General features: G+C 30.9%; 48 protein-coding genes (2 of these 48 cut by a window edge). 27 read left to right on the forward strand and 21 right to left on the reverse strand.

The genetic code is table 11. The features are described from left to right. The 3 genes from ETU08_RS05635 to ETU08_RS05645 all read left to right on the forward strand — a co-directional run. On the forward strand, window positions 1-206 hold the 3' end of the coding sequence (locus ETU08_RS05635; protein WP_146262048.1) for an AMP-binding protein. It extends 811 nt beyond the left edge of the window; only the last 206 of its 1,017 coding nucleotides appear in the window; the start codon falls outside the window, past its left edge; the stop codon is at window positions 204-206. Between the two features lie 80 nt (window positions 207-286). Next, window positions 287-2,353 (forward strand): protein-disulfide reductase DsbD family protein, encoded by a 2,067-nt coding sequence (locus ETU08_RS05640; protein WP_146262049.1) that lies wholly within the window; start codon window positions 287-289, stop codon window positions 2,351-2,353. Between the two features lie 3 nt (window positions 2,354-2,356). After that, window positions 2,357-3,037 carry an SIR2 family NAD-dependent protein deacylase gene (locus ETU08_RS05645; RefSeq protein ID WP_146262050.1) on the forward strand — a complete coding sequence of 227 codons (681 nt, stop codon included), beginning with the start codon at window positions 2,357-2,359 and terminating at the stop codon, window positions 3,035-3,037. Window positions 3,038-3,111: 74 nt separating this feature from the next. Here the strand turns inward: ETU08_RS05645 and ETU08_RS05650 are convergent, their stop codons facing one another. Further along, a complete protein-coding gene (locus ETU08_RS05650; protein ID WP_146262051.1) occupies window positions 3,112-3,489 on the reverse strand; it encodes a methylglyoxal synthase in 378 nt (125 codons plus the stop codon). Window positions 3,490-3,621: 132 nt separating this feature from the next. Between ETU08_RS05650 and ETU08_RS05655 the strand changes: the two genes are divergently transcribed. The 6 genes from ETU08_RS05655 to ETU08_RS05680 all read left to right on the forward strand — a co-directional run bounded on the left by ETU08_RS05655 (window position 3,622) and on the right by ETU08_RS05680 (window position 11,175). Beyond that, window positions 3,622-4,797: a GlmU family protein gene (locus tag ETU08_RS05655; RefSeq protein ID WP_146262052.1), complete on the forward strand. Its 1,176-nt coding sequence runs from the start codon at window positions 3,622-3,624 to the stop codon at window positions 4,795-4,797. 124 nt (window positions 4,798-4,921) lie between these two features. Next, entirely contained in the window at window positions 4,922-5,953 is a 1,032-nt protein-coding gene (locus ETU08_RS05660; protein ID WP_146262053.1) for a PLP-dependent cysteine synthase family protein, read from the forward strand. 13 nt (window positions 5,954-5,966) lie between these two features. Beyond that, the gene (locus ETU08_RS05665) at window positions 5,967-7,217 is read left to right on the forward strand and encodes a cysteate-C-fatty acyltransferase (protein ID WP_146262054.1); all 1,251 of its coding nucleotides are present in this window, start codon (window positions 5,967-5,969) and stop codon (window positions 7,215-7,217) included. A gap of 124 nt (window positions 7,218-7,341) precedes the next feature. Then, window positions 7,342-8,412: a TerC family protein gene (locus ETU08_RS05670; RefSeq protein WP_146262055.1), complete on the forward strand. Its 1,071-nt coding sequence runs from the start codon at window positions 7,342-7,344 to the stop codon at window positions 8,410-8,412. Between the two features lie 12 nt (window positions 8,413-8,424). Continuing rightward, window positions 8,425-9,396 carry a deoxyhypusine synthase family protein gene (locus tag ETU08_RS05675; protein ID WP_146262056.1) on the forward strand — a complete coding sequence of 324 codons (972 nt, stop codon included), beginning with the start codon at window positions 8,425-8,427 and terminating at the stop codon, window positions 9,394-9,396. A gap of 444 nt (window positions 9,397-9,840) precedes the next feature. After that, on the forward strand, window positions 9,841-11,175 hold the full coding sequence (locus ETU08_RS05680; RefSeq protein WP_146262057.1) for an NADP-specific glutamate dehydrogenase: 1,335 nt from the start codon (window positions 9,841-9,843) through the stop codon (window positions 11,173-11,175). A 65-nt stretch (window positions 11,176-11,240) separates the two neighbouring features. Here ETU08_RS05680 and ETU08_RS05685 read toward each other — a convergent pair whose 3' ends face one another. The 5 genes from ETU08_RS05685 to metH form a co-directional block, all read right to left on the reverse strand. Then, a complete protein-coding gene (locus ETU08_RS05685; protein ID WP_146262058.1) occupies window positions 11,241-14,201 on the reverse strand; it encodes a PEP/pyruvate-binding domain-containing protein in 2,961 nt (986 codons plus the stop codon). A 257-nt stretch (window positions 14,202-14,458) separates the two neighbouring features. Then, window positions 14,459-17,134, reverse strand: coding sequence for a magnesium-translocating P-type ATPase (gene mgtA, locus ETU08_RS05690; RefSeq protein WP_146262059.1), 2,676 nt, complete (start codon window positions 17,132-17,134; stop codon window positions 14,459-14,461). Window positions 17,135-17,162: 28 nt separating this feature from the next. Beyond that, window positions 17,163-17,879 carry an MgtC/SapB family protein gene (locus ETU08_RS05695; RefSeq protein WP_146262060.1) on the reverse strand — a complete coding sequence of 239 codons (717 nt, stop codon included), beginning with the start codon at window positions 17,877-17,879 and terminating at the stop codon, window positions 17,163-17,165. Window positions 17,880-18,226: 347 nt separating this feature from the next. Continuing rightward, window positions 18,227-18,622: a YbaN family protein gene (locus ETU08_RS12110; RefSeq protein WP_146262061.1), complete on the reverse strand. Its 396-nt coding sequence runs from the start codon at window positions 18,620-18,622 to the stop codon at window positions 18,227-18,229. 116 nt (window positions 18,623-18,738) lie between these two features. Then, entirely contained in the window at window positions 18,739-21,402 is a 2,664-nt protein-coding gene (gene metH / locus ETU08_RS05705) for a methionine synthase (RefSeq protein WP_146262062.1), read from the reverse strand. Window positions 21,403-21,505: 103 nt separating this feature from the next. Between metH and ETU08_RS05710 the strand changes: the two genes are divergently transcribed. Next, entirely contained in the window at window positions 21,506-22,813 is a 1,308-nt protein-coding gene (locus ETU08_RS05710) for a M48 family metallopeptidase (protein WP_146262063.1), read from the forward strand. 26 nt (window positions 22,814-22,839) lie between these two features. Here the strand turns inward: ETU08_RS05710 and ETU08_RS05715 are convergent, their stop codons facing one another. The 4 genes from ETU08_RS05715 to mutS all read right to left on the reverse strand — a co-directional run bounded on the left by ETU08_RS05715 (window position 22,840) and on the right by mutS (window position 30,421). Then, window positions 22,840-24,453, reverse strand: a complete 1,614-nt coding sequence (locus ETU08_RS05715; protein ID WP_146262064.1) for a hypothetical protein — start codon at window positions 24,451-24,453, stop codon at window positions 22,840-22,842. A 12-nt stretch (window positions 24,454-24,465) separates the two neighbouring features. After that, window positions 24,466-25,923 carry a hypothetical protein gene (locus ETU08_RS05720; protein ID WP_146262065.1) on the reverse strand — a complete coding sequence of 486 codons (1,458 nt, stop codon included), beginning with the start codon at window positions 25,921-25,923 and terminating at the stop codon, window positions 24,466-24,468. A 71-nt stretch (window positions 25,924-25,994) separates the two neighbouring features. Next, window positions 25,995-27,530, reverse strand: a complete 1,536-nt coding sequence (locus ETU08_RS05725) for a DUF6770 family protein (protein WP_146262066.1) — start codon at window positions 27,528-27,530, stop codon at window positions 25,995-25,997. A 305-nt stretch (window positions 27,531-27,835) separates the two neighbouring features. Continuing rightward, window positions 27,836-30,421 (reverse strand): DNA mismatch repair protein MutS, encoded by a 2,586-nt coding sequence (mutS, locus tag ETU08_RS05730; protein WP_146262067.1) that lies wholly within the window; start codon window positions 30,419-30,421, stop codon window positions 27,836-27,838. An 84-nt stretch (window positions 30,422-30,505) separates the two neighbouring features. On the opposite strand from mutS, the gene ETU08_RS05735 reads away from it, so the two are divergent. Continuing rightward, window positions 30,506-31,081, forward strand: a complete 576-nt coding sequence (locus tag ETU08_RS05735; RefSeq protein ID WP_146262068.1) for a Crp/Fnr family transcriptional regulator — start codon at window positions 30,506-30,508, stop codon at window positions 31,079-31,081. Between the two features lie 21 nt (window positions 31,082-31,102). Here the strand turns inward: ETU08_RS05735 and ETU08_RS05740 are convergent, their stop codons facing one another. Beyond that, window positions 31,103-31,924 carry a DUF6427 family protein gene (locus ETU08_RS05740; RefSeq protein ID WP_146262069.1) on the reverse strand — a complete coding sequence of 274 codons (822 nt, stop codon included), beginning with the start codon at window positions 31,922-31,924 and terminating at the stop codon, window positions 31,103-31,105. A gap of 47 nt (window positions 31,925-31,971) precedes the next feature. Here ETU08_RS05740 and ETU08_RS05745 point away from each other — a divergent pair, with 47 nt between their 5' ends. From ETU08_RS05745 to ETU08_RS05755, 3 genes are all read left to right on the forward strand, one after another. Next, window positions 31,972-32,154, forward strand: coding sequence for a DUF6341 family protein (locus ETU08_RS05745; protein WP_146262070.1), 183 nt, complete (start codon window positions 31,972-31,974; stop codon window positions 32,152-32,154). Window positions 32,155-32,297: 143 nt separating this feature from the next. Beyond that, window positions 32,298-34,172: an acyl-CoA thioesterase gene (locus tag ETU08_RS05750; protein WP_146262071.1), complete on the forward strand. Its 1,875-nt coding sequence runs from the start codon at window positions 32,298-32,300 to the stop codon at window positions 34,170-34,172. Between the two features lie 137 nt (window positions 34,173-34,309). Further along, window positions 34,310-34,687 carry a hypothetical protein gene (locus ETU08_RS05755; protein ID WP_146262072.1) on the forward strand — a complete coding sequence of 126 codons (378 nt, stop codon included), beginning with the start codon at window positions 34,310-34,312 and terminating at the stop codon, window positions 34,685-34,687. Window positions 34,688-34,846: 159 nt separating this feature from the next. Here the strand turns inward: ETU08_RS05755 and ETU08_RS05760 are convergent, their stop codons facing one another. Both ETU08_RS05760 and ETU08_RS05765 read right to left on the reverse strand, forming a co-directional pair. Continuing rightward, window positions 34,847-36,250: a hypothetical protein gene (locus ETU08_RS05760; protein ID WP_146262073.1), complete on the reverse strand. Its 1,404-nt coding sequence runs from the start codon at window positions 36,248-36,250 to the stop codon at window positions 34,847-34,849. Window positions 36,251-36,282: 32 nt separating this feature from the next. Beyond that, window positions 36,283-36,882, reverse strand: coding sequence for a porin family protein (locus tag ETU08_RS05765; protein ID WP_146262074.1), 600 nt, complete (start codon window positions 36,880-36,882; stop codon window positions 36,283-36,285). 93 nt (window positions 36,883-36,975) lie between these two features. Between ETU08_RS05765 and ETU08_RS05770 the strand changes: the two genes are divergently transcribed. Both ETU08_RS05770 and ETU08_RS05775 read left to right on the forward strand, forming a co-directional pair. Next, window positions 36,976-37,683: a metal-dependent hydrolase gene (locus tag ETU08_RS05770; RefSeq protein ID WP_146262075.1), complete on the forward strand. Its 708-nt coding sequence runs from the start codon at window positions 36,976-36,978 to the stop codon at window positions 37,681-37,683. A 38-nt stretch (window positions 37,684-37,721) separates the two neighbouring features. Beyond that, window positions 37,722-39,752, forward strand: a complete 2,031-nt coding sequence (locus ETU08_RS05775) for a M3 family metallopeptidase (protein WP_146262076.1) — start codon at window positions 37,722-37,724, stop codon at window positions 39,750-39,752. Between the two features lie 65 nt (window positions 39,753-39,817). Here ETU08_RS05775 and radC read toward each other — a convergent pair whose 3' ends face one another. The 5 genes from radC to ETU08_RS05800 all read right to left on the reverse strand — a co-directional run bounded on the left by radC (window position 39,818) and on the right by ETU08_RS05800 (window position 44,837). Continuing rightward, complete coding sequence (radC, locus tag ETU08_RS05780; RefSeq protein WP_146262077.1) at window positions 39,818-40,495, reverse strand: RadC family protein; 678 nt, start codon at window positions 40,493-40,495, stop codon at window positions 39,818-39,820. Window positions 40,496-40,505: 10 nt separating this feature from the next. Next, complete coding sequence (locus ETU08_RS05785; RefSeq protein WP_146262078.1) at window positions 40,506-41,021, reverse strand: DUF7935 family protein; 516 nt, start codon at window positions 41,019-41,021, stop codon at window positions 40,506-40,508. Window positions 41,022-41,158: 137 nt separating this feature from the next. Continuing rightward, window positions 41,159-42,562 carry a dihydrolipoyl dehydrogenase gene (gene lpdA / locus ETU08_RS05790; RefSeq protein ID WP_146262079.1) on the reverse strand — a complete coding sequence of 468 codons (1,404 nt, stop codon included), beginning with the start codon at window positions 42,560-42,562 and terminating at the stop codon, window positions 41,159-41,161. Window positions 42,563-42,648: 86 nt separating this feature from the next. Continuing rightward, a complete protein-coding gene (locus ETU08_RS05795) occupies window positions 42,649-43,206 on the reverse strand; it encodes a hypothetical protein (protein ID WP_146262080.1) in 558 nt (185 codons plus the stop codon). A gap of 92 nt (window positions 43,207-43,298) precedes the next feature. Beyond that, complete coding sequence (locus ETU08_RS05800) at window positions 43,299-44,837, reverse strand: glycine--tRNA ligase (RefSeq protein ID WP_146262081.1); 1,539 nt, start codon at window positions 44,835-44,837, stop codon at window positions 43,299-43,301. Window positions 44,838-45,275: 438 nt separating this feature from the next. On the opposite strand from ETU08_RS05800, the gene hisG reads away from it, so the two are divergent. The 11 genes from hisG (at window position 45,276) to hisIE (ending at window position 54,163) form a co-directional block, all read left to right on the forward strand. Next, a complete protein-coding gene (hisG, locus tag ETU08_RS05805; RefSeq protein WP_146262082.1) occupies window positions 45,276-46,133 on the forward strand; it encodes an ATP phosphoribosyltransferase in 858 nt (285 codons plus the stop codon). A 31-nt stretch (window positions 46,134-46,164) separates the two neighbouring features. Beyond that, complete coding sequence (gene hisD / locus ETU08_RS05810; protein ID WP_146262083.1) at window positions 46,165-47,439, forward strand: histidinol dehydrogenase; 1,275 nt, start codon at window positions 46,165-46,167, stop codon at window positions 47,437-47,439. 28 nt (window positions 47,440-47,467) lie between these two features. After that, window positions 47,468-48,499, forward strand: a complete 1,032-nt coding sequence (hisC, locus tag ETU08_RS05815; RefSeq protein WP_146262084.1) for a histidinol-phosphate transaminase — start codon at window positions 47,468-47,470, stop codon at window positions 48,497-48,499. Continuing rightward, entirely contained in the window at window positions 48,499-49,593 is a 1,095-nt protein-coding gene (hisB, locus tag ETU08_RS05820) for a bifunctional histidinol-phosphatase/imidazoleglycerol-phosphate dehydratase HisB (RefSeq protein WP_146262085.1), read from the forward strand. Before hisC ends, hisB begins: the two co-directional genes overlap by 1 nt. A 12-nt stretch (window positions 49,594-49,605) precedes the next feature. Beyond that, on the forward strand, window positions 49,606-50,310 hold the full coding sequence (locus tag ETU08_RS05825; protein WP_221410415.1) for a hypothetical protein: 705 nt from the start codon (window positions 49,606-49,608) through the stop codon (window positions 50,308-50,310). 30 nt (window positions 50,311-50,340) lie between these two features. Then, complete coding sequence (hisH, locus tag ETU08_RS05830; protein ID WP_185145287.1) at window positions 50,341-50,919, forward strand: imidazole glycerol phosphate synthase subunit HisH; 579 nt, start codon at window positions 50,341-50,343, stop codon at window positions 50,917-50,919. Between the two features lie 19 nt (window positions 50,920-50,938). Continuing rightward, window positions 50,939-51,583, forward strand: coding sequence for a PD-(D/E)XK nuclease family protein (locus tag ETU08_RS05835; protein WP_146262087.1), 645 nt, complete (start codon window positions 50,939-50,941; stop codon window positions 51,581-51,583). Window positions 51,584-51,619: 36 nt separating this feature from the next. Beyond that, complete coding sequence (hisA, locus tag ETU08_RS05840) at window positions 51,620-52,330, forward strand: 1-(5-phosphoribosyl)-5-[(5-phosphoribosylamino)methylideneamino]imidazole-4-carboxamide isomerase (protein ID WP_146262088.1); 711 nt, start codon at window positions 51,620-51,622, stop codon at window positions 52,328-52,330. Window positions 52,331-52,341: 11 nt separating this feature from the next. Next, on the forward strand, window positions 52,342-53,094 hold the full coding sequence (hisF, locus tag ETU08_RS05845) for an imidazole glycerol phosphate synthase subunit HisF (RefSeq protein ID WP_146262089.1): 753 nt from the start codon (window positions 52,342-52,344) through the stop codon (window positions 53,092-53,094). Window positions 53,095-53,180: 86 nt separating this feature from the next. Continuing rightward, complete coding sequence (locus ETU08_RS05850; protein ID WP_146262090.1) at window positions 53,181-53,552, forward strand: MmcQ/YjbR family DNA-binding protein; 372 nt, start codon at window positions 53,181-53,183, stop codon at window positions 53,550-53,552. A gap of 20 nt (window positions 53,553-53,572) precedes the next feature. Then, window positions 53,573-54,163, forward strand: a complete 591-nt coding sequence (gene hisIE / locus ETU08_RS05855) for a bifunctional phosphoribosyl-AMP cyclohydrolase/phosphoribosyl-ATP diphosphatase HisIE (RefSeq protein ID WP_146262091.1) — start codon at window positions 53,573-53,575, stop codon at window positions 54,161-54,163. 57 nt (window positions 54,164-54,220) lie between these two features. On the opposite strand, the gene citG is transcribed toward hisIE, so the two are convergent. The 3 genes in view from citG to citE are tightly spaced (at most 16 nt apart) and all read right to left on the reverse strand, a layout consistent with a single transcriptional unit that may run on beyond the window. After that, window positions 54,221-55,624 carry a triphosphoribosyl-dephospho-CoA synthase CitG gene (citG, locus tag ETU08_RS05860; protein WP_146262092.1) on the reverse strand — a complete coding sequence of 468 codons (1,404 nt, stop codon included), beginning with the start codon at window positions 55,622-55,624 and terminating at the stop codon, window positions 54,221-54,223. Between the two features lie 12 nt (window positions 55,625-55,636). After that, entirely contained in the window at window positions 55,637-57,148 is a 1,512-nt protein-coding gene (citF, locus tag ETU08_RS05865; protein WP_146262093.1) for a citrate lyase subunit alpha, read from the reverse strand. A 16-nt stretch (window positions 57,149-57,164) separates the two neighbouring features. Beyond that, on the reverse strand, window positions 57,165-57,671 hold the 3' portion of the coding sequence (gene citE, locus ETU08_RS05870; protein ID WP_146262094.1) for a citrate (pro-3S)-lyase subunit beta. The gene runs 384 nt beyond the window's last position; 507 of the gene's 891 nt are visible here — the last part of the coding sequence; the start codon falls outside the window, past its right edge; the stop codon is at window positions 57,165-57,167.

Consider the following 57,671-nt stretch of genomic DNA (forward strand, 5'->3'; position numbering starts at 1 on the left):
TTTCATCCCAACCAGATCCCATTTTAGGAAATAAGGTTATACTCGTTATTGAGGGATGTATATTGACTCATATAGAAGAATTAATTCAAAATTTTAATTTTAATCATAAATATGAAAAGCCTAGAGAAATTTACTTTATAGAAAAGTTTCAAAGAACTCCTACAGGAAAAATAGTTAGAAGAAACATATCTTTATCCTTTAAATAATTAAAAAAAATTTGTAAATAAAATAGTATTTTACATTTGTAGTAATTCACTACTTTAAGAATCAATAATAATAAATATATATGAAAAAAATTCTTTGGATTTTTATACTAATAACAGGCTTCATTCAAGCACAAATAGAGAATCCTATACATTGGAAATCAGAAATTAAACATTTAAAAGATAAAGAATACGTAGCTATTTTTACGGCAAATATTGAAAACCATTGGCATTTGTATTCCGCAGATGCTGAAGAAGGAATTGTTATTCCTACCACTTTTAAATTCATTCCAAATCCTAACATTAAATTAATAGGAAAAACACAAGAAGTCGGGCAAAAGATTAAAGAATATTCCCAAGCGTTTAAAGCTAATATTGTCTATTATAAAAATAAAGTAGAATATCACCAGAAATTTGAGATATTAAAAGATATTCCTTTAAACCTAGAAGCTGATGTCGATTACCAATTGTGTAATGATAAAATTTGCCTTTCTCCAGACGGTGAAAGCTTCATTTTAAAAATTGAACCTGAAAAAAATTTTGCTATATCAAAACAATCCAATAAAGAGGTAAATGAAATAGTAACGCCAAGTAAGAGTATAGTTAAAGATACTTTAAGCTCTAAAAATAATCCAGAAATTGAAGAAGTTAAAAACATTAGTAATACTCCAGATTCAGAAAATAAAAATATAATAATCGCTAATTTGGATGTTGACAACCCCATAAATAAAGAATGTGGGGATAAAATCATCCAAAACGAAGGATATCTCTGGATATTTATATTTGGTTTTCTAGGCGGATTGATTGCTTTATTAACTCCCTGTGTTTATCCAATGATTCCTTTAACCATTTCATATTTTACTAAAAATTCCAATAAAAATGGTAAAAGAGATGCACTAATATATGCCTTTTTCATTCTATTCATATTTATAATTTTTACACTGCCCTTTCATTTAATTAATGGAATTAACTCCGATATTTTCAATCAGATATCTACCAACGTCTGGCTAAACCTAGCCTTTTTTGTAGTTTTTATAGTATTCGCATTCAGTTTCTTTGGATTTTATGATATAACTCTTCCTAGCTGGATGGCAAATAAATCAGACCGAGCTTCAGAATCCGGTGGGATTTTGGGCTTATTTTTTATGGCATTAACCTTAGTTATTGTATCTTTTTCCTGTACAGGTCCTGTATTGGGTAGCATTTTAGCCCAATCCATTCAAAACCCTACACAGCTTACTATGGCTTTTTCTGGATGCGGACTTGCTTGGGCTCTAGTATTCGGAGGGTTTGCTCTATTTCCTAATTTGCTTAAGAGTATGCCTAAATCTGGAGGTTGGATGAATACTATCAAAGTTGTATTAGGTTTTGTTGAACTGGCTTTGGCTTTTAAATTCCTTTCTAAAGCTGATTTGGTTGCTAAAACCTTCTTATTAAAAAGGGAGATATTCATTGCCATCTGGATCATCATTGCATTTGCAACCGCTTTATATTTATTAGGATTAATTAAATTCCCTCACGATAGCAAAAAATCTAAGATAGGAACTAGTAGAAAGGTTTGGAGCTGTTTATTCATTTTAATAGGAATCTATTTAATACCCGGATTATTTCCATCTCAAAAACCAAATTTAAAATTACTAAGTGGACTAACTCCCCCATTAAATGTAAGTATATATAAGAAAGATAAAGAGCAAGGCATCTTAGGTTTATCTATACAGCACGATTATTTTGAAGCATTAAAAATAGCCAAAGAACAAAATAAACCTATTTTAGTAGACTTCACAGGATTTGGATGTGAAAATTGTCGCAAGATGGAAGAATTTGTTTGGAGTGAAGCAGACATTTGGCAAATACTAAACAACGATGTTATTATTGCTTCTTTATACGTAGACGATTCAGAATCTTTGCCTGAAGAAGAGCAAATAGTCGTTCAACTTAAAGATGGTAGAAATAGAAAAATTAAAACCATTGGAAATAAATGGTCGGTTTTTCAAAAAGAAAATTTTAATTCAAATTCACAACCTTTTTATGTTTTGGTAACCCCGGACAACCAAATATTAAACTATCCTGTTGCTGGATATATGAAAAAAGAGGATTTTAAGAATTTTCTTCATTGTGGAATACAAACTTTCAAAAATTTAAAAAAATAGGTAATGAAATCTAAATTAGTTGTTCTTACTGGAGCTGGAATGAGTGCAGAAAGCGGTTTAAGCACATTTAGAGATTCCAACGGTTTATGGAACAATTATAAGGTGGAAGATGTAGCCTCCATCGAAGGCTGGTATAGAAATCCTGACTTAGTTCAGGATTTTTATAATAAGCGAAGAGCTGAATTAAAAAATCATAAACCCAATCAAGGACATTTTTTATTACAAGAATTAGAAAAAAATTTTGAAGTCACAATTATCACTCAAAATGTAGATAATTTTCATGAACGGGCAGGTTCCTCAAATATCATTCACCTACATGGTGAATTAACTAAAATAAGAAGCGTACAAGATGAAAATTTAATTTATGAGACTTCCGAAGATATTTTAATGGGTGATCTTGCAGAAGATGGAGCACAACTTCGACCACACATTGTTTGGTTCGGCGAAAGCGTCCCTTTAATGGAAACCGCTATAAAAATTACACAGGAAGCCCATATATTTTTGATTATAGGAACCTCACTTCAAGTTTATCCTGCTGCCTCATTAATTGAATATGCACCCAAAAATTGTAAAATTATTGTAATCGACCCTAAACCCATCGATCAATTATGGAACAAAGAAATAATCTATATAAATAAAGGTGCTTCAGAAGGATTAGAATATTTTAAACAAAACTATCTATAACCTAACTTTTAAAGTTATTTTATAAACTCCCAAACTTAATGAGCATAAATTGAGAGTTTTTTGATTATGAAATTTTATTTTTTTACAATCCCTAAGGAATTTATCAAAATTTCTGCAGTGGCTCTATTGGTTGCTAATGGTACATTATGAACATCACACAACCTTAAAAGCATATTAACATCAGGCTCATGCGGATGCTTACCCAACGGATCTCTAAAAAAAATCACCATTTGAGTAAAACCATCTACCACCCGGGCAGCAATTTGAGCATCGCCCCCTAGAGGCCCGGACTTAAATTTTTGAACTTTTAACCCTGCACTTTCAACAAAAGTACCTGTGGTTCCCGTTGCTATTAAATGTACATTGTGTTGTTGTAAAACTTCTAAATGAGACATTAAAAAGGCAACCATATCTGCTTTTCTACCATCATGAGCTATAATTGCTATTTCCATATTTTAGTTTTTATTCAAAGGTAAATAATTCCTAATATAAATGCAGAATTTACAATCCCTTAGTTTTTATATTTTTCTTAATAAATATCATTCGTTGCAAATGATTATATTTGAAAGAATAAATAATCCACTATGAACGTTATTTTATTTGATGAAGAAGAGCGCAACAATTTATTACCTCTAACTTTCACAAAACCAGTAGCAGAACTTAGAATGGGAGGTTTGTCCTTTACTGAAAGATGGAAGAGAATATTAGAAACCACTAACGTATCTTTTCTCAGTGAAGAATATTTGTCCAAAAAATATCCTGCAAAAATAAAGGATCTTAACCTCTTTATTAACCCAGCCTATTTTCCTAACCAAGAACTAATTTTTAAAATTAAAAACTTGCAACAAGGAGAAGCCTTATACCAAAATGAAAAATTAATAGCTGCAAATTGTAATTACGAAGATTTCAAATTCTCTAACTGTAAAAAAAATTACATAGATGATATTAGTTTCCATATCCAATATCCTTGGGATTTATTTACTTATAATTCATTAGCTATAACATACGATTTTCAATTAATAACTCAAAACAGAAAATCCTATCCTTTATCAGAAACTGTCAGAGTCATTGGGGATACTTCAAAAATTTTTCTTGAAGAAGGAGCTGTGGCTGAACATGTAATCATAAATACGAAAGAAGGTGAAATTTATTTAGATAAAAATTCTGAAGTTATGGAAGGCTCCATGATTAGAGGAGGATTAATGCTTGGTGAAGGTTCTAAAATCAATATGGGAGCTAAGATTTATGGAGGAACAACTATTGGCCCCTACTCTAAAGTTGGCGGAGAAGTAAGTAATAGTATTTTTTCAGGATATTCTAACAAAGGACACGAAGGATTCCTTGGAAATTCTATATTAGGAGAATGGTGTAATTTAGGCGCAGACACAAATTCATCGAATATGAAAAACAACTATTCGGAAGTCAAATTTTGGAACTATCATTCCTCAAAGTTTATAGATTCTAAATTACAATTTGCGGGGTTAATTATGGGCGATCATTCAAAATCTGCAATAAATACGCAATTCAATACCGGAACTGTGGTGGGTGTATCCTCCAATATCTTTTTGCCAGGTTTCCCACCTAAGCTTATAGATTCATTTTCTTGGGGTGGTAAAAAGGATTCACCACTATTTCAATTAGAAAAAGTTTATGACGTAATGGAAAAGGTGATGTTAAGAAGAAATAAACAACCTACACAAGAAGATAAAGACATTATTAAATATCTTTATTCTAACTGTTTACAAAAGAATGCACTATAATAATTGTTCATACAACTTTACTTGAATTTTAAATTTCATAAGCTTTAATTTTTTGTAATAAAAAAAAATTATAAATTTGCCCCTTGAAATTAATTATATTCAAAAATTAATAAAATAAATTAGGATGGCTGGAACTTACAATAATGTTCTTGAGTTAATTAACAACACACCGTTAGTACGCTTGAACAAAGTAACAGAAGGGATGAAGGGAAAGTTTTTCGCTAAACTAGAATGCTATAACCCCGGACATTCAACAAAAGACAGGATTGCACTACATATCATTGAAAATGCCGAAAGAAAGGGCTTATTAAAGCCAGGCGCAACCATTGTTGAAACCACTTCTGGAAACACAGGTTTTTCTATTGCTATGGTAAGCATTGTTAAAGGATACAAGTGCATTTTAGCCGTTAGTGATAAGACTAAGCCAGAAAAGATTTCTTTTTTGAGAGCTATGGGTGCTAAGGTATATTTATGTCCTGCCAATGTACCGGCAGACGATCCTAGATCCTACTACGAAGTAGCTAAAAAAATTGCTGCTGAGACTCCTAATTCGATTTACATTAATCAATACTTTAATAAAGAAAATACAAAATCTCACTATTTAACTACTGGTCCTGAAATTTGGGAACAAACCCAAGGTAAAATCACTCATCTTATTGGGTGTACAGGAACTGGAGGAACTTTAACAGGAGCTGCTGAGTATTTAAAAGAAAAGAATCCTAATATAAAAATAATTGGGGTTGATGCAGTAGGCTCAGTTTTAAAAAAGTATTTTGAAACTGGAGAAATCGATCCTAATGAAATTAAACCTTACCAAATTGAAGGATTAGGTAAAAATTTAATTCCTGAAGCTTTAGATTTTTCTGTTATAGATAAATACGTAAAAGTATCAGATGAACCAAGTGCTTATGCTACAAGAGAAATCGCTTTAAAAGAAGCTATGATGGTAGGCTATACCAGTGGAGCAAGTCTAACTGCTACTCGAAAGATCGCTGAAGATTTTACCGATGAATCTGTAGTTGTTTTAATCTTTCCAGATCATGGATCTCGCTACATGACAAAAGTATTTAGTGATGAATGGATGCAATCTCAAGGATTTGTTAAAAGTCGATTAAACGGGTTAGAATCCCATGCCACAATAGAAACAGTACAATAATTCACATTACCAAATGGATATTTTCGATAGAATAAAAAATCACCCCGGTCCTTTAGAAAAGTATGCGGAGTATGCGGAAGGAGAATACATTTTTCCAGTATTAGAAGGAGAAATTAGCCCTCGTATGAAATTTAAAGGCAAGGAAATGATTGTCTGGAGTATCAATGACTATCTAGGCTTAGCCAATCATCCAGAAGTAAGAAAAGCAGACGCTGATGCAGGTGTAAAATATGGAATGGCTTATCCTATGGGAGCAAGGGCTATGTCTGGACAAACACCTCAACATGCTGAGTTAGAAAGACAATTGGCTGAATTTGTAAATAAAGAATCTGCCTACTTATTGAATTTCGGATATCAAGGTATGTTATCAATTATTGATACACTCGTATCAAAAAACGATGTTATTGTTTATGATGTTGATAGCCACGCTTGCATTGTTGATGGGGTTCGATTACATTTTGGAAAAAGATTTACTTATCAACATAACGATATTGAAAGTTTAGAAAAAAACTTACAAAGAGCGACTAAAAACGCAGCAGAATCACACGGAGGAATTCTTGTAATTACAGAAGGTGTTTTTGGCATGAGAGGAGAACAAGGAAAATTAAAAGAAATTATAGAACTTAAGAAAAAGTATAATTTCAGATTACTTGTTGATGATGCTCATGGCTTTGGAACGTTGGGAAAAACGGGTGCTGGTGCAGGAGAAGAACAAGGTTGCCAAGACGGAATTGATGTTTATTTTTCTACTTTTGCAAAATCTATGGCAGGAATAGGTGCATTCGTAGCGGGTGATAAAGAGATTATTAAATATTTAAAATACAATTTAAGGTCACAAATATTTGCAAAATCTCTTCCAATGCCTATGGTTATGGGGGCTCTAAAACGATTAGAACTTTTAAAAACTAAGCCTGAGCTTAAAGCAAAATTGTGGTACAATGTAAATAAACTACAAGGAGGATTAAAAGATAGAGGATTTAACATTGGAAGCACAAACACTTGTGTTACTCCTGTTTATTTACAAGGAGACCCTTTAGAAGCTACATTATTAATTAAAGATTTAAGAGAATTTTATGGTATCTTTACAAGTGTTGTTGTTTATCCTGTAATTCCTAAAGGAATGATCTTGTTACGTTTAATTCCTACAGCCTCTCATTCAGATGAAGAAATTGATGCTACTTTAGCTGCTTTTGAAGCTGTTAGAGGGAAGTTAATGGATGGTACCTATAAAAAAGGTTCTGAAAATTTAGATTTAGGAATTTAATTTAAAATAATAATATAGGTTTAAGATAAATAAAAGAAAGAGCTTGGCTTAGCCAAGCTTTTTCTTTTATTTAATAGTTAAAAATAAGTAAATTTGGAATAATTAATAAAACGATACCAATACTATGGAGGATAATATGTTTAATCATCCGCTTTTAATTACCATTTTCTCAATTTCAATTCTAGTAATGCTCATTTTAGATTTGGGAATTTTAAATAAAAAAACACATTCAATTTCCAATAAAGAAGCGGCTACTTGGTCACTGGTTTGGATCTCATTGGCTATGATATTCAGTGGGGTTATATTCCTTGTATTTAAAGAAGCCGATGGTTATAAATTTGCTCTTGAAAAATTTTCCCAATTTCAATCTGCTTACTGGATTGAAAAAGCGTTATCCGTGGATAATTTATTTGTTTTTATAATGGTTTTTAGCTTTTTTAAAATCCCTAAAGAATATCAACACAAAATACTTTTTTGGGGCATAATTGGAGCGCTAATCTTCCGGGGTATATTTATATTTCTAGGAGTTGAAATGATAAACAGAACCTATTTGCCTCCATTTTCAATAGGAAACTTTCATTTTGTCTTAGATCATCATACTGAATATTCAAATACTACAAGCAATGAATTCTACAGACCTAATATTATCTTAACTATATTCGGAGTGTTTTTAATCTATGCAGGTATACATTCATGGTTTTCCAAGGAGGAGGATAATGATTCCAAAAAAGATTTAAATGAAAGTTTGGGAGCAAGAATTGTAAAAAAATTTTTTAAAGTAACTAAAGATTTTGATAAGGATAAATTTTTCACTGTTAGCAATGGGATTAAAATGGCAACCCCTTTGTTCACAGCTTTAATAATTATTGAGATTACTGATTTAATTTTTGCGGTGGATTCAATTCCTGCTATTTTTGCTATAGCACCAAACGATCCATTTATTTTATATACCTCAAATATATTTGCCATATTGGGACTACGCTCCCTTTACTTTCTTTTAGCTAATTTTATGCATATGTTTAGTAAGTTAAAGTATGGATTAGCTATCATACTGAGTTTTATTGGAATTAAAATGTTAATGGCTCCATTCATACATATTTCATCACTATCCTCTTTAGGGGTTGTAGCTGGTGTTCTGATACTTTCTGTACTTTTGTCTTTGATATTCCCTAATAAAAAAGAACAAATTCAATAAATAAAATATATCATGAGTAAACCTATTTCAGAATTTATAGAAAAATATTTTTTGCACTTTAATGCTGCCTCTTTAGTAGATGCGGCTAAAGGTTATACCGCTCATCTTAAAGACGGTGGAAAAATGATGATAACCATGGGTGGTGCTATGAGTACTGCTGAATTGGGAAAGATTTTAGCTGAAATGATACGACAAGACAAAGTTGCTATTATTTCTTGTACTGGTGCGAATCTAGAAGAAGACATAATGAACTTAGTGGCTCATTCTCACTACAAAAGAATTCCCAATTACAGAGACTTAACTCCAGAACAAGAACGGGAACTACTTGATAATCATTTAAACCGTGTAACTGACACATGTATCCCTGAAGAAGAAGCTTTTAGACGCTTGCAGCAACATATAGAAAAAATTTGGAAAGATGCTGACGCCAAGGGAGAACGTTATTTTCCCCATGAATATATGTATCAGCTACTACTTTCTGGCGTGCTTGAGCAATACTATGAAATTGATCCTAGAAATAGCTGGATGCTTGCTGCGGCAGAGAAGAATTTACCGATTGTAGTTCCAGGATGGGAAGATAGCACCATGGGGAATATTTTTACTTCTTATGTTATTAAAGAGGAAGTGAAAGCATCTACGATGAAATCTGGGATTGAATATATGGCATATTTAACTGAATGGTACAGAAATAACTCTCAAGGAAAAGGAGTTGGTTTCTTCCAAATCGGTGGAGGTATATCTGGAGATTTTCCTATTTGTGTTGTACCTATGATGTATCAAGATTTAGAATGGGAGGATGTTCCTTTCTGGAGCTACTTCTGCCAAATCTCAGACTCTACTACAAGTTATGGTTCCTATTCAGGAGCTGTACCTAATGAAAAAATTACTTGGGGCAAATTGGATGTTAATACTCCCAAATTTATTATTGAAAGTGATGCAACTATAGTTGCTCCATTAGTATTTGCATATGTATTAGATATGTAAAACAAATATTCTACTGAAATAAGGATTTTATACAAAATCCTTATTTCTTTTATAAAAATCATAAGTCATATTTATTGAAAGATCACTTGAATTTAATAAAAACTCTATAATTCATAAATAAATTTACTTAGAATAAATTACTCTACTATACTCTTCCACTTTTCCATTATATTATTTGTTTTATAACCATTTTTTAAGATTTAAAAAATTTTATTTCTTTAATCTTAGATTTATAAGTTTATATCCGAAAATATTTAATCATTAATACATCTTGAATGGATAAAAACTCTAGAATTCAGCTAAATATTTCTTTATATTAATTTATCATAATTAGAATTTTAAAGCAGTTTCTTTCTTATTATAATAAATTTATATCTGAAAATTTGATTAGTTACCATTATTTTTATACATTTATACTACAAACAATAAAAATCTATTAAGTTTATGAAAACACAACAGGTATTAGACAGCCTAAAAAGAAGATTTCCAAATGAGCCGGAATATCATCAAGCAGTGCATGAAGTTTTAGAATCTATTGAAGAGGTATACAATCAACATCCGGAATTTGAGAAATCAAATTTAATTGAAAGGCTATGCATTCCTGAACGAATTTTTACATTTAGAGTTACTTGGGTAGATGATAAGGGACAAGTACAAACAAACATGGGATATAGAGTTCAGCACAACAATGCTATTGGTCCTTACAAAGGGGGCTTACGTTTTCACTCATCTGTAAATGTATCAATACTTAAATTCTTAGCTTTTGAACAAACCTTTAAAAATGCTTTAACTACTTTACCTATGGGAGGTGGTAAAGGTGGTTCTGATTTTAATCCAAAAGGCAAGTCTAACAATGAAATTATGAGATTTTGTCAGGCCTTTGTTACGGAATTATGGAGACATATAGGTCCAGATACCGACGTACCTGCTGGTGATATAGGAGTTGGCGGTAGAGAAGTGGGTTATCTGTTTGGAATGTATAAAAAATTAGCTCGTGAATTTACAGGAACTTTTACTGGCAAAGGATTAACCTTTGGGGGCTCTTTAATACGTCCAGAAGCTACCGGTTATGGTAATGTTTACTTTTTATTAGAAATGTTAAAAACTAAAGGAATTGACATTAAAGGTAAAAAATGCTTAGTATCCGGATCTGGTAATGTTGCTCAATATACTTGTGAAAAATTAATAGAATTAGGTGCAATACCTGTAACTCTTTCAGATTCTGCAGGATATATTTATGATCCTGAGGGTATTACTACTGAGAAGTTGGAATACGTAAAAGAACTTAAAGAATTATACAGAGGTAGAATTAAAGAGTATGCTGAAAAGTATGGATGCAAATATGTAGATGGAGGAAGACCTTGGAGTGAAAAAGCAGACATAGCTTTACCTTCAGCAACTCAAAATGAGTTGAATGGAGAAGATGCAGAAATCTTAATAAAAAATGGAATCATCGCAGTATCAGAAGGCGCAAATATGCCATCTACTCCAGATGCCGTTAAAGCATTTATTGAAGCAAAAATACTATATGCCCCAGGAAAAGCAGCAAATGCAGGAGGTGTTGCTGTATCAGGTTTAGAAATGAGTCAAAACTCAGAACGTTTAAGCTGGTCTTTGGAAACGGTAGACCAAAAACTTAAAGAAATCATGCAAGACATTCATAATAATTGCGTGAAATACGGCAAAGATGCTGACGGTTTTGTTAACTATGTAAATGGAGCTAATATAGCAGGATTCATGAAAGTGGCTAGAGCTATGATGGCACAAGGTATATTATAATTCATCCATTAAATAATAACCATATTTTTTAAATAAAAAGTATGGTTATTTTATTACTTTAAAATTTAATTGCTACTTTTAAAGACAGCTCCTTGTTTTTTTCTTCCATTGGTTTTTATAACAATTGGCTTTTCAAACTTAACTACACGGAGGTAATCCGTTTCTTCAATCGAAGGTAAATGGTTTAAATATTCCTCATCAAAAGTACCTTCTCCTTCTTGAAAAGAATTTATAGTATAATAAGCTACCCCAAATGATGTGAGATTTTGAAAAAAATGTGTTCCTTGACTGGGTTCAATTCTATAGTCTTTTAAACCAGATTCTACCAATAAACGAGCATTGGTTATATAAGACCATTTAACAGGAATTCCTAACCAAGAATCACTACTCCCCCATCTTCCTGGTCCTACCAAAACATAACCTCCATCACCTTCTTTAAATTTTTTATTAATTTTTTCTATTTCATAAGCAATCATTTGATTATTAGCAGGATTAAAATCTTTAGATTTTACATAAATGATATGGTACACATCATCAATAATTCCGTTGCCTAAAGCATTGTTAGAAGTTAATAAAGTTTCTTCAACAGGAATAAGAGATAAATCTTCATTCATATCTTCTTTATTAAGAACAATAGGCCGAATTTGAAGTAAATAAAAAGTAGCTTTTTCTTTATTTTCTATATCTATTGCAAATTCAATTTCAATATCTCTACCCATTTCCTCTTTTGTTATTTTCAAAACTTTTTGTAACGTATCAATCAATGGAAATAATTCATGTTGTAGAATATTTGTAAAGGAAATAATCTTTCTACCTCCTTCATAAAACCCATCGTATATTATTTGTTCTCTTGGTTCATAAGTAGATACTATATATTTTAATGAACTATCTTTTAAAACCTCATTGACATTTAATTTAAGTAAATTGAAACTATCATTAATTGAAAAACTCTCATCAATTCCTTTCATATTTAAAGCATAAAACTGTCGCTGCGTTTCTCGTAGGGCAAAATCCAGGGTACTCATTTGCAAAATATTATGAGGATGGTAAGGGGAAAATCTAAGGGTTATTCCTCCATCTACAATATACTTACCCAAACCCATTGCAAGGTTTACAATGCCTTCTTCTGGTTTCTCATAGTCAATGGGATAAAAATTTAATGAACGGGTTACCCCAGATATGGCTGGGTAAAATCTCTCCTCATAGCTTCTTCCTACCACTTCCTGTATAACAATGCCCATTTTTTCTTCATCAATAACATTATGCGTAGCTTCCATGTATGCTTTACTGTCTCTAAAAAATACTGATGCATATACTGATTTAATTGCATCTTTCAACCAGCTCAGCATTTGTAGTTTATTTTCAATACATGGAATCATATAGGTAGAATAAATTCCTGCAAAAGGTTGGTAATAGGAATCTTCTAATAAACTGGAAGAACGAATGGCTAAGGGTGATTTAATTGTATGGAATAATGAAATAAAGTCTTCATCTAATCTTTCAGGAAAGTTTCCTTTTAAAAAAGCATTTAAAATTTCATGATCTTCTGCATCGGATAAAGCTATTGAGTACAAATGGTTCTCTTCCATAAACTCATCGAAAATATCTGTACACAACACGATAGTTTTTGGTATAGTTACTGGAAAGTTATTGTGTTGATTTAGTTCTGGATGTGTTTTGATTATATTTCCTAAAAAAGCTAAACCTCTACCCTTTCCTCCCAATGATCCTTCTCCTATTCTTGCATATTCAGAATATTCATCAAAACGATCTTTTTCAAACACAGCTATAACCCCTGTATTTTTCATCTTTCTATATTCGATAATTGAATCGTAAATCAACTGACGAACTTCTTGTAGGGAAATATCCTTTGCATCTATATTTTTAAGCATTTCAGCAATTGGAAATATTGCAATCGAATATAAGAATCTTGAAAAATGATTTTGAGAAACATGGTAAGCCAAAGAATCATCCGGAATAATTTTTATAACTTTTTGTAGTCCCTTCAAATTTCTAATCCTGTAAAGCTCTTTTTTTGTTTCAGGATCAATGATAATAAAATCTCCAAATCCGAATTGTTGTATTATTCTTTGTCTTAATTCATAAGAATAACTTTTAGAATTTTTATCTATAAAATCACAATTTAATTCTGTTGCATATTTTTTATTGTTAGGGTCTGATGAATTAAATATAATGGGTAGAAATTTATTTGATTCTTTAATCCATTTTGCTAAGTTGTATCCGGCTAATTTTTCCTTAACCCCGTTATGCAGATAACTCATATCTGTAATAATACCTAACAAGTTTTTTGTATATAATTTATAAATCTCACTAGCTTCTTCAAAACTTCTTGCTAATAGTATTTTGGGTCTTCCTCTCATCCTAAGCATTTGCTGGTGCTCATTCAGCGCTTCTTTTGCAAAATTTTTGGACTCATTCATAACTATTTTAAATAGTGATGGAAGAGCTGAGGAATAAAAGCGTACGGAATCTTCCACCAATAAAATTACCTGAACTCCTGCTGTTTGAACATCGTGCTCTACATTCATAGAATCTTCAATCAACTTAATAATTGCCAATAGTAGTTTGGAATTCCCTAACCAACTAAATACATAATCTACAAAGCTTAAATCCACCGCTGACAATCGTTTTGAAACTTCTTTTGAAAATGCTGTTAAAACCACTAATGGAATCTCAGAGTAGAGTTTTTTAATTTTTTCCGCCGTAGAAAACATATGAACTTCATCCATATTGGGCATGAATATCACTAACTCGTAATGATTTTCTTGCAGAAGCTCTAATGCTTCTTCTTCCGTTGAAACTTGGGTGAAACGGGGTGGATATCTAAGATTTAAAGCTGTATATTCATCAAATATTTGTTCATCTATTCTACCATCTTCTTCCAATATAAATAAATCGTATTTCGTAGCTATTAATAACACATTATAAATACGTTTATTCATTAAATTGGAGAAAGAAATATCTTTAAATTGAAAGTTCCTTAAACTTTGAGCTGCGTTTTGCATACTTTTCTTTTCTTTTTAGTGAAAATACAAAATTTAAAGACGATTTAATTAAAATTAATCGTCTTTTTGAATTGATAAATATGTGTATATTTATTTTTTAAATTAAAATCCCTGCTTACTATCCTTCAAATGAAAGGGAAAAATTATCTTTCTATGGTTTTTATGTGGACTACATTTAGATACTAAAAAATCTACGGTAAAGACTAAAAGCAGGAAAAATATTATAATACAAATCCACTTTTTAAAATAATTATTTTTCAAAGCCATTGATGAAACTTTTTAATAAATCTATTTTTTATAAACTGAGTAAGTAAACAGTAACTAAAGAGTATAGCTATTAACCAAGGAAAATAACTTAAAGGTAAGGGTTGTAGATGTATGGATTCCGCTAACGAAGTAAATGGTAATAAGATACCAATCAACATAATTAAACTTGTTAACGCAACTACTGGTGCTGTAGCCCAACTTTGTATAAAAGGTACTTTTCGCGTGCGTATCATATGTACAACTAATGTTTGTGATAAAAGCCCTTCAACAAACCAACCGGTTTGAAATAAATTTTGGTGCTCCGGCGTATTAGCTTTGAAAACAAAAAACATTACTGCAAAAGTTATATAATCAAAGAATGAACTGATAGGTCCTATATAAATCATAAAACGACTAATCCCATTTGCGTCCCATTTTTGGGGGCTTTCCATAAACTCCTGATCCATTTTATCCCAAGGGATAGAGGTTTGAGATATATCATAAAGTAAATTTTGTATTAGTAAGTGTATGGGAAGCATAGGTAAAAATGGAAGAAAGATACTAGCACCAATCATGCTAAACATATTCCCAAAATTACTACTGGTGGTCATTTTAATATATTTAATTATATTTCCAAAAGTCCTTCGACCATATACCACTCCTTTTTGAAGAACTCTAAGGTCTTTTTCTAAGAGTATAATATCTGCACTTTCTTTAGCAATATCTACAGCCGTATCCACAGAAATCCCAACATCAGCTTTACGCAATGCCGGCGCATCATTGATTCCATCTCCCATAAAGCCTACCGTAAAATTTTGTTTTTGAAGAAGAGTAACGATTCTTGATTTTTGTACAGGGTTAAGCTTAGCAAATATGCTTATATCTTTGATTTTCATTGAAAGTTCATCATCGTTTAAGAACTCAATATCTGCACCTAAAACTATGTTTTGAAAAGGTATTCCAACATCTTTACATATTTTTCTAGTTACAATTTCATTATCACCGGTTAACACTTTTACTTGGATCCCTAATTTTTGAAGTTTTTCTAAAGCTGGCTTTGCTGAAGGTTTTGCTGGATCCAAAAAACCTATAAAACCCGTGAGTATTAGGTTAGATTCATCTTCAACATTATAATCTATTTTAGGGTTGTTATATTCTTTAATAGCCACTAACAATACTCTTAAACCATCTTCGTTTAGTTTTCTTGAGGTGTTTAAAACCGTTTTTTTCATCTGAGCATCTAAGGCTACTATTGAATCTTTTTCTGCATGCATCTTAGAATTTTCACCAGGATAAAAAGCATGAGTACATAGATCTAACATTTCTTCTACGGCTCCTTTGCAAATAAGAAGTTGCTTTTTGTTTTTCTGTTCTAAAATAACACTCATTCTTCTTCTTTGAAAATCAAAAGGTATTTCATCAACTTTTATATAATCTTCTTCAACCTTTAAATAATCATGAACCTCCACATGCTCAAGAATGGCAATATCTAACAAATTTTTTAAGCCCGTTTGGTGAAAACTATTCAAATAAGCCCACTTTAAAACTTCATCATCCTCATGTCCCAAAACATTTAAATGTCGTTCTAAAAAGATTTTATCTAAGGTGAGCGTGCCTGTTTTATCTGTACACAGAATATCCATGGCACCAATGTTTTGTATTGCATTTAATTTTTTCACAATCACTTTTTGCTTACTCATACTTTTAGCTCCTTTGGCTAAGTTAGCCGTAACAATCATAGGTAGCATTTCTGGAGTTAAACCTACTGCAATAGCTACAGCAAAAAGCAAAGCTTGCAACCAATCTCCTTTGGTTAAACCATTAATTAAAAAGACTAAGGGGACCATTACAAGCATGTATCGAATTAAAAGCCAACTTACTTTATTTACTCCTCTATCAAAACTGGTTTCTCCTTTTTTGCCACTAATTGCTTTACCTATTGAACCTAAGTAGGTTTGGTTACCTGTAGTTACAACAATAGCTATGGCTGTTCCACTTACTACATTGGTACCCATAAAGCATAAATTCTCTAATTCTAGTGGAGATTTATTCTCTGCATTTACAATAACCTCATCTCTCTTTTCTAAAGGATGGGATTCACCCGTGAGTATTGCCTGACTAACAAATAAGTCTTTGGATTTAATAATCCTTAAATCTGCAGGTATCATATCTCCTGCACTTAGATGAACAATATCTCCTGGAACAATTTCTCTTATATTAACTTCTACTTTACCTTGGTTTCTTCTAAATACAGTCGCTGTAGTTTTAACCATATTTTTTAGATTTTCCGCTGCTCGATTACTATTGTATTCTTGCCAAAACCTTAATATGGAACTTATAATAATCATAGAGCCAACCACAATAATTGTTTTGAAATCTCTCTCTTCAGGAGAAACTATCCATACATCCATTATTGCTGAAATAATCACAAGTATAACTAAAACAGCTATGAAAGGATTGATGAAAGCCATGACAAACTGTTTGTACCATGAGGGTACTTTGTCCTGCTCTATTTCATTGTATCCAAATTTTTTAATCTTTTCTTCAACCGTGGGAAGGCTTAATCCTTTTTCACTACTTTCTAACATAGCATAAAATAAATTGCTAGTATTCCTGGAAACCATTTGAAGTTTCGTAGTTGAATTTATTTCAATGTTAGAATGTTTTTTAGATCTATTCGTATTCATAATGATCTATTTTATTTATACTTATAACTTATACATCAGACTGTTGTCCTACGAATTCCCAGCTAACCTTTATAACTTCTTGTTCTATAGTTAATCGGCTAACCATTTGTTCCATTAAATAATCTTGAATTCCATTGGCAGTTATATCTGCGGTAATAAGTGTGCTTTCACCATCTGAATCGTCTTTACTTGAAAGTGATCGAAGTAATAATTTTTCGTTGTTGCCTAATTGTTGAATTAATAAAACTCTTATGTGGTTTTCAATATTATTTTTACAGTGAATGAGAATCTGATACTCCGTAGTTGCTGTATGATCCTTTTGTTTAAAAGATATTTTGTTCATTTTGCTTCCTAATGGCCGTAATGTAATATGAATTATAATTACAGTTAAAGCTGTTAAGGCTGCTTGAGCATATAAGCCAATACCTGCCAATGAACCAACTGCAGCCGAACACCAAATGGTTGCAGCTGTGTTTAACCCCCTTACGGTTAAACCATCCTTCATAATAACTCCAGCACCTAAAAAACCAATTCCGCTTACAATTTGTGCAGCCACACGACTAGGATCTCCATGGCTACCACTTACAGACATAGAAATTAATATAAATGCTGCTGAGCCTACAGCTACTAACGTATTGGTTCGTAAACCGGCACTTTTCTGTTGCCATTGTCTTTCTATCCCTATAGCCATTCCTAAAACAAAAGCCAAAATTAATCGTAAAGCAAATTCAGTGATTGGTAACATTGTAATTGATTTTATTGATGAATATAAATAATTTACCGTTTTTTTCGGTACCATTTACATATAATTGGTTTTTAACTCCAACTTTTCTAGAATTTGTATAATTAAGGCAACTATCTTTAAGTAGTTTATAAATTAATAATTGCATGACTCGTTTAATTTTGTTCACCTAGGAACAAACCAAACGATATGTCCTTTAAAGTGAAATATTAATAATTTTTAAATATTTTAATTTTGGGAGATAATCATCCATTTTTCTACATGTTGATAGTGCAAAAGTATGGCATATTGCATTTTAGTACTATTAGAAAACCATTAGAAAATAATTAGAAAAGCGTAATTTCCAATTATTATTTTCTTAACAATTCCAAAAAAATAAAAGATTTATTTTTTTTTGTTTTTACATAAAAGCCAAAAAATATTACATGGCCTAGAATTACTAAGCTTAATATTGATTTTATCAATATATTTTGATATATTATCATAAATATAATCGACAAAAAACTCACAAACACTAGTAAAATCAACTTTTGCTTTAGTGTCATGGCTCTTTCTTGAACACAATCTTTTATATATTTTTTATATATTTTTGAAGATACTAACCTAGAATGAAATTTCTCTGATCCTTTTCCGTAGCAGTAGGCGGTTAATAGTAAAAATGGTGTGGTTGGAAGTATGGGTAAAAAAGCTCCTATAATTCCTAGTAATAAAGAAATAGTTCCAAATATTATCCATACAATTTTCATAACCTTTCAAATATACATAAGGAAATTTAGTTATTTTAATCTTAATGATTATAAATTCTAATATGGAAATAGTTAGTGCATATTTTTTCAAGAATTCTGGTATGTTCTTAAAATTTTTAAGCTAAGTTGGATTGTAACCAATACTTTGCATCTTCTAATTTAATTTCTTTACGATTGGCATAATCTTCCACTTGGTCCTTAGTGATCTTACCCAATCCAAAATATTTGGCTTGAGGATTGGCAAAGTAATAGCCTGAAACGGAAGAGGCGGGATACATAGCTAAACTTTCTGTAAGTATGCATCCAATTGATTCTTTTACATCCAATAATTCCCAAATCGTTATTTTTTCTAAATGATCCGGGCATGCCGGATATCCTGGAGCTGGACGAATCCCTAAATATTTTTCTTTAATAATTTCATCTTTATTTAAATTTTCATCCGATGCATAACCCCAAATTTCCGTCCTTACTTTGGCATGTAAGTATTCTGCGAGAGCTTCTGCAAATCGATCGGAAATTGCTTTTACCATAATTGCTGAGTAATCATCATTTTCTAATTCATATTTTTTTGCCAATTCTTCTGCTCCGAAGATTGTAACTGCAAAACAACCGATATAGTCTTGGATATTCTCTTTATTTTTAGGTAGAATAAAGTCTGACAAAGCAAAATTTGCTACGCCTTCTGATTTTTTTGTTTGTTGTCGTAAAGTTCGGAATGTGTTTATATGCTGTCCCTTACTATCATAGATTTCAATATCATCCTGCTCTGTTGCATTGGCAGCAAATAAACCTATGACCGCTTTAGGTTGTAATAAATTTTCGCTTATAATTTTGTCTAATAAAGCTTGCGCATCTTTATAAAGATTGGTTGCTTCTTCTCCAACAATTTTATCTGTAAGTAAATTAGGGAATTTACCTGTAATTTGCCAAGCTCTAAAAAATGGTTGCCAATCTATATACTCTTTTAATTCTGATAATGGTATTGCATCGAATACTTGTGTTCCTATTTGTTTAGGTTTATAGGGGGTAAAAGATTTCTTGTCTATTTTAAATTTGTTCTTTCGAGCTTCTGCTATGGTAAGATAATCTTTTTCTGAACTTCTGCTTAAATAGCTTTCTCTTAAATATTTGTACTCTTCTTTTATCTTAGCCTTAAAAGTTTCGTGTTGATTAGACAATAAGGAGGAAGCTACCGCCACGGATTTGGATGCATCCAATACATGGATTACCGTATGGCTGTATTTGGGCTCAATTTTAAGTGCTGTATGAATTTTGGAAGTTGTTGCTCCACCAATCATCACAGGAATAGATAGTTTTCTTTTTTCTAGCTCATCTACCACACTAATCATTTCATCCAATGAAGGTGTAATTAATCCACTAAGCCCAATTATGTCAACGTTTTCTTTAAGAGCTGTTTCAATAATTTTTTCTTTAGGAACCATTACTCCTAAATCTATAATCTCATAATTGTTACAAGCCAAAACAACTCCTACTATATTTTTACCTATATCGTGAACATCTCCTTTTACTGTTGCCATAAGTATTTTTCCATTGGTTCTACTTTCCTCTGTTTTTTCGGCTTCAATAAAAGGTTGTAAATAAGCAACTGCTTTTTTCATTACACGTGCAGTTTTCACTACTTGAGGCAAAAACATTTTTCCTGCTCCAAAAAGTTCACCTACGGTATTCATACCCTCCATCAAGGGACCTTCTATTACATCTAAAGGTCTTCGGGCTTGTAGGCGAGCTTCTTCTACATCTTGTTCAATATAATCAGCATTCCCTTTGATCAGGGCATATTCCAATCGTTTTTCAATGGAATAATTTCTCCATTCTTCTACTTTTTGTTCCTTAGCTCCTTTTTCTTGTGTAATGGTTTCTGCATATTCAATCAGATTTTCGGTTGCATCTTCACTTCTGTCAAAGAGAACATCTTCAATTTTACGTAGAAGTTCTGGTTCAATTTCTTCATAGATTTCTACTTGTGTAGGATTTACTATTCCCATATCCATACCGTATTGAATGGCATGATATAAAAAGGCAGCATTAATAGACTCTCTAACTTTATTATTCCCTCGGAATGAAAAAGACACATTACTAACTCCACCGGAAACATAGCAACCGGGTAAATTTTCTTTTACCCACTTTGTTGCCTCAAAAAAATCTAAGGCATTTCTTCTATGCTCTTGCATTCCCGTTCCTACGGGAAATATATTTAAATCAAAAATTATATCTGAAGGGTTTATATTTAATTGATGTACTAAAATATCGTATGATCTTTGTGCTATGGTCTTCCTTTTTTCCAAGTTATCGGCTTGTCCTTCTTCATCAAAAGCCATAACAATGATTGCTGCTCCATAGCGTTTAATAATTTTAGCTTTTTTTATAAATTCTTCTTCTCCTTCTTTTAAACTTATAGAATTTACGATTCCTTTTCCTTGTATGTTTTTTAACCCTGCTTCTATTACCTCCCAGTTAGAAGAATCGATGACTATAGGTACCCTAGCGATATCTGGTTCTGAAGCTATGAGTCTTAAAAAAGTGGTCATGGTTTTCACTCCATCTATCAACCCTTCATCCATACAAATATCTATTATTTGAGCCCCTCCCTCAACTTGATCTCTTGCTACCGACAAGGCTTCTTCATACCTTTCATTTTTAATAAGATTTAGAAATTTCTTAGAACCTGTTACATTGGTTCTTTCTCCTATATTTATAAAATTACTATTGGGAAGTAAAGTAAATTCTTCTAATCCGGAAAGTTTTAAGGTATTCTGCATGATATTTTCAAAGATTAACAAAGTTACAATATTTGTTTCTAACTACTTTATAGGTTTGTAGTTTAGTGCTTTTAACGTATTTTTGGGGGTTAAAACTAATGAAATGAAATTACTAAATTTACTATTTATTTTATTTACAGGCAGTTTATGGGCTCAAAATTATATTCCTATTGATACTGCAGACAGGGCTAAAAGAGATTTAGCTGCCGCTTCTTTTAAAAATTCGGGCGATGAATTCATCAAATTCGTAAAAACGAGCTATCCTAAAAAGGTTGGGAAAATAATGGCTCTAAGCTATGAAGAATTTTATAAGGATTTTGAAAAACAGATCAAAGACGGTAGTTTTGTTTACGATGTTCGTTTTTCAAGCTATATCGACAAAATTCTAAATCAATTAAAACAAGGCAACCCTAATATTCCTAAAGACTTACGTGTATTAATTTCCAAAGATCCTAGTTTAAATGCTTATTGTTTACCCAATGGAACCTTTGTTTTAAATATGGGACTTTTCTATTGGCTGGATAATGATGATGAAGTTGCCTCTGTTCTAGCACATGAATTAAGCCATAATATTCTTAAACATTCTTTGAAAAGAGGGGAAGCTATGGCTAATGATGAACTTTCTTCTAATAATAAAAATCAAATTAAAAGTATTCAAAAGCAAAAATATAATAAGAGCAGAGCTGCGCTAGAACTTTATAGAAATAAATTGTATACCAGTGGAGATCTTAGGAAAAAAAATGAATTTCAAGCAGATTCTTTGGGGCTTATCATCATGAAAAATTCTCCTTTTAATGAAGGGGCTTTTGTGGATGCTTTGGAGTTGATGGAGGAATATGATTCTATTAAACCTTCTGGATTGAAAGAAGATATATATCGAAAGATTTTTTCGCTTCCTAACCAACCGTTTAAAGATGATTGGTTGAAAAGAGAAGATTTTTCTAATTACGATTATTCATTATATAAAGAAAAAATTGATAAGGATTCTATTGCTACCCACCCGGAAATTGAGGATCGAATCAATAAATTGCGTACCTATTTTCCAGGTATGAAGGAAAATGATATAGAACTTAAACCTAGTAAAGAATTAGAAGAATTACAAAAAATTGCGAAATATGAGCAAGTTCCTTCTTTATATTTCTTTGAACAATATGGGGCAGGTATTTATATTTGCTTATACTATTTACAGAAAGATCCAGAAAATCAGTTTTATAAAGAATGGCTAGGTAAATGTTTTGAGAAAATCTACGAGGGAAGAAAAACTTATCGTTTAAATCGCTATTTAGATCGCATTGAACCCAAAGACCAATCCGAAAGTTATCAACAGTTTTTAAGTTTTATGTGGAACCTTTCCTTAGATGAAATTAAAAATATTTCTGAGTTTTATAATTCAAAAAAAGCACCTGAATAAGGTGCTTTTCTTTTTAAAGAATTATTTTAATAGTTTATTTTTTCTAACCGAAGTTCCGGCATTTTGTTTTCATCCTCAAATTCTTCATACAATAATAAATAACCATTTTTAGCAGGTAAGAAAGATATTTTGCTTCCTTCCTCTGTCTTTATAGGGAAATCTGGCAATTGTTTTATTTTTCCATCTTTATAAGAAAGGGAAGAAAGAGTATTTATTTTTCCTTCTTCATTTTTTTGTTTATAAAAGATAACTATAGTTCCATCCTCTATTTGTTTGGTAAATTCTATATCTTCTAATGGTAGTTTTTTTAGCCAACTTTCACTAACTGATATAGAAATCCCTAAATCACTAAGTTTCTTTCTAGTATTCTCTATAATTTCTTGCTGATCTTCTTTTTTAGTAAAAATTCTACTTTTAATATTCGTTTTAGTGAACTTAATTACTTTTAAATCTTTATTAAGCTCAACAAAATACAAATTGCCAAATTCAGATTTTTCAGAATTTTGATTTGTTTCTTCAAAAATAAGAATTGAATTATTATTTATTAATTTAAGATGTTCAATTAGCTTTAATTCCCATTTTTTTCCATTATTCATGACCTTATAGTCTGGAGTATAATTCATGAAGGAAGATAAATCTTTTAAATTAAAGATATCGGTCTTCACCTTTTTTCCAGTATCCAGTGAATAATATTCTTTGACAATAATTTTAAACGGATCAGGATTTATAACCCTATCGGAAAAATTTGTTTTGGAAACTTTTAATAAATTATCCTCAATATTACCATAGGTATTAAAATGGAATTGTAAATTTTTATTTAATCCATTAATAATTGAATCTTTTTTCTCCGGATCTGGTATAGATAAGGTGGTAATAGTAGATCCGTCTTTCATATTAATTAGCTTATACCGTAAGTCCAATATTTTTTTAGAAGAAGTTTCCTTTATATTTTTCTCTTCAAGTAAACCAATTTCTTCATTAACCGGAGATAACCAAAAATCAGTATATTTTTTTAGGGTCTGTTTATTTTGTTTACTATTTTTTAAGCACCAAGTTGGCTCTCCTGGTTTTAATTCCTTATAAAAACATAATGGGTAAGGCCATTTAAAATTGTTATAAAAAAAACCAGTTTGAGAGTAGGGAAATAGGCTATAATAAAAAGCATTAGAATTTTTTCCTATATCTATGGGGAAATTGGATTGGCTGTCATTGACATAAAAGGGATCTGATACTTTGTTGGTTTTTAGATCAATCAATCGCTGCCATCTGTTTCTATTTTTCATTTTATCACCATCTTCGTATACATTGAGTAATACTTGTTTATTAATATACCATCCCTCAAAATATTTTCTTGTATTAATTCCCTTATTATATTGCTCTGAAAATTCTCCGGAAAATACTTTGTTTAAATTCTTGTCTAATAAAACGTATTCATAATTATACTCTGTACGTTGGGTTCTGTCCTTATTAAAGATAAAAAAATATCCATATAGACCAAGTTCTTTTTCTGAATACGCATCTAATAAAGGGGTGTAGTAAACCAGCTTACCCTCCGATAGTTTTGCTAATTTAGCAGTCTGTGCCCAGGTAGTTGAATATATAAACAGGCAAAGTAAATAGAAATATAGTTTTCTTTTCATAATTATGTAAGATTAATTTAATTTTTCTAAACGAAGTTGGTTGTATTTTTCGTCATTTTCATTGTATTCTCTTAATAAAATATAACCTTCTTTAGCTGGAATTGGCAAAATAGTGAATTTTTCATCTTTTGAACTCATCGGTATTTTATCTTCTTTTATTATACCTTCCTTATTGAGAGTTACTACTCCTAAAACCCATTCTTTATTAGAGGTTATATAATTTTTGTAGAAAAAGGTATATTCATTTTTTTCTTTTGAAAATTGTGAAAATAAGTAATTGTACTGAGTTCCTTTGAATGGTTCTTTAGCTATGGTTTCAATCTTTTTCAGTTTAAAATCCGGATCCATAAAAAATAAAACAAAATCTGAGGAGCTGGAATTGGGTTGATACTTATCGGTTAAAAAGCAGACGGAACCATCTTCGAATATATAAAATCCATTGGGACGTAAAAAGTATTTTTTATCTACCTTTCCATTTTTGTTAATATTTATTTGCTCATTTAAATCTTCCCAAGGAATATATTTCTCATTTATTTTATTCCCATTTTTATCTATAATTATTCGATAAAACCCTAAGGACATATTTAAATTATAAGAATCAGTATAACCCTCGTATTTGTAATAATTGCCTGTAATTATAAATTGGTTATTGATTACTTTAGAATTAAAATCATGATAAATCTTAGTGAGGTTATTATCGAATGTATAACGAAATTCTATTTTACCATTCTGTGAGTTAATAGCTACGATTTTATCTTTTTTAAGGGAATTAGATTCAAGAAGATAAATAGTTTCAGATTTATTATTATTAATATAAATCGTGTTTTGTTCTTTATTTTTTGTACTTGTGTTATATTCATAGCTCCATTGCAACTGATTTTTCAAATCATAAAATTTCAAAAACTTATTGGTCCCAACCTTAGTATAGGGTTGCTCTTTTATATAAAAACCATTGTGATTTTTATCCGGAATTGCAATTCCTGTATTTTTAAAATAAAAGGCTTTTTTTTCATATTCTGGATAGCTTTTGGGTATTTCTTCAATAGCATCATTGTAATACCAAAACTCCGGGGAGATGGTTTTTTCTTTTATCGATAGAATTGAAAATGACTCAATAGGCAGTGCATTCATAGGCTGATGACTTAGACGTAATAGTAATTGGTTATTATTAATAAGAGAACAATCTCTAAAATATCTTGTAACTAACATTTTGTTGTATTGATGCATCTTAAAAGAGTGATTAGCCACTCTATTTAAATTTTTATCTAATAAAACATACTCCATTTGTATATGATCTTCATCTATATTTTCTTGATTAAAAAAATAAATATAGCCATATACCTGATCTTCTGTATCCAATAATATTTGGCTATAAACCAATTTTCCACTTGCTAATGTGGCTAAGTCTTGCATTTGTGCCGAGATAAATCCACTGATGGATAATAATAGAAATAAAAGTAATTTTTTCATTATCAATGATGGAATAATTTAATTTATAAAAAGCCTGTTTAAAACAGGCTTTTATTGAAGTATAATATTTATTAATTTAATTTTTCTAAACGGAGTTGGTTGTATTTATCATCCTTTTCATTGTATTCTCTTAGCAAGATATAACCCTCTTTAGCTGGAATGGGTGATAAGGTATATTTTTCTTCTTTGGATGTCATCGGTATTCTATCTTCTTTCAGTTCTCCTTTGCTGTTAATAGTATTTACCCCCAACACCCATTCTTTATCGGATATTAAATAGTTTTGATAAAAGAAAGCAACTTCATTTCTATTCTTTGAATATTGAGAAAATAAATAATTATAGGAATAGCCTTTAGTTAAATCTTTCTCAATGGTTTTTACATTTTTTACATTAAAATTGGTATCCATTAAAAATAAGACGAAATCATCAATTTTTTGTTCTCTTTTAGTAGCTTCATCTACAATAACGTTGATAATAGGAATGGGAATAAAATTACCTATACCATTTTTAGCCTGTTTAAACTTTTCTGTTAAAATAGCGATACTTCCATTATTAAATATATAAAATTCGGTTGGTCGTAAACGGTAGTTCTTTTCTACCCGACCTTTCTCATCTATATCTATTAGTCCTTTAAAATCCTCCCATTGGGTATATTTTTCTTTTATTTTATTTCCTTTTTCATCTAATATAATAGTGTAAAAACCTAAATTCTTATCTAAATCAAATGTTTTTTCTTTGTTGTATTTAGAGTAATTTCCGACAATAACTAACTGATTATTAATTTCTTTAGTAATTAATGAATGGCTATAGTTACTGTTGTTGTTTTCAAAAACATATTCATATTTTTTTTCTCCATTTTTAGAATTTAATGCAACAATTTTATATTCTGTTGCATACCTTCCATTATTTTGTGATTGTAATAAATAAATGGTGTTTTCAGAACTATGTTGAATGGAAATAGTGTTAAAGTTATTAGATTTTGCATTTGGATTGTATTCATATTCCCATTGTAGCTCTTTGTTAGTATTATAGAATTTAATGAATTTATTAGTTCCAAATTTTTTATTATATAATTCTTTAACGAAGAAACCGTTGTTTTTTTTATTAGTACTAAAAAATCCAGTATTATTGACTTCTTTTATTATTTTTTTATATTCTTTATAATCTGTAGGGACTTCTTCTATATTTCCGTTTCTATACCAGTATTCTGGAGAAACTGTTTTCTCATTAATCTTAATTGTTCTAAAACTATAAATACTAGGTTTGTTTTTCGTTGTATAGCGCATTCCTAAAGCAATCTCATTATTATTTAAATAATTGCAAAAAGAGAAATAGGAATTAATTTTAATATTATAGTTTTTAAAAGTAAAAGTATTATTCGCTACTTTATTTAAATTTTTATCTAATAATACATATTCCATCTGAGTGTTTTCTTTATCCACATCTCCTTGGTTGAAAAAATAAATATAACCGTATACCTGATTGTCCGTGTCATATAATATTGTATTGTAAACCAATTTACCGCTTGCCAAAGTAGCTAAGTCTTGGATTTGTGCCGAGATAAATCCGACAAGGGATAAAAATAAAGCTAAAAAAAGTCTTTTCATAGTAGTAATATTTATAAATTAATTTTTAAATTTCTTTAAAGGATAGGGAGTCTCTATTAAACTCTAAAGCCCATGAATTATTCCATGAAGATTTATAAATCTTCATTTTGGTTTTACTAAATAATGTTATAGTAGGAATGTTCTAAGAATAGTAATCATAGTAATTTTTTCATATTAATATAGTTTCAAGTACAAATATATAGATTTTCATAAATGTTATGAAAAATTTTATGTTGTGTATGATGTTATTTATTTAGTTTTTATAAACTAAATAAATTCTTTCATAGATCAATAAATAATATGAATTACCCTCCTATCATCTTTTTAATATGGTTTAATTTCATAAGGGCTTCTATTGGAGTTAAGGTATTTAAATCTGTTTTAAGAATTTCTTCTCTAATATTTTCTAGTACCGGATCATCCAATTGAAAAAAACTCAACTGCATATTTTCCTCTGTCAGCATTTTTGTTCGATTTTTAAGATCTTTTCTAACATCCTTATTTTCTAAGGTTTTTAATATTTGCTCTGCTCTTTGGGTCAAACTTACGGGCATGCCTGCAAGTTTTGCTACGTGTATACCAAAACTGTGCTCACTACCGCCAGCCACAAGTTTCCTTAGAAAAACTATAGAATCTTTCAGTTCTTTTATGCTTACATTAAAATTTTTAATCCTTTTAAATGAACCGGTCATTTCATTTAATTCATGGTAATGAGTGGCAAATAAAGTTTTCGGGCACGTGGGGTGTTCATGCAAATATTCTGCGATTGCCCAAGCTATAGAAACGCCGTCGTAAGTACTTGTCCCCCTCCCTATTTCATCCAATAATATTAAACTTCTTTCAGAAATATTATTTAATATACTGGCTGTTTCGTTCATTTCAACCATAAAGGTGGATTCTCCTTTTGATAGATTATCGGATGCTCCTACTCGGGTAAAAATTTTATCTACAATTCCAATTTTGGCATTTTTAGCAGGAACAAAACTTCCTATTTGAGCCATTAATACAATTAAAGCTGTTTGGCGGAGCAAAGCAGATTTACCCGCCATATTGGGCCCGGTAATCATTAATATTTGTTGGGTTTTATCATCTAAATAAACCGAATTCGATACGTAGACTTCTCCTAATGGCAATTGTTTTTCAATAACCGGATGTCTCCCCTCTGTGATTTCAATGGTTTTAGATTCATCTAAGTGAGGTTGAGTATAATAATTTTCTTGAGCTACTTCTGCAAATGAAATTAAACTATCTATTGTTGCTATTATACGTGTATTATGCTGAATTTCTAATAAAGATTTTTTTACCTCTGCATTAAGTTTTTTGTATAATTCGGATTCTAATACTGATATTTTTTCCTCAGCTCCTAGGATTTGACTTTCGTATTCTTTTAGTTCCTCGGTAATGTATCGTTCTGCATTTACTAAGGTTTGTTTTCTTACCCATTCTTGGGGAACTTTATCTTTATGTGTATTTCTAACCTCTAAATAATAACCAAAAACATTATTAAAATCTATTTTTAAACTTGGAATCCCTGACTTTTCTGATTCTTTTAAACATAAATTCTCTAAATATTCTTTGCCGTTTTCTTTTAACGAACGTAGACGATCAAGTTCTTCTGATACTCCTTCTTTTATTACATTCCCTTTAGCTAAAGCTACCGGTAAATCCTCATTTAATTGATTGATTAATAAATTAACGGTTTCCCGAGTGTCTTTAAATTCCCCTAAGGATTTTAAGTCTATATTTTTTTCAGATAGAAGTATTTGCTCAATTTTTAAATATTTAACTAATGAGTCTCTTAAATAACCAAACTCTTTCGGAGAGATCCTTTCACCGGCAAGTTTACCTAAAAGTCTTTCAACATCTGAAATTCCCTTTAATTCTTCTTTAAGAGGTGTAGTAACTTTAGGATTATTTAAAAAATAACGTACTAAACTAAGTCTTCTATTTATAACTTTTATATCTTTAAGTGGCATTAGTAACCAACGGCGAATCATTCGCCCTCCCATATGTGTGAGTGATTGATCTAGAATATTGAGTAAAGATACGGAGGAATTGTTAGCCCCTGCTATAATTTCTAAATTCTTAATGGTAAACTGATCCATTTCTACAAAAGTATCTTGGGGCAATCTCTGTATACCGGATATATGGTCTAATAATTTATGATGCGTGTCATCCACTAGATACGAAAAAACTGCACCGGCGGCTACAATTCCTAATCTTAAATCATCTACTCCAAAACCTTTTAAAGAGTTAGTTTTAAAATGTTGGGTAAGTTTTTCGTAAGCATAATCAAATTGATATGCCCAATCTTCTAATTGAAAAGAGTAAGAAGAAATTTCAAAGGGTAAGTTTTTTTTCCTTTGATAAATAATTTCAGTAGGTTTAAAATTATCAACCAGCTGTTTTAATTTGTGTGAATTTCCTTCGGTCATAAAAAATTCGCCCGTTGATACATCTAAAAGAACAATCCCATAGTTTTCTTTTTCCTGATGTACGGAGAGTAAAAAATTATTATTCTTACCTTCTAAAACCTTATCGTTAAAAGTAACTCCAGGAGTTACTAATTCTGTTACTCCTCTTTTTACAATCCCCTTAGCCGTTGCCGGATCCTCCAATTGATCGCATATTGCAACTCGTAAACCCGAACGTACCAATTTTGGTAAATACACATCTAAAGAATGGTGTGGAAACCCAGCCAATTCTATATGACTCGCTTGTCCGTTGGCTCTTTTAGTTAGTACTATTCCAAGTATTTTAGATGCCTTTATAGCATCTTCCCCAAAAGTTTCATAAAAATCTCCTACTCTAAACAATAGCAAAGCATCCGGATATCTTGCTTTGATGCTATTGTATTGCTTCATTAAAGGGGTTTCTTTAGTTTTACTCATGAATTCATTACTCTTAAATAGTTTCCAACGTATTTTTTGCTAATTTAGAACTTCTAATTTATAGCTAAAAATTAATATAATTGAATGTGTAATCTTCTACTACAACACTTCCGTTCACGAATCCCAATTTCCGATCATGAATTTAATCTTTTATTAAGTTACATGGATCATTTTCAAGTTAAAAAGAAACATAAAATTTTGTGTTCCAGAGAGGTTTGCAATTCAACTTTCTATGTGAATCAAGGTTTACTTTATTCTTATTCAACAGATTCTAATGGTTTAGAAAACGTAGTAAATTTTGCGATGGAAGATTATTGGATCGGTGATATGTATAGTTTTATAAACAAAACTCCGTCTAACCAAACCATTGTTGCAATTGAGAACTCAGATATTTATCAATTAAGTAATGATGCATTGGAAATTTTATTTGATAAAATTCCAGCCCTAGAAAAATTCTATCGGATTTTATACCAAAATGCCTACACCCATACCTTACAACGTTTAGATTGTTCCCTAAACGTCTCCGCACAGGAAAGGTATTTAAAAATTGTAAATGAAAACCCTAAACTTTTACAAAGAGTTCCATTACACCTAATAGCTTCTTATTTAGGAATAACTCCTGAAAGTTTAAGCCGGATAAGAAAAAAAATATATTTATAATAGTTTAATAACCCTATTTTACTATATGCTTTTAGGTAAGATCAGACTCACAGGTAAGCTTACAAAAATTAATAAGTGGTAATTATCACCCATAAATAAAGCATAGATTAATATCCATGCGAATAAGTAAAAGACTAGGATCGTATATTTAGAAGATTGTTCAATACTGTTATTAATGGTTTGATTTGTATATTGATAAATCCAACCATAGATGGTTATGATAAATATAATGATTATGATCGGTATTTGATATTCAATATGAAATTTGGGTACATGCAAGTTTTGAATCCAATGTTCAATGTAAGAAAAATTCCCTGTTAAAAATGTAACTTCCAAGATTAAAATTGATGCAACAAAAACTCCGGCTATGTATTGAGATATATTTATTTTTTTCTTATAGTAAAGTAAGGTTATAAAAAAAAATAAAGGAACCATAACTATTATAGGAAAATACAATAAACTTGAGATGGTTATTAAAGCTCCAATATTAAAATATTTAAATGAAGAAGATATGGATAATACATCCAAAACTAATAATAATACTAATGTACATAGCAAATATACAACCCCCATATTTATAGAATAAAATTCTTTAAAAAATGCTCCAAATAATACTATGTAAATAGCCAGAGGTATAATTTTTCTTTTTTTCTGAGAATTTATATTAAATATTATAAATACATTCAATGTAAAGGATAAAGCGCTTATAAAAATTACTTGCAATAGGTAAGCTTGTTCAATTCTTTCTTGTATTCTAAAATAGCCAATAAACCATAAAAATACAACTGCAATTAAGGATATTACTATTAAAAAATAATTTTTAAAGGGGGAATTTGAATACATTTTTCTATATTTGTATTTGCAAAAGTAAAAATAAAAAATTTTTAATCATGACAGATTTAATCATTGGTATTGGGAAATTATTTACATGGTCTTTTAAAATATTACCAATTATTGGACATTTTGCTGATTGGATCTTTGTTGTTATTCTTTGCCTAGTACTTCTTTACTGGATGAAGAGAATTGTTGATTTTGGACAAAAAGATAAAGAATACGATGGAGATCGTATTTAATTAACTTTTATAACATCAAACAATATATTTACTCTTATGCCTTTACAAAAAGTATAAGGGTTTTTTATTTTAAATAAACTAAGATTTAGTTTTTATTCCGTAATTTAGACATTCAAATTCTTTAAAGATCAAGTTTTTTCTCTATGGGTTATAAATTTTTAAAATCATGGTTATGGGGCAATTCTGTTGCTCTGTCATGGTTATGGGGCTTGGGATTATTTTTTTCCGTACAAATGACCTTTTTATTTGGTTTAACAGGCTTATTCAGTTTTGCATTTCTCAATGCTCTAGGATTGTTTTTATTTGGTTATGGAACTCAAAAAATCGCCTCTCGCGATAAAGGTTCTGAGTCATTAGAACGTTTTTTTAAGCGTTGGTCCAAACCCTTTCGTTTAAGTTTATACCTTTATCAGTTAATTGCTCTTACCCTAACCATATTTGCTATAATTAAATATCTTGTTATGCCTTTATTAGTTTCCTTTTGGCCTGATTGGGAAACCCAGGGTACTATTTTGCAAGTTTTTTTATTATTATTAGTTGCTGCTCTTATTATATCAGCTGCTTGCTTGATTGGTGAAGAGTTTACTATTAAAACCATAAAGTATTGGCATCTTTTCGCAGGTATTCTTATACTACTAAGCGTTATTTCTATATTATGTTTTTTCAGTCCTTCCGAGTTAGTTCAATATTCGGCTTGGATAAAAATTGAAACTTGTAAACCTATTTTTTGGGGTTACCTAATTCCTATTTTGATAGGTTTTTTTGTTGGTCCTTGGCTAGATTTACAGCAATGGCAACGAGCTATTGAAATGAGAAAAGAAAATGTTAATATATCCGTAAGCTATATGTGGGGAGGATTAATTTTCTTTTTCTTTTTAATCTTTCATGGATTTTTAGCAAGTTTGGTATTTAACAATCCTTGGTTTTCACCAAATATGACATTTGTGGGCTTAGGTGGATTAGAATACGGACATGACTTGATTGTAAAATATATGTTGCATTTCCAATCTATATTCCCCTGGTGGATTCCTACTAGTTACTTTATATTTATAACATTAGCTATAATAACTACCTTGGATAGTGGATATATTGCAACAAAATGGTTTTTAAAAGAAAATTCTAAATCTAGTAACAGCCCTATTCTTTCTATGATCCCCGAGGGAATTATTAATTCTCCAATACCTACATTCATTTTAGCGGGCTTTATAGCTGTATTTGGAGTTTTAATAAATTGTGAGATTGAATATTTCATGGTTTTCTTTGCAACTTTCTTCGTGGCTTATGCCGCTCTTGGAATTGCCAGATGTTTTGTCCCTAACTCCCAACATTCTTTACCTCAGGTTAAATTATTTTCCATAGGTGCGTTTTCTTTAGTAATATTTGCCTGTGGATATTTTTTACAAGTCGCATGGTTAATGATATTAGGATCTATTTTACCAATTCTATATGTTTGCTGGTTAGTGTTAAACACCGATTTATTGAGGGTTGTGAAAGAGAAAGTTGAAGAAGTTATGGATGTTGCTTCAGAAATACCTGTGCTTAAATCAATATCTAAAGCCACCCAAACGGCATTGAATGGTAAAATAAAAGAAGTTAGTACCGGTAGCCATTTTGAAGATAAATGGTTTGTACATTCATTTATGGCTACTTATGCTGATACAAATTCTGTAGGGAACGTTTATTTCGGGGTTTATGCTCTATGGGTGGGTAAAACCCGAGAATTATTTTTTAATTATGTTTTACCCGATTTTGATTTAAAGGATACAAAGTATTTAATACTAACCCGTTCATTTGAACATAAATATATCAATGAAACCAGAGAATTCGAAAAAATAAGTGTTAAAATTAGAGTTTCTGAATATAACAGAAAATTTGCTACATTATCTCATCAAGTTTATGATTCAGCAGGTAATCTGTTAGGGAAAGGTAAGCAGCAACTTATTTTTGTTTCTCCAGAAAATTATAAAATATTAGACATTCCAGCAGAAGTATTAAAAGCTTTCATGCCCTTTATGTAAAAAATTGTATTTTTCATTAAAGTATAACCCAAACTTACGGATATCCTTAAATTTGAGTATAGGCAATCTTTTATATTTGTAGCCATAGATGATTCATCTTTAATCAGATAACGACTAAAAATTATAAAATTATGGCTATGACAATTGATATTTTGTTTTTAAGATATCCTTCAGAAGTAAGTTTGATTGTTAGTAAAAATAGTAGATCTCTATTTCACAACAATGTATGGTTTATTTATACTGAGCAAGGAGCTTGTACTTTTAAAGATGAAAACGGTAATTTTTATGCTTATGCTCCTGGCAAAGTTACACTTGGTGAATATAACAATCATCAAGACATACCTTACAATGAGGCATGTACTTTACAATCAGGGAATTTGCTAACTAAGATGATTGATAAAAATCAAATTATTCAAATTGCTCGTCAATATTTTAAACCTTTATCTGTACAAAAAGATAATGTTGAGGCTTTAGTTTCATTAAGAGATGATGATATGGGTTTTTATTTAAGTTAAAATTTATTTCATACTTTATAATATTAAAGGCTATTTTAAATAAGTTATTTAAAATAGCCTTTTAATATTTATCATTAGGTATATCCACTAAGATACTCTTTCCTTCTAATTTTATTTAATAATTTTAACATCATTAAATATCTAAAGATTAGAATTTTATTACTGGTAAGCTCCTAAGGATGGATTTAGAGCTCTATCAACACCTAATATATCTAAAGGTACAGTAACTGAAAAGTTAGGGTTTCCATTATTTTTTGCTGGAGAATTCGGTTTTAAGCTAAGAACAGTATTTGAATAACTAGTTTTATTGAATAATGGATCTTTATCAAGAATTGTATTATTAAAATTGGAATCTGTATTAATATTTAAGTTACTATTTCTGATAAGGTTTGTATTGAATTTATAATTAAATAACTTTAAGTTTTTATTGTCTAGATATAGATTGTTTGCAGATCTCCCCCAAAATATGTTATTATTGAATGTTACTGACAAATCTTTATAAATATTTTCCGCTGAATTTTGTTGTTTATTTGAAAGATAAACGGAATAAGTGGTACCTGTGGTTAAATTCCAATAATTAGCAAATGTACAATGTGTAAAATTATAATTCCCTCCATTTTCCACAAACAAGGCTGCCAAGCCAAAATTGTTCATGGCCAAATTTTGTCCAACCACGTTTCCTCCTTCTGAATATATACCAGAGTAAAGAAAATTATAAATCTCGGTATTGGTAATATTTAATTTTGAACCTTCTTCCAAATAGAATGCATTTTCACCTCCTTTTAGAAGAGAATAATTAATAGTAGCTTCAGCCTGAGGCATTAATTTAATTTGTTTCCAATTACCCGCTAAGGAATCGTATCTCGCATTACGTCTATCACTCCTAAAAGTAACTTTACTATTTAAAGTTCCGTTTACAAATAACTTACTTTTATTATTAATTATTAAACTTGCATCTTTATGAAAATAAATCTGAGAGCCTTCTTCAATTGTTAATTTAGAACCATTGTCAATTTCTAAATTTCCGTAAATTACCTTCGGTTTACTTTTATCCCACACCAAATCAGAATTAATTTTTATATTTCCTCCTGCAGAGTAATAAAAATCTGCATCTTCAATCAATGTTAGTAATTTAACTTTTTGAGAATTTCCTAAAGTATTAAAAATTAAATCTTCATCTGCAACCAAAGACGTAGAGTCTATAGACTTTGGCGCAACTTCAATGAAAATGGAAATCTTATCCTTAGCTTTAATAGGAACATTTACAAATCTATTATTATTTTCATGGGTTCCCGGAGTACCGTCTACATTAATTTTAAACTGAGAATTTATACCTTTATCTAAGTATATAAGAGGAATCGTTACATCCTCATTTTGTTGATTATAAACCTTAAGAACATAAGTTTGAGAACGAATAGTTGAAAAAACGGTATCTAAAAGTATGGTATCTTTAGAAAACCTAAGAGGATGAGAAGCTGTTTGATAATCTAAATCTTCTCTACATGAAAAAATGGATAAAAATAATATAAAGATGACTATAAATCCATAAGAAAATCTCCGCATTTCAATTTAAATTAATGATTACAACATCCTTTTTAAAATTTATATCCCACACTTAACAATAAAGAATTTTGTTTCTTTTCAATTGTAAATTCTTGATGTGTGACTTTATTAACGAAATTAGTATTGGATTTATTGAATCCAAATTCATATCGGGCATCCAAAGTTAATTTTGAGATATCTACGCCAACACCTATTTGCCCTCCTAAAGAAAAATCATCGGATTTAGTTTTACTTATTCTTTTTAAAGAAATCCCTTCATTAACTGAGGTAGAAAACAATGGACCTGCATAAATTCTCCCAATACTCAAAATCTTTTTCCCAACCAGCACAGGAATATCTAATCGGTTAGAGTGAGTAGTAAAACTACCTTCCGTTGATGATTCGAAATTATTTTTCATTGATGAAAAGTAAAGTTCTGGTTGTAAATACCAACTTAGCAAATGAATTCTACTATAAAAGCCAATATGCCAGCCAATATTATTCTTTGCTTTACTTTCTTTGATATTCGTAATGGTTTGCTTTAATGTACCGTCATAACCAAAAGCCATCCCTCCTTTTATTCCCAGATCAACCTGTGCAAATGTTAATGTCCAAAATAAAAATAAAATTAATGTTACTAGAGATTTTCTCATTACTAATTATTTAAGCCTCTCAAAGATAATATTATTTCTTAAATTTGATTGAAAACAAATTTAAGAATCCTATAAACTTAATTAAAAAACATTATGGAGATAACTTATTATGGACATGCCTGTTTTGCTTTTAAAACCTCTGCAGAAAGTTTTATTATTGATCCTTTTATTACTGAGAATGAATTAGCTAAGCATATAGATATAAATTCTATAAAAGCTGACTATATTTTTTTAAGTCATGCTCACTACGATCATATTTTAGATGCAGAAACTATTGCTAAGAATAATAATGCAACCATTCTAGCCAATGCAGAAATTGCCACCCATTACAGTAAAAAGGGAATTAAAGTATTACCTATGAATATAGGAGGAGTAAAAAAATTCGGCTTTGGCAAGGTAAAAATGGTAAATGCTATTCATAGTTCATCTTTCCCTGACGGTACTTACGGAGGATTAGCTGCTGGTTTCCTTATGAAAGTTGACGAAAAAGTTGTGTATTTTTCGGGGGATACCGCTCTTTGTACAGACATGAAATTGTTACCTTTTGTCTATGGCCACATTCATATAGCCATATTACCTATTGGAAACACTTATACTATGGGTGTATACGATGCTGTTGTTGCTTCTAAATTTGTACAAGCCCAAAATGTTATTGCTTGCCATTACGATACTTTTCCTGCCATAAAAATAAACAACAAGGAAAAAGCAAAGCAATTATTTTCTGCCGAAGAAAAAAAATTAACTTTTATGGAAATTGGTAGCACTAAGGATGCTAATGATTTTAAATTAAATTTATATTAATAATTACCAATTCAAAATTAAAATTGAATTTTAAACTTATGAACGATAATACCCTACTAAATTCATATAATACCCCGTTTGAGAGTATTCCTTTTGAAAAAATTAAGCAAGAGGAATTTAAATCTGCTATTGAGGAAGGTATTCTTATAGCTAAACAAGAATTAAATAAAATTATTGAGAATTCAGAAAAGCCCACCTTTGAAAATACGATGGTTGCTTTAGAGTCTGTAGGAAAAAAATTAAATATTATATCCTCAACCTTTTTCAATTTAAATTCTGCAGAAACCAATGATTTTCTACAAAATCTTGCTACTGAAGTTTCTCCTCTTCTTACTGAATATGCTAATGATATTATCTTTAACGATAGACTTTTTAATAAAATTAAAGAAGTCTACACAAACAGAGATCCTAGTAATTTAACCCCCGAAGAATTTAGGTTGTTAGAAAAGACTTATCAAGATTTTTCACGAAATGGAGCTCTTTTAAATCAGCAGGATAAACAAAAGCTAAGAGAAATATCAAATGAGTTGGCTATTTTATCTGTAAAATTTGGACAAAATGTTTTAAAAGAAACCAATGATTACTTTTTGCATCTTACTGAGGAAAATCAAATAGAAGGTATTCCTGCTTCAATAAAGGAAATGGCAGAACTTGAGGCAAAAAAAAGAAATTTAGAAGGATGGGTTTTTACTCTTCAATACCCCAGTTATATTCCATTCTTAACATATGCTAAAAATAGAGATTTAAGAAAAGAAATCTATACGGCATCCATGCAAAGAGCTTTTAAAAACAATGAATTTAACAACGAAGAGATTATTCATAAAATTGTAACTTTAAGAGATAAGAAAGCTCAATTATTAGGATTTAACACCTATGCTGATTTTATTTTAGTTGAAAGAATGGCTAATACTCCTACCCTAGTTTATGAGTTCCTAGACGATCTTTTAAGTAAAGCTAGACCTTTCGCTGAAAATGAAATTAATGAATTAATGCATTTAGCAGAAAAAGATGGAATAATAGAATTAATGCCATACGATCATGCCTATTATTCTGAAAAACTGAGAGAAGAAAAATTTTCCTTTTCGGAAGAAGAGCTAAAGCCTTATTTCCCTTTAAATCAAGTTCTGGAAGCTGCATTTAAGGCTGCTAAAAAACTTTACGGAGTTTCTTTTCTTGAAAGAAAGGATATTCAAAAATATCATTCGGAAGTTATTACCTATGAGGTTTTAAATGAGAATAACGAACACCTTGCTTTATTTTACGCAGATTTTCACCCTCGGGAAGGAAAAAGAGCCGGTGCATGGATGACCTCATACCGAGGACAATACAAGCAAGGCAAAGAAAATATAAGACCTCACATTTCCATAGTTTGTAATTTTTCAAGACCTAATGGAAATACTCCTTCTTTGCTTACTTTTAATGAAGTTACTACACTTTTTCATGAATTCGGTCATGCTTTACATGGTATATTGGCTGATACTGTTTTTGAATCTCTTTCGGGGACAAATGTGTATTGGGATTTTGTAGAACTACCTTCACAATTTATGGAAAACTTTGTTTACGAAAAAGATTTTCTAAAAACTTTTGCCATTCATTACCAGACGGGTGAAGTTTTAAGTGATGAAAAAATTGACAAAATAGTGGAATCAGCAAATTTTATGCAAGGTTATCAAACCCTACGTCAAATTGGTTTAGGTTTACTTGATATGGGTTACCATACGAATAAATTAAAACCCGAAGATTCTATTGAAAACTTTGAGCAAGAGCAAACAAAGAAAGCTCAATTATATCCACATATTGAAAAAACTTGCATAAGCACATCCTTCTCCCATATATTCCAGGGTGGATATGCGGCAGGATATTATTCCTACAAATGGGCAGAAATTTTAGATGCAGATGCATTTGAACTATTTAAAGAAAAGGGAATCTTTGATAAAGAAACGGCTAAAAAATTTAAAACTTTACTTAGCAAAGGTGGGACGCAAAATCCTATGGATCTATATATAGATTTTAGAGGAAGAAAACCTATGCCTGAAGCTTTACTTAAGAGAGCTGGATTATTAAAATAATATTTTAATTCTAGTATATTTTTAATAAAATTAAAAATATACTAGGATTTTTTACTTGTTACCAATTAAATAAAGCCTTCATCTGCAAAGCTAAAATACGAAGTTTGATTTACTACTAAATGATCTAAAAGCATAATTTTCAATAAATTACCAGCCTCTTTAATTTCTTTGGTAATCCTAACATCCTCCTCACTAGGTTTTAAACTGCCTGATGGATGATTGTGAAATACAATTATTGAAACAGCATTTAGTTCTAATGCTCTTTTAAATATTAAACGAACATCTACAACAGTCCCTGTTATTCCACCTTGAGAAATTTTTTCCTTCCCTAACATTCCGTTAGATTTATTAAGAAAAATAACCCAAAATTCTTCAATAATTAAATCTGATAAAAGAGGATGTATAAGTTGAAAAGCATCTTCTGAGGAAGAAATGCTTACTATTTTTAAAGCTTCCTGCAAAGACTTTCTTCTACCAATTTCTAAGGCTGTAATTATTTCAATCGCTTTTACCTTTCCAATTCCATTAAATTTACATAAATCTGAAATGGATAATTTCGCAAGCTCATTCCAATTATAATTTACCGAAGATAAAATTCGCTGAGACAGTCTAATAACGCTTTCTTGCCTAGTTCCACTACCTAAAACTATTGCTAAAAGCTCTGTATCTGTTAATGCTTGTTTTCCTTTAACTAATAACTTTTCTCTAGGACGTTCCTCTTCCGCTAAGGATTTAATATTCATATCCTAAAATTTAAATAATCCCTTGAATATCCTTTTGTAAATATAATATAGCCGTTGACGAGGAAGACTCTTCTTGATTTATTGCTTGATTTAACAGTGCCTCCCTAGCTTCTTGAACTGTAGCTGTGCTTTCTAGAGAATGAAAAACGTTCTTAATCATAATCTGAGTTGCATTTTTAGCGGCTAAAATAACCTTCCAAGTTTCTGGTCTTATATAAATTTGTTGAGACAAATTATGATCAAATTCTACTTGAACAGTTTCAATTAAAAGCATTTCTAAATCAGAGATATTATGAGCATCTGGTGTTCTTCTAATCATTGATGAAGGACGGATTCTTTCAAGAAATAGAACCATTCGCTCATAAGCCTGAAGTTTATTTGGCAATACGTTCTCTGAGTTCTTCATGCGCAATTCAAAATTTCTTCTTTGATTTTCAGTGTGTATAAAGCGATTAAACAAATAGATAAAAGCTCCTACAACTAAAATTAAAGAAACTATAAACATTAATAAAAAATTATATTCCATAATTATAATTTATATTTAATACTACGATAATTATAAAGTATTAATTAATACTCTTGATTAAATAAAATTTCTAAATATCTTTAGATTTAAAGCGTTAAATCTTAACTATATCTAATTCCATTTAAATTTCAGAAATACTACATATGAATAGCTCTCTTATCGGTTGCATCTAAAGCTGCTTCCTTTAACGCTTCTGAATAAGTGGGATGCGCATGGCACATTCTTGCAATATCTTCTGCAGAAGCTCTATATTCCATTAATGTTACAGCATCTGCAATTAGATCCGCTGCTCGTGCAGCAATAATATGAACCCCTAAAACTTCATCTGTTTTTTTATCTGCCAGAATTTTTACAAAACCTTCTATATCTCCACTAGCTCTAGCTCTTCCTAAAGCTCTCATAGGAAATTGACCAACTTTGTATTGTTTTCCTTTTTCTTTTAATTGTTCTTCAGTATATCCTACCCCCGACACTTCTGGCCAAGTGTATACGACCCCTGGGATTAAATGATAGTTTATATGTGGTTTCTGACCTGCTAATATTTCTGCCACAAAGACTCCTTCCTCCTCAGCTTTATGCGCTAGCATAGGCCCTTCTACTACATCCCCAATCGCATAAATATTAGGAACTTGGGTTTGTAAATAAGCATTAACTTTAATTCTACCTTTTTCATCAACCCCTAAATTTATATTTTCCAAACCTAATCCATCTGTATAAGGTTTTCTTCCTACTGATACTAAACAATAATCTCCTTGAAAAGATAATTTTTCACCGTCTTTAGCCTCGCAATGTACTTCAATTTCTCCTCCGGTTCTCTTAATACTTGTAACTTTTGTTGAAAGTGAGAACTTCATACCTTGTTTTTTAAGCACTCTTTGTAATTCCTTAGATAAAGCTCCATCCATCGTAGGGATTAAAGAATCTAAATATTCAATTACAGTAACTTCTGCACCTAATCTTTTATAAACAGAACCTAATTCCAAACCTATCACTCCTCCGCCAATTACTATTAAATGCTTGGGTATTTCTTTTAAATTTAAGGCTTCAGTTGAAGTGATTATTCTTTCTTTATCTACAGGGGCAAATGGCAAATTTACAGGTTTTGAACCTGTGGCTATTATAAAATATTTTGATTCTAATACTTCCGTTTCTCCTCCAGATTTTTTAACCGCAATTTGTTTCTCTGAAATAAAACTTCCAACACCTTGGTAAACCACAATCTTGTTTTTATCCATTAGATAATTTATTCCTTTAGTGGTTTGATCAACAACTTCATTTTTTCTCTGAGCCATTCTATTTAGATTAGCTTTAGGTTGCTGAATATCAATTCCTAAGTTTTCGAAATTATGAACGGCATTATAATAATGTTCTGAAGAGTCTAATAAGGCTTTGGATGGAATACAACCAACATTTAAACAAGTACCTCCTAAGGTGGAATATTTTTCAATAATAGCTGTTTTAAAACCTAACTGTGCACAACGTATGGCAGCTACATAACCTCCTGGTCCAGAACCAATAACGATAACATCAAAAGTATTCATTTTTTTGTATTGTTTTCTTTCAAATGTATGAAATCTGCTTGAAACAAAGTTTTTATATGTTTTATTTTTTTAACTTATGATTTTATTTATTTCCATTTCCAATTTAAATTTTTGTAGTAAGAAAAGGAATTTTCTTGAGCTAAAGAAGACATTTGATTTAGTAATAAATTTTTATTTTCAACTTCTAACATAGGGATAATTATATTTTTTCCATCTTTAAATCTCAAAAATAAATGTGTTGCTATTTCATTAATGCTTTCTAAATCAGCGATAGCTATCTCACCTTGTTCTTTTTGATTAGAGAGAATAAAGTTTTTACTTGATATTTTTAAGGTAACAGCTTCCTTATCGTTAGGAAAATTTCTTTGTACAATTCTTTTAAAATACCTTTTATAAACCCAACTTGAATAATAGGGATAAACGAAAAAAAATATTATTCCAAAAATTATAAAGTAAATGGTTAAAAGGAAATTTTTTTGAATAAAGAAAACCAAGGCAAGAATACCAAATAGTAAAGTCCAAATTAACAATCCTTTTTTTCTTTGTTTTTTAAAATTTTCATTATTTGTGGCGCTAAATAACTGATGAATTAAATAATCCTCAGCTCCAATTGTATAAGAATATAAATTTTCTTGCAATTTCATAAAAATCTATTTTTAATATTAATTATTCTACTAAAAAATAAATAAGGAGATTTTAATAAAATCTCCTTATGAAGCATGATTAAATTTTTAAATTATAAAATTTTTAATAAAGATTTCATATTTACTTTTGGATCAATTATTTCACGCAGTGAATCAACGGATACTCTTTCTTGCGTCATAGTATCTCTATCTCTTATAGTTACAGTATTATCTTTTAATGTATTATGATCAACGGTAATGCAATACGGCGTGCCTATAGCATCTTGTCTTCTATATCTTTTACCTATAGCATCTTTATCTTCATACATGATATTATAATCGTATTTTAAATCATTGAAAATCTTTTGTGCATACTCAGGCAAACCGTCTTTTTTCACAAGTGGGAAAATCGCCAATTTCGTTGGAGCTATCGCTGGCGGTAAAGCCAGTACAGTTCTAGTAGTTCCATCTTCTAAACTTTCTTCCTTATAAGAATTAGAAATTACCGCTAAGAATAATCGATCTAAACCTACGGAGGTTTCTACCACATAAGGCACATAATTTTTATTTAATTCGGGATCAAAATATTGAATTTTTTTTCCTGAAAATTTTTCATGAGCGGAAAGATCAAAATCCGTTCTTGAGTGAATTCCTTCCAATTCTTTAAATCCAAAAGGAAATTGAAATTCAATATCTGTGGCTGCATTGGCGTAGTGCGCTAGTTTTTCGTGATCGTGAAAACGATAATTCTCTTTACCCAACCCTAAGGCTAAATGCCAGTTTAATCTTTTATTTTTCCATTCTTCAAAAAAGGAAAGTTCTGAACCCGGAGCTACAAAAAACTGCATTTCCATTTGTTCAAATTCTCTCATTCTAAAAATAAACTGTCGTGCAACAATTTCATTTCTAAAAGCCTTTCCTATCTGTGCAATTCCAAAAGGTAGTTTTTTCCTACCTGTTTTTTGTACATTTAAATAATTAACAAAAATCCCTTGTGCAGTTTCAGGTCTAAGGTATAGATCCGTAGCAGAATCTACCGTAGATCCTAATTTGGTTCCAAACATGAGATTAAACTGGCGTACTTCAGTCCAATTTTTAGATCCAGTTTCTGGATCTCCAATTCCTAACTCTTCAATTAGCTCTTTGGTTTTTGATAAATCTGTTTCTAAAGTTTTTGCTAATCGGTCTAAAATTTCTTGTTTTTGCTTTCTGTATTCTAAAACCTTAGGATGGGTAGATTCAAATTGCTCCTGATCGAAATCCTCACCAAATCTTTTCTTAGCTTTTTCAATTTCTTTTTTTGCTTTCTCTTCAAATTTTTCAGCAAAATCTTCAACTAATACATCCGCTCTAAATCTCTTTTTACTGTCTTTATTATCAATTAATGGATCATTGAATGCGTCAACATGTCCAGATGCTTTCCAAATGGTTGGATGCATAAATATTGCAGAGTCAATTCCTGTAATATTATCATTTAGCTGCACCATAGCCTTCCACCAATATTGCTTTAGATTGTTCTTTAACTCTACACCGTTTTGTCCGTAATCATAGATGGCTGATAATCCATCATACAATTCACTTGAAGGAAAAACAAAACCATATTCTTTAGCATGTGCCACAACTTTTTTCAAAGCATCTTCTTGAGATTTCATATATATAATTGAGATTTATTTTAGTTCAAAGACAAATTTAATATATTAATATGTAAAATGCCATTGTTTTATTTTCTTTAGATTGTCCTAATCTAAACGGGGAGCTAAATAAATAAACGGTAAAATAAGGTGTATTTCTAAGAATAGTATAGATAAATGTTATAAGAAAACTAATTTTAAAATTATTTAAATTTGAAATAATATCATTTTCAATTAATAATATTTATTTTTAAAAGGGTATTATATTTTTTTATAAATTTGTATCAACAAAAAATAATAAATGAATTTTACACACACACATCATCATCACTTTAACTACTTGCAAACAGGTGAGCTAGTGGATTGATTTTGTGTACGTACGATCTATCATATAAACCGCCTGAGTAATCTGGCGGTTTTTTTGTTAGTATTATCTCAGGATTAAGAATAAAAAAACAAATGGATAAATTAAAAATTGCAATTCAAAAAAGTGGAAGATTAAGTGAAAAATCATTGGAACTACTAAGAGAATGCGGTATCAAAATTTCAAAAGGAAGTCAAACATTAAAAACCAACTCTTCTAACTTTCCCATAGAAGTGTTATTTTTAAGAGATGATGATATCCCTCAATATATAGAACAAAATGTAGCTGATATAGGCATTTTAGGAGAGAATGAGGTGTGGGAAAAAAACAGAAAAGTAGAGACTATACGAAAACTTGGTTTTGGAAACTGCCGATTGTCATTAGCCATACCTAAGGATGAAAATTATACGGGTATTTCTTATTTCAATAACAAGAAAGTTGCTACTAGTTATCCTAAAATTTTAAGTGAATTTTGCGCTGAAAATAATTTATACGTAGAAATTGAAGAGATTAGTGGTAGTGTAGAAATTGCCCCTAGCATAGGCTTGGCTCATGGTATTTTTGATATAGTTAGTACGGGTAGTACTTTATTAATGAATGGGCTAAAAGAAGTTGAAACGGTAACTAAAAGCGAGGCTATACTTATTAAATCTGAAAATTTATCTCATGAAAAACAAAAAATCTTAGAAAAACTTTTATTTAGAATTCAGGCAGTTATTTATTCACGTGAAAATAAATATATATTATTAAATGCTCCTAACACCGCTATCTCTGCGATTATTGAAGTTTTACCAGGAATGAAAAGTCCTACGGTTCTTCCTTTGGCTAAAGAAGGCTGGAGCAGTATACATTCGGTGATAAAAGAAGACGAATTCTGGGATATTATAGACCGACTAAAAAATCTTGGAGCTGAAAGCATCCTTGTGGTTCCTATTGAAAAAATGATTCTTTAGCTTATTATGCTTAAATTTATAAAATAAGAATATGAAAACAATAAAATACCCCGCTAAATCTGATTGGCAAGATTTAATCCTAAGACCGGAAAGAGAAAAAGAATCCTTACTAGATACCGTAAAAAGTGTTTTTAACGACATTAAAATCTCTGGAGATTCTGCCTTAAAATTATACACGGAAAAATTTGACAATGTAAATCTTACACAATTAAAAGTTTCTAAAGAGGAAATTGATGATTCTACTAATAAAATATCTATGGCTTTACAAGAAGCCATTGTTCGTGCAAAAAATAATATTGAAAAATTTCATTCCTCACAAAAAGAACATCCTAAACTTATTGATATTGAACCCGGTGTAATATGTTGGCGTGAATCTAGACCGATTGAAAAAGTAGGCTTATACATACCCGGAGGAACAGCTCCCCTTTTCTCTACCGTGTTAATGCTAGGCATCCCTGCAAAACTAGCCGGATGCAAAGAAATTATATTATGTACCCCCCCAGACAGTGAGGGGGATATACACCCAGCTATTCTTTTCGCTGCCAAAACTGTTGGAATTACAGAGATCTATAAAGTGGGAGGAATACAGGCAATTGCAGCATTAAGTTTGGGGACAGAATCTATCCCTGCGGTTTACAAAATCTTTGGACCAGGAAATCAATACGTTACTGCGGCCAAAAAATATGCCCAAGAATTCAATATAAGCATTGATTTACCTGCAGGACCTAGTGAGGTTCTCATTATTGCAGATGAACAAGCTAATCCATCTTTTGTAGCTGCGGATCTACTATCACAAGCGGAACATGGAACTGATAGTCAGGTTATTTTCCTTACCACGGACGAAGCAATACTTGAGAAAACTTTAAAAGAAATTGAAAATCAACTTAAACAACTTCCCAGAAAAGAAATTGCGGCTAAAGCTTTAGACCATAGCACTGCAATTTTATTTAATTCTATAGATGAATGTATTCAATTTAGTAACCAATACGCTCCTGAACATTTAATTTTAGCTATAAAAGATTTCGTAAATTATGTAAATAAAATAGAAAATGCAGGTTCCGTATTTTTAGGAAATTATAGTTGTGAAAGTGCCGGTGACTATGCTAGTGGTACCAATCATACTTTACCTACAAACGGTTATGCACGAAATTATAGCGGAGTTTCTCTTGATAGTTTTGTAAAAAAAATCACTTTTCAAGAACTTACCCAAGAGGGAATTCAAAACCTTGGGCCTACCATTGAACTAATGGCTGAAGCAGAAGAACTCTTAGGTCACAAAAATGCAGTTTCTTTACGATTAAAATAAATTATTAGTTAAATTAATTATAATAAAAATGAATATTGATATAAAAAAACTAGCTCGAACTAATATTTTAAACATGCAACCTTATTCTAGCGCTAGAGATGAATCCGGAGGAATACAAGGGGTATTTTTAGATGCTAACGAAAATCCATTTGGAGAAAACAATCGCTACCCGGATCCTTACCAACAAAAATTGAAACAAAAAATAAGCGAAATAAAAAAAATAGAACCTAATCAAATTTTTATAGGAAATGGAAGTGATGAGATTATTGATCATATTTATCGCGTTTTCTGCCGTCCAGGAAAAGATAAAGTACTATTTTTTAATCCAACCTTTGGAATGTACCAAGTAGCGGCAGAATTAAACGAAGTTGAAATTATTGATATTCCTTTAACCCCTGACTTTCAGATCAATCTTGAAGAAGCAAAAAAATATTTTTCTGATGAAAACTTAAAAGTTGTGGTTATATGTACCCCCAATAATCCAACCGGAAACCATATAAACTCTAAGGATATTGATTTTATTCTCGAAAACTTCAAAGGTATTGTTGCCATTGATGAGGCTTATCTTGAATTCTCCACTCAAAAATCTTACTTGAATCAAATAAACAATTACCCCAACCTTATTGTTTTCCAAACCCTAAGTAAAGCATGGGGTATTGCAGGAGTACGTATAGGAATGGCTTACGCAAATCCAGAAATTATACAACTTTTAAACAAAGTAAAGCATCCTTATAACATTAGTGTATTAAATCAAAAAGCAGCCTTAGAAGTCCTCCATAATCAAGAAGAATTTGAAAAAAGAGTAAAAATGATTCTTTCAGAAAAAGAAAAGATGAAAGAAGAATTTAAAAATATTCCTATAATTACCAAAGTATATCCCTCAGACACCAATTTTTTTCTAGTTGAATTTACGGATGCTAATAAAGTTTTTCAGGAATTATTAGAACAAAAAATTATTGTACGAAATCAATCCTCAAAAATTAAGAATAGCCTTAGAATTACAGTAGGTTCTCCCGAAGAAAATGAAAAGTTAATTCAAGCCCTAAAAAATATTTCCTAATGAAAAAAGTATTATTTATTGACCGAGACGGTACTTTGGTCATTGAACCTCCGGTAGACTATCAACTAGACAGCTTGGAAAAATTAGAATTTTACCCGGGAGTTTTTCAAAATCTCGCGAAAATTGCTCGGGAAATGGATTATGCATTGGTAATGGTAACCAATCAAGATGGATTAGGCACCGATTCTTTTCCGGAACATACTTTTTGGCCGGCACATAATAAAATCATACAAGCTTTTGAAAATGAAGGAATTAAGTTTTCAGAAATTCTCATCGACAAAAGCTTTGAACATGAAAATCTTCCTACTCGGAAACCAGGAATTGGAATGCTTACCCACTATATAAAAGGAAACTACGATTTAAATAATTCCTATGTAATCGGAGATCGATTAACCGATGTTCAATTGGCGAAAAATTTAGGTTCTAAATCTATTTATATGGGAGATGAAAAAAAAAACGAAGCTACTTTTAGTACTAAAAATTGGGCGGAAATTTATCAATACCTGAAAAAAGAACCCCGAAAAGCTAAAGTAGTTAGAAATACCAATGAAACTAAAATTTCGGTTGAAATTAATTTAGATGGTTCCGGAAAAAGTAAAATCCATACCGGTTTAGGTTTCTACGACCATATGCTGGAACAAATAGCCAAGCATGGAAATATGGATTTATTTATTGAGGTGGATGGAGATTTAAACGTAGATGAACATCATACCATAGAAGATACCGGAATTGCTTTAGGAGAAGCTGTTTTACAAGCTTTAGGTAGTAAAAAGGGGATTGAACGCTATGGATTCCTTTTACCCATGGATGATTGCTTAGCACAGGTAGGAATTGATTTTGGTGGACGACCTTGGATGGTTTGGGATGCAGAGTTTAAACGTGAAAAAATTGGAGAGCTGCCTACCGAAATGTTTTATCATTTCTTTAAATCTTTTAGCGATAACGCCAAATGCAACTTAAATATAAAAGCAGAAGGAGAAAACGAGCACCATAAAATTGAAGCTATTTTTAAAGCCTTTGCCAAAGCTATAAAGATGGCAGTAAAGCAAACCGATGCTAATTTTGCTATTCCTAGTACCAAAGGAAGCCTTTAATAACTAAATTCAATGATGAAACAAGAAGATATAAAAGAAAAAGTAGATCTTTATTTAAAAAATAGAGAGCACAAAAAGAGATATGCTTCTTTTGATTACTGTTTTAATTATTTCAAAACTAGCGATATAAACAAGGATTTAGAAAAAAGCTGTTTAGTTTTGGCTACTTACTTAGCTAGTTGGGGGATGTTTCGTGGCTCAAGTTTTTTATTACAAGAAAAAAGCTTAGCTCATTTTATTCCAACCATTCAATATATAAACAAGTTAAAAAATGATAGACCAGAAATATGGGATATTGATGTACACAATTACAATGATCAGAATATTAATACCATATTAGATATTTATAAAGAAATACAAGAAAGATTTACAGAAAACCATACTCATTTAACTCTTGTAACAAAAATTTTATTAGGTGTATTTGGCTTTATTCCTGCGTTTGATAGAAATTTCCGTTCTACTTTTAGCCGTTTTTTTATAGATGATAAAAATTGTGGTTTTACAAAGGTTGATAAAAATTCATTAAAATATATTAAAATATTTTATGAAGAGAATAAGGAACAAATTGATGATTTATCCAATAAAATCTACACAATTGATTTTTTTGATGGTAAAAGTACACAAACACATTATCCCAAGTCTAAAATAATAGATATGTATGGGTTTCAAAAAGGAATAGAAATAGAATTACAAAAGAAAAATAAATTTCAACCTTAAACCTTATATCTTCTCACTTAAATCTAAATTATGTTAGCCATTATAAAATACAATGCAGGAAATATAAAATCAGTACAAAATGCCTTATCCCGATTGGGGGTAGAATCTTTGGTTACAGATGATAAAGAAACCATTCTACAAGCAGACAAAGTTATTTTCCCCGGAGTGGGCGAAGCCGAAACCGCTATGAACTACCTAAGAGAAAGAAATATGGACGTTTTTCTTAAGTCACTTACCCAACCTTTTTTAGGCATTTGTTTAGGGCAACAACTCATGTGCAAACATTCCGAAGAAGGGAATACCGATTGCCTGCATATTTTTGATGCAGAGGTGAAAAAATTTCCCCCTAAAGAATTGGTTCCTCATATGGGATGGAATAATATTTATGACCTGCAAGGAAATTTATTCCAAAATATAGAAGAGAATAGCGATGTTTATTTTATACACAGCTACTACGTAGAGTTATGTAAGGAGACTTCTGCCACCTGCAATTATATTCTTCCCTATAGTGCTGCTTTGCAAAAAGATAATTTTTATGCCACCCAGTTTCACCCGGAAAAATCAGCGGATATCGGAGAACAGATTTTAAAAAATTTTATTGAATTATAATTATATAACTTTTAAAAAAATGATTAATAAAGAAGATCAATCTAAAGAAATAACCCCAACCACTTTACCTTCTTTCTTTAAAGATTGGAATTGGGAAGATAGAAAAGAAAAAAAATCAAAATCTAATAAATGTGAAGAAGTTATAGATTTCTTTATTTCCTGGACTTTACGTTGTGCAGAAGAAAAATACAAAGATATATCTCCTTCCGTAAATGATTATGCTAAGAAAGTTTTATCTAAACTTCTTTTCGATGATGAAAACCATTTAAAAGACAAAGTTGTTACATCTGTAGATGTGTGGAGACAATGGAAATATATTGATCTAATTACAAAAATAAAAATAAATGACGAATGGTATCTTTTAGCTTTTGAAAATAAAATGTATTCTCCTGTTGATTTAGATCAACTTAAATCAATGTACGATAAGGTAAAAAAATATCATGATGAAAAAGATTTCCCAAATGCAAATAGAAAATATGTCTTATTAAGACCTGATTATTGTTTTATAGAAGATGACACTAAAGTTTTAGCTAAATTGAAAGAGATAATTGTTGAAACTGAATATAAAAAATTTATTTATACAAATATTGAAGAAATTAGAGATAAAATTGGTATTTCCAAAACAGACAACGCTCTGTTTGACGAATTTTGGTTTAATTGGTAATTACAACCTATACACCCACAAAAAAAAATATAATCAATGAGAATTATACCCGCCATAGATATTATAAACGGAAAATGTGTACGTCTAACCAAAGGCGATTATTCTACCGAAAAAATTTACCGAGAAGACCCTTTGGATGCTGCCAAAGAATTTGAAGATGCTGGAATTAATTATTTGCACTTGGTAGATTTAGACGGAGCAAAATCCAGTAGAATCATCAATTATGATACTCTATATAAAATAGCTACAGAAACCAACCTTAAAATAGATTTTGGAGGAGGATTAAAAAGTGATGAAGATTTACGAATTGCTTTTGAAAATGGAGCAAGCCAAATAACCGGAGGAAGCATTGCCGTGAAAAATCCGGATATTTTCCAATCTTGGATTGAAAAATATGGAGCCGATAGAATTATTTTGGGGGCCGATTGTAAAGATAGAAAAATAGCTACCCAAGGTTGGTTAGAATCTTCCTCTTTAGAAGTAGTAGATTTCATACAAGAATACCAGAAAAAAGGAATTACTTATGTTATCTGTACCGATATTTCTAAAGACGGAATGCTAGAAGGAACTTCGAATGAACTTTACCATGAAATTTTGGAAAAAACTCAGGTAAAATTAATTGCCAGCGGTGGAGTTTCTAGTGTGGAGGATTTATATAGATTAAAAGAAATGGGTTGTGAAGGAGCCATTATTGGAAAAGCCTTTTATGAAGGAAGAATAAGTTTAGAAGAACTTTCTAATTTTTAAAATTATATATTTTGTTAAAAAAAAGAATTATTCCTTGTTTAGACATAAAAAACGGACGTACGGTAAAAGGGGTGAATTTTGTTAGCCTTATGGATGCCGGAGATCCGGTAGAACTAGCAAAAGCTTATGCAAAACAAGGAGCAGATGAACTCGTGTTTTTAGACATTACCGCAACTATAGAAAACCGTTCTACTCTTATACATTTAGTAGAAAGGATTGCCCATGAAGTAAACATTCCATTTACCGTAGGAGGAGGTATTAATTCCGTAGAGGATGTAGCAGCCCTAGTAAAAGCAGGAGCAGATAAAATTAGTATTAACTCTTCCGCCGTACGCAGACCAGAATTAATCTCGGAAATTGCTGGTCAATTTGGAAGCCAATGCGTAGTTGTAGCTATTGATACGAAAAATGAGGAGAATGGTTGGATGGTTTATACCCACGGGGGACGTACCCCTACTCCTATTTTTACTTTAGATTGGGCAAAACAAGCTGAACAATTAGGTGCCGGAGAATTATTGCTTACATCCATGAATAATGATGGAACGAAAAATGGTTTTGCCTTGGATATTACCGGAGAAGTTGCTAACTTAGTTAATATTCCGGTTATTGCTTCCGGAGGAGCAGGAACCAAAGAGCATTTTTCTGATATTTTTCTAAAAACTAAAACATCTGCTGCTTTAGCTGCCAGTATTTTTCATTTTAATGAAATACCTATACCTGAACTTAAAAATTATTTATCAGAACAAAATATTCCTATGCGATGAAAATAGATTTCAATATTTTTCACATAATAATCACTTAATCGTATAGATATAAAAAAAATTTATATCCCCGAATTTATATTAAAAAAATGAATATCGAAGATTTTAGAGATTATTGTTTATCTATAAAGGGAGCTACCGAAAGTTTTCCTTTCGATGAAAATACTCTTGTTTTTAAAGTAATGGGTAAAATGTTTGCTTACGGATCTATTTCCCCAAAAGATGGTAAATTAAGTTTTAGTATGAAATGTGATCCTGATAAAAGCATAGATTTGAGAGAAAAATATATAGGAATAACCAAAGGAAAGCACACAACCTCAAATTTATGGAATGCTGTCTACTTAGAAAGTGATGTACCTAACCTTCTCATCAAAGAACTTGTACAACATTCGGTGGATGAGATTATAAAAAAACTACCAAAAGTAAAACAAACTGAATACAACAATTTAAATAATGAATAACTTTCAATATAATTTATCTAATGAAAATAGATTTTAATAAAAATAACGATGGACTAGTTCCTGTAATTATACAAGATTATTTAACCTTACAAGTTCTTATGTTGGGGTACATGAATGAAGAAGCTTTTGAAAAAACAAAAAAAGAAGAAAAAGTAACTTTCTTTAGCAGAAGTAAAAATCGTTTATGGACCAAGGGTGAAACTTCTAATCATTATCTCTGGGTGAAGGACATTCAAATCGACTGCGATCGAGACACTATACTAATTTTAGCTTCTCCCGAAGGACCTACCTGCCACACGGGGAGTTATTCCTGTTTTGGTAAAAAAAAATCTCTAGGTTTTATTTATGAGTTGCAACAAATTATCAACCAACGAATTGATGAGAAGGTTAAGGATTCTTATACCTATAAACTTTTTGAAAGGGGAATGAACAAAGTTGCACAAAAAGTTGGAGAAGAAGCGGTGGAAGTTGTCATTGAAGCGAAAGATAACAACGAAAATCTTTTTAAAAATGAGGCTGCGGACTTGCTTTATCATTATTTAATATTACTAAAAGCAAAAGGTTACCGTTTAGAAGATATAGAAGAAGTTTTAATGGAAAGAAATCGATAATACTAAAAGCAGATAATTTTATTATCTGCTTTTTTTAAAAAATTAGATTCTATATATTTATTTCAAAAAATTATTTTCTAATTCAAAAAAGAACCATGTAAGGGCCAATAAATCGGCACTTCCACCTGGACTTAAATTTTTTTCAATGCATAGCTTATCAAAAATTTTCATTTGCTTTTCTAAAAAATTAAAGTCTTCGTAAATCAACATATCTTGCAATAAGTTTTGTGCATAATTTTTCATCCATTCCAAAGCTTCTAAACCTCCTCTATGGACTACGTTGGTATCGTTATTCACAGAAATCAGTTTTAGAAGTGCTAACAACAATCTATGTTCTTTATTTAATCTTGGATATCTATACAATACCGGTAAAGAATTCATACGTACAGTTTTAAACCCTTCGGCAGCTTCTCCTCTTGCTCCTGTTAAATGATATTTTTTAAATAATTGTATACCAATGGATTCTTCTCTGTCTTCCATACCATAAAATTCTTCAAGAATTCCTGCCGTTGCATTTATTACAAATTCACCGATTGAATCAGAATTTATTTTTCGTTGATTCTTGTATAAATATCCTACGGCAGTAGCAACCAATCCTAAAGAAAATATAGTTCCTTTATGGGTATTAATATTAGAGGTAGCAGAAAACATAGCTTTTTCTGCTTGCAAACCTAAACTTCTTATATTTTTAAATACGAGTTCTGGACTTTCATGACTATTATGAATCCCCATTAGCGTAAAACTTGCAAAAAAAGGCTTGATAGCTTCTGCACTTTTTAAAAAGGTCTGCTGATTCATATCTCGATGGGATCCAGAATTTTCCGCATCTACCAAACCGGGTTTAGGAGTTAAATTAATTTCTTCAAACATAGATTGGTAAGCCATTTCTGATACTTTCTGTGAAAGAAAATCTTCAATCACTAATTGTTGTATTCGCTTATAGATCTCATCTATTGAATGAAGGCGTTTTCTTGCACATATTTTTGCCTTTTGTTCACACAATAAACACTTTCGTAATTCTGCTTGTTGGGTCTGTTTTCTTGAGATTATATTTCCCTGTTTATCTAAAACATCTAAATCCCACAATCTAGCTAGGGGCAGGCTTTCCTCTAATTTTATCATCCTTAGCTTTAATTCCATAGGATCTTCATCCAAAGATATCAATGCATATAAGCCAGTATCTTCATCTTTTATTAAGCGCTCGTGTATGGTTATTTTTTCTTCTAACAAGTAGGAATCTACTGTTTCTAATGCTCTAAAAAAAAGATATTCTTGCAATAAATTTTTTTTCACCCCTCCGGGAGATATTAAACTTATGGATAATAAAGAACAAGAATATTTTTTCAAACATTCTTGTTGTAAAAATTGTTTTTTTTCTCTGGAATTTAGTACTTCCATTAAAGAAGGTTCTTGTCCTACTAAACTATTGGGCGATATAAATTCGGAAAATAAAAATTCCATCTATCTTATTAATTATCCATGGTGTTTTACTTGGTACACTACATCAATCACTCTTCCATCTCTATACCTGACAACCGCTACGGGTTTATCTGTAAACTCAATAGGTTTTGGTATTCCTGTAAGCTCTAAAGCTCTGTTTTTAAGTTCTTCAATAGATACTAAAGAAACTCCAGCATCTTCCAAACGTCTTTTCAAATTAGGTCTTTCAGGATTTACAGCTATTCCATGATCGGTGACTAAAACATCTATATTTTCACCAGGCGTAACGCAAGTAAGTACTTGATCTACTACTGTCGGTAAACGTCCTCTTACTAATGGGGCTACGATGATCGCCAATTGTGCGGATGCTGCTGTATCACTATGTCCACCAGAAGCTCCCCGAATTACTCCGTCTGATCCGGTTAATACATTTACATTAAAATTCACATCAATTTCTAACGCACTTAGTACAACTACATCTAACCTTTCCACAGAGGCTCCTTTAGAACTATAATTGGCATATTGATTAGCACTAATTTCTAAATGATTAGGATTAACTTTTAATGATTGTGCGGCATCCTTATCAAAACTCTGAACATCTAACAGTTTTTTTATTAAACCTGCTTCATGAAGTTTAACCATACTGGAAGTAATTCCGCCTAAAGCAAAACCTGCTTTTATATTTTTGCTTCTCATTTTATTTTCTAAAAAACGAGTCACTGCCAATGCTGCTCCACCGGAACCGGTCTGTAGTGAAAAACCGTCTTTAAAAAATCCTGATTTAGCAATTACTTCTGAAGCTCTTCTTGCAATTAACAACTCACGTGGATTGCTAGTCATTCTTGTAGCATCTGCACCAATTTTATTAGGATCTCCTACTTGATCAACTTTTACAATGTAATCAACTTCATCTTGAGCAATACTTGCGGGAGTAAAAGGATATTCTTCAAATTTTTCTGTAAGTAGAATTACTTTATCTGCATTCGCTGCATCTACTTTTGCGTACCCTAGGGAACCGCAAAATCCAACCCCTGAAGCATTCCCATATTCGTCACAAACCGGTACACCTAAAAATGCCACGTCAATTTTTATTTCACCTGTTTTTACTAAATGTACTCTTCCTCCATGGGAATGTATATTCACAGGCTCATTCATAATTCCTGCTGAAATTTCTTCAGCCAACTCTCCCCTGATTCCAGAAGTATATATTTTTGTTATCACTCCATCTTTGATATATTGTACCAACGGAGAATTACAACTATTTAAAGAACTGGCTGCTAAAGTTAAATTTTTAAATCCTTTATTAGCAATTACTTCCATTACCATGTTAATAACATAGTCACCATTTCTAAACGCATGATGAAAAGAAATTGTCATTCCATCTTTTAATCCACACTTGTCAATGGCTTGTTCTATTGATTTACAGATTTTTCTATCGTTAGCAATGGTTTCAAGTAAGTCTAGTTTGCATATTTTTTTATATTCACCGGCATGGATCGCTTCTTTAGATTCCAAATAGGTTGATATTCTTTCTTTTTGATTCATCTTAATACGGGTTTTATTATTCTCTAATTCCAGATAATTCAGCTTTTTGTAAAACCAATTTAGCTCTTTCAATAATTGGGTTATCCACCATTTTTCCATTTAGAGATACTACCCCGGAACCTTTCTTTAAGGCTTCCTCTGCTGCTTCAATTACTTGCTTAGCAAAGTCTACCTCTTTCTGGGTAGGAGCGTATAAATTATGTATCAACTCAATTTGTCTAGGATTTACTAAAGATTTTCCATCAAAGCCCAATTGTTTAATTAAAGTTGCTTCTCTTAAAAATCCTTCTTCGTTGTTTGCATCTGAGAATACGGTATCAAAAGCCATGATTCCTGCAGCTCTTGCCGCATGAAGTATAGAACTTCTTGCAAATAAAAGTTCAATACCGTCTGGAGATCGTTCTGTTTTAATGTCTCTTACATAATCCTCTGCTCCTAATGCTATCCCTATTAAACGTTTGGTTGAGAATGCTATCTCTTTTGCATTAAGTATTCCTAAAGCAGATTCCACGGCTGCTAGCAT

The sequence above is a fragment of the Apibacter muscae genome (genome assembly GCF_007845635.1).
In the GTDB taxonomy this organism is placed as follows: Bacteria; Bacteroidota; Bacteroidia; order Flavobacteriales; family Weeksellaceae; genus Apibacter; species Apibacter muscae.

What these genes read in the sequence shown, in the direction of transcription:
- ETU08_RS05760 (WP_146262073.1), bottom strand. Translation starts at nt 36,250, where the DNA reads ATGCGGAGATTTTCTTATGGATTTATAGTCATCTTTATATTATTTTTA.
- ETU08_RS05740 (WP_146262069.1), bottom strand. Translation starts at nt 31,924, where the DNA reads ATGTATTCAAATTCCCCCTTTAAAAATTATTTTTTAATAGTAATATCC.
- ETU08_RS05725 (WP_146262066.1), bottom strand. Translation starts at nt 27,530, where the DNA reads ATGAAAAGACTTTTTTTAGCTTTATTTTTATCCCTTGTCGGATTTATC.
- ETU08_RS05850 (WP_146262090.1), top strand. Translation starts at nt 53,181, where the DNA reads ATGAATATCGAAGATTTTAGAGATTATTGTTTATCTATAAAGGGAGCT.
- ETU08_RS05665 (WP_146262054.1), top strand. Translation starts at nt 5,967, where the DNA reads ATGGATATTTTCGATAGAATAAAAAATCACCCCGGTCCTTTAGAAAAG.
- ETU08_RS05660 (WP_146262053.1), top strand. Translation starts at nt 4,922, where the DNA reads ATGGCTGGAACTTACAATAATGTTCTTGAGTTAATTAACAACACACCG.
- ETU08_RS05695 (WP_146262060.1), bottom strand. Translation starts at nt 17,879, where the DNA reads ATGTTACCAATCACTGAATTTGCTTTACGATTAATTTTGGCTTTTGTT.
- ETU08_RS05650 (WP_146262051.1), bottom strand. Translation starts at nt 3,489, where the DNA reads ATGGAAATAGCAATTATAGCTCATGATGGTAGAAAAGCAGATATGGTT.
- citF (WP_146262093.1), bottom strand. Translation starts at nt 57,148, where the DNA reads ATGAATCAAAAAGAAAGAATATCAACCTATTTGGAATCTAAAGAAGCG.
- mutS (WP_146262067.1), bottom strand. Translation starts at nt 30,421, where the DNA reads ATGAGTAAAACTAAAGAAACCCCTTTAATGAAGCAATACAATAGCATC.
- ETU08_RS05785 (WP_146262078.1), bottom strand. Translation starts at nt 41,021, where the DNA reads ATGGAATATAATTTTTTATTAATGTTTATAGTTTCTTTAATTTTAGTT.
- ETU08_RS05775 (WP_146262076.1), top strand. Translation starts at nt 37,722, where the DNA reads ATGAACGATAATACCCTACTAAATTCATATAATACCCCGTTTGAGAGT.
- ETU08_RS05765 (WP_146262074.1), bottom strand. Translation starts at nt 36,882, where the DNA reads ATGAGAAAATCTCTAGTAACATTAATTTTATTTTTATTTTGGACATTA.
- ETU08_RS05710 (WP_146262063.1), top strand. Translation starts at nt 21,506, where the DNA reads ATGAAATTACTAAATTTACTATTTATTTTATTTACAGGCAGTTTATGG.
- ETU08_RS05675 (WP_146262056.1), top strand. Translation starts at nt 8,425, where the DNA reads ATGAGTAAACCTATTTCAGAATTTATAGAAAAATATTTTTTGCACTTT.
- ETU08_RS05770 (WP_146262075.1), top strand. Translation starts at nt 36,976, where the DNA reads ATGGAGATAACTTATTATGGACATGCCTGTTTTGCTTTTAAAACCTCT.
- ETU08_RS05795 (WP_146262080.1), bottom strand. Translation starts at nt 43,206, where the DNA reads ATGAAATTGCAAGAAAATTTATATTCTTATACAATTGGAGCTGAGGAT.
- ETU08_RS05745 (WP_146262070.1), top strand. Translation starts at nt 31,972, where the DNA reads ATGACAGATTTAATCATTGGTATTGGGAAATTATTTACATGGTCTTTT.
- ETU08_RS05750 (WP_146262071.1), top strand. Translation starts at nt 32,298, where the DNA reads ATGGGTTATAAATTTTTAAAATCATGGTTATGGGGCAATTCTGTTGCT.
- hisG (WP_146262082.1), top strand. Translation starts at nt 45,276, where the DNA reads ATGGATAAATTAAAAATTGCAATTCAAAAAAGTGGAAGATTAAGTGAA.
- ETU08_RS05655 (WP_146262052.1), top strand. Translation starts at nt 3,622, where the DNA reads ATGAACGTTATTTTATTTGATGAAGAAGAGCGCAACAATTTATTACCT.
- ETU08_RS05645 (WP_146262050.1), top strand. Translation starts at nt 2,357, where the DNA reads ATGAAATCTAAATTAGTTGTTCTTACTGGAGCTGGAATGAGTGCAGAA.
- ETU08_RS05835 (WP_146262087.1), top strand. Translation starts at nt 50,939, where the DNA reads ATGATTAATAAAGAAGATCAATCTAAAGAAATAACCCCAACCACTTTA.
- ETU08_RS05670 (WP_146262055.1), top strand. Translation starts at nt 7,342, where the DNA reads ATGGAGGATAATATGTTTAATCATCCGCTTTTAATTACCATTTTCTCA.
- hisIE (WP_146262091.1), top strand. Translation starts at nt 53,573, where the DNA reads ATGAAAATAGATTTTAATAAAAATAACGATGGACTAGTTCCTGTAATT.
- ETU08_RS05800 (WP_146262081.1), bottom strand. Translation starts at nt 44,837, where the DNA reads ATGAAATCTCAAGAAGATGCTTTGAAAAAAGTTGTGGCACATGCTAAA.
- hisC (WP_146262084.1), top strand. Translation starts at nt 47,468, where the DNA reads ATGAATATTGATATAAAAAAACTAGCTCGAACTAATATTTTAAACATG.
- lpdA (WP_146262079.1), bottom strand. Translation starts at nt 42,562, where the DNA reads ATGAATACTTTTGATGTTATCGTTATTGGTTCTGGACCAGGAGGTTAT.
- ETU08_RS05680 (WP_146262057.1), top strand. Translation starts at nt 9,841, where the DNA reads ATGAAAACACAACAGGTATTAGACAGCCTAAAAAGAAGATTTCCAAAT.
- radC (WP_146262077.1), bottom strand. Translation starts at nt 40,495, where the DNA reads ATGAATATTAAATCCTTAGCGGAAGAGGAACGTCCTAGAGAAAAGTTA.
- ETU08_RS05825 (WP_221410415.1), top strand. Translation starts at nt 49,606, where the DNA reads ATGATGAAACAAGAAGATATAAAAGAAAAAGTAGATCTTTATTTAAAA.
- ETU08_RS05640 (WP_146262049.1), top strand. Translation starts at nt 287, where the DNA reads ATGAAAAAAATTCTTTGGATTTTTATACTAATAACAGGCTTCATTCAA.
- hisB (WP_146262085.1), top strand. Translation starts at nt 48,499, where the DNA reads ATGAAAAAAGTATTATTTATTGACCGAGACGGTACTTTGGTCATTGAA.
- hisA (WP_146262088.1), top strand. Translation starts at nt 51,620, where the DNA reads ATGAGAATTATACCCGCCATAGATATTATAAACGGAAAATGTGTACGT.
- ETU08_RS05715 (WP_146262064.1), bottom strand. Translation starts at nt 24,453, where the DNA reads ATGAAAAGAAAACTATATTTCTATTTACTTTGCCTGTTTATATATTCA.
- mgtA (WP_146262059.1), bottom strand. Translation starts at nt 17,134, where the DNA reads ATGAATACGAATAGATCTAAAAAACATTCTAACATTGAAATAAATTCA.
- hisH (WP_185145287.1), top strand. Translation starts at nt 50,341, where the DNA reads ATGTTAGCCATTATAAAATACAATGCAGGAAATATAAAATCAGTACAA.
- ETU08_RS12110 (WP_146262061.1), bottom strand. Translation starts at nt 18,622, where the DNA reads ATGAAAATTGTATGGATAATATTTGGAACTATTTCTTTATTACTAGGA.
- citG (WP_146262092.1), bottom strand. Translation starts at nt 55,624, where the DNA reads ATGGAATTTTTATTTTCCGAATTTATATCGCCCAATAGTTTAGTAGGA.
- ETU08_RS05720 (WP_146262065.1), bottom strand. Translation starts at nt 25,923, where the DNA reads ATGAAAAAATTACTTTTATTTCTATTATTATCCATCAGTGGATTTATC.
- metH (WP_146262062.1), bottom strand. Translation starts at nt 21,402, where the DNA reads ATGCAGAATACCTTAAAACTTTCCGGATTAGAAGAATTTACTTTACTT.
- hisD (WP_146262083.1), top strand. Translation starts at nt 46,165, where the DNA reads ATGAAAACAATAAAATACCCCGCTAAATCTGATTGGCAAGATTTAATC.
- ETU08_RS05685 (WP_146262058.1), bottom strand. Translation starts at nt 14,201, where the DNA reads ATGCAAAACGCAGCTCAAAGTTTAAGGAACTTTCAATTTAAAGATATT.
- ETU08_RS05735 (WP_146262068.1), top strand. Translation starts at nt 30,506, where the DNA reads ATGTGTAATCTTCTACTACAACACTTCCGTTCACGAATCCCAATTTCC.
- ETU08_RS05755 (WP_146262072.1), top strand. Translation starts at nt 34,310, where the DNA reads ATGACAATTGATATTTTGTTTTTAAGATATCCTTCAGAAGTAAGTTTG.